This window comes from Proteus genomosp. 4 str. ATCC 51469, from assembly GCF_003144375.1.
Classification (GTDB): domain Bacteria; phylum Pseudomonadota; class Gammaproteobacteria; order Enterobacterales; family Enterobacteriaceae; genus Proteus.
In genome coordinates this window covers 115,344-173,014 of the sequence record NZ_PENV01000011.1, presented here as the reverse complement: position 1 = coordinate 173,014, position 57,671 = coordinate 115,344, and the positions used below count along the sequence as shown (strand labels likewise).

The 57,671-nt window shown below is 39.3% G+C and carries 52 protein-coding genes and 1 pseudogene (2 of these 53 cut by a window edge); 22 read left to right on the top strand and 31 right to left on the bottom strand.

Annotated elements, in window-relative coordinates; translation table 11 throughout:
* On the top strand, positions 1–1,193 hold the 3' portion of the coding sequence (locus DK866_RS11635) for a 6-phospho-beta-glucosidase (protein ID WP_109409026.1). The gene continues 163 nt to the left of window position 1, outside the view; 1,193 of the gene's 1,356 nt are visible here — the last part of the coding sequence; the start codon falls outside the window, past its left edge; its stop codon occupies positions 1,191–1,193.
* A gap of 36 nt (positions 1,194–1,229) precedes the next feature.
* Positions 1,230–1,991, top strand: a complete 762-nt coding sequence (gene chbG, locus DK866_RS11630) for a chitin disaccharide deacetylase (RefSeq protein ID WP_109409025.1) — start codon at positions 1,230–1,232, stop codon at positions 1,989–1,991.
* Positions 1,992–2,050: 59 nt separating this feature from the next.
* Here the strand turns inward: chbG and DK866_RS11625 are convergent, their stop codons facing one another.
* From DK866_RS11625 to DK866_RS20035, 16 genes and pseudogenes are all read right to left on the bottom strand, one after another.
* Positions 2,051–2,362, bottom strand: coding sequence for a hypothetical protein (locus DK866_RS11625; RefSeq protein WP_109409024.1), 312 nt, complete (start codon positions 2,360–2,362; stop codon positions 2,051–2,053).
* On the bottom strand, positions 2,359–3,114 hold the full coding sequence (locus DK866_RS11620) for a sce7725 family protein (protein ID WP_109409023.1): 756 nt from the start codon (positions 3,112–3,114) through the stop codon (positions 2,359–2,361). The genes DK866_RS11625 and DK866_RS11620 overlap by 4 nt, the downstream gene beginning before the upstream one ends.
* A pseudogene (locus DK866_RS11615) lies at positions 3,096–3,719 on the bottom strand (sce7726 family protein); the annotation flags it as partial. The pseudogene DK866_RS11615 and the gene DK866_RS11620, both read right to left, overlap by 19 nt.
* Before the next feature lie 491 nt (positions 3,720–4,210).
* Entirely contained in the window at positions 4,211–4,720 is a 510-nt protein-coding gene (locus DK866_RS11605) for an outer membrane beta-barrel protein (protein ID WP_109409020.1), read from the bottom strand.
* A gap of 67 nt (positions 4,721–4,787) precedes the next feature.
* On the bottom strand, positions 4,788–5,339 hold the full coding sequence (locus DK866_RS11600) for an Ail/Lom family outer membrane beta-barrel protein (RefSeq protein ID WP_109409019.1): 552 nt from the start codon (positions 5,337–5,339) through the stop codon (positions 4,788–4,790).
* Between the two features lie 247 nt (positions 5,340–5,586).
* Positions 5,587–6,075 (bottom strand): hypothetical protein, encoded by a 489-nt coding sequence (locus DK866_RS11595; protein ID WP_227336171.1) that lies wholly within the window; start codon positions 6,073–6,075, stop codon positions 5,587–5,589.
* A 17-nt stretch (positions 6,076–6,092) separates the two neighbouring features.
* Positions 6,093–6,776 carry a hypothetical protein gene (locus DK866_RS11590; protein ID WP_109409018.1) on the bottom strand — a complete coding sequence of 228 codons (684 nt, stop codon included), beginning with the start codon at positions 6,774–6,776 and terminating at the stop codon, positions 6,093–6,095.
* 24 nt (positions 6,777–6,800) lie between these two features.
* Positions 6,801–8,357, bottom strand: coding sequence for a formylglycine-generating enzyme family protein (locus DK866_RS11585; protein WP_208624179.1), 1,557 nt, complete (start codon positions 8,355–8,357; stop codon positions 6,801–6,803).
* Positions 8,347–9,582 carry an ABC transporter permease gene (locus DK866_RS11580; RefSeq protein WP_162557005.1) on the bottom strand — a complete coding sequence of 412 codons (1,236 nt, stop codon included), beginning with the start codon at positions 9,580–9,582 and terminating at the stop codon, positions 8,347–8,349. Before DK866_RS11580 ends, DK866_RS11585 begins: the two co-directional genes overlap by 11 nt.
* Positions 9,563–10,255, bottom strand: coding sequence for an ABC transporter ATP-binding protein (locus DK866_RS11575; protein ID WP_109409016.1), 693 nt, complete (start codon positions 10,253–10,255; stop codon positions 9,563–9,565). The genes DK866_RS11580 and DK866_RS11575 overlap by 20 nt, the downstream gene beginning before the upstream one ends.
* Positions 10,255–12,258 carry a vWA domain-containing protein gene (locus tag DK866_RS11570; protein ID WP_109409015.1) on the bottom strand — a complete coding sequence of 668 codons (2,004 nt, stop codon included), beginning with the start codon at positions 12,256–12,258 and terminating at the stop codon, positions 10,255–10,257. The genes DK866_RS11575 and DK866_RS11570 overlap by 1 nt, the downstream gene beginning before the upstream one ends.
* 9 nt (positions 12,259–12,267) lie before the next feature.
* Positions 12,268–13,275 (bottom strand): hypothetical protein, encoded by a 1,008-nt coding sequence (locus DK866_RS11565; RefSeq protein ID WP_109409014.1) that lies wholly within the window; start codon positions 13,273–13,275, stop codon positions 12,268–12,270.
* A gap of 3 nt (positions 13,276–13,278) precedes the next feature.
* Complete coding sequence (locus DK866_RS11560) at positions 13,279–15,987, bottom strand: putative virulence factor (protein ID WP_244179696.1); 2,709 nt, start codon at positions 15,985–15,987, stop codon at positions 13,279–13,281.
* Between the two features lie 2 nt (positions 15,988–15,989).
* Positions 15,990–18,974 carry a virulence factor SrfB gene (locus DK866_RS11555; RefSeq protein WP_109409012.1) on the bottom strand — a complete coding sequence of 995 codons (2,985 nt, stop codon included), beginning with the start codon at positions 18,972–18,974 and terminating at the stop codon, positions 15,990–15,992.
* Between the two features lie 3 nt (positions 18,975–18,977).
* Positions 18,978–20,453, bottom strand: coding sequence for an SrfA family protein (locus tag DK866_RS11550; protein ID WP_109409011.1), 1,476 nt, complete (start codon positions 20,451–20,453; stop codon positions 18,978–18,980).
* Between the two features lie 580 nt (positions 20,454–21,033).
* Positions 21,034–22,587, bottom strand: a complete 1,554-nt coding sequence (locus DK866_RS20035) for a vWA domain-containing protein (protein ID WP_109409010.1) — start codon at positions 22,585–22,587, stop codon at positions 21,034–21,036.
* A 433-nt stretch (positions 22,588–23,020) separates the two neighbouring features.
* On the opposite strand from DK866_RS20035, the gene DK866_RS11540 reads away from it, so the two are divergent.
* From DK866_RS11540 to DK866_RS11515, 6 genes are all read left to right on the top strand, one after another.
* Positions 23,021–23,800 carry a class I SAM-dependent methyltransferase gene (locus DK866_RS11540; protein ID WP_109409009.1) on the top strand — a complete coding sequence of 260 codons (780 nt, stop codon included), beginning with the start codon at positions 23,021–23,023 and terminating at the stop codon, positions 23,798–23,800.
* Between the two features lie 19 nt (positions 23,801–23,819).
* Positions 23,820–25,394 (top strand): nickel ABC transporter substrate-binding protein, encoded by a 1,575-nt coding sequence (gene nikA, locus DK866_RS11535; RefSeq protein WP_109409008.1) that lies wholly within the window; start codon positions 23,820–23,822, stop codon positions 25,392–25,394.
* A 62-nt stretch (positions 25,395–25,456) separates the two neighbouring features.
* Positions 25,457–26,383: a nickel/cobalt ABC transporter permease gene (gene opp1B / locus DK866_RS11530; protein ID WP_109409007.1), complete on the top strand. Its 927-nt coding sequence runs from the start codon at positions 25,457–25,459 to the stop codon at positions 26,381–26,383.
* A gap of 2 nt (positions 26,384–26,385) precedes the next feature.
* A complete protein-coding gene (gene opp1C, locus DK866_RS11525; protein ID WP_109409006.1) occupies positions 26,386–27,255 on the top strand; it encodes a nickel/cobalt ABC transporter permease in 870 nt (289 codons plus the stop codon).
* Positions 27,233–28,048 carry an ABC transporter ATP-binding protein gene (locus tag DK866_RS11520; RefSeq protein ID WP_109409005.1) on the top strand — a complete coding sequence of 272 codons (816 nt, stop codon included), beginning with the start codon at positions 27,233–27,235 and terminating at the stop codon, positions 28,046–28,048. The genes opp1C and DK866_RS11520 overlap by 23 nt, the downstream gene beginning before the upstream one ends.
* 24 nt (positions 28,049–28,072) lie before the next feature.
* On the top strand, positions 28,073–28,825 hold the full coding sequence (locus DK866_RS11515) for an ABC transporter ATP-binding protein (RefSeq protein ID WP_109409004.1): 753 nt from the start codon (positions 28,073–28,075) through the stop codon (positions 28,823–28,825).
* A 51-nt stretch (positions 28,826–28,876) separates the two neighbouring features.
* On the opposite strand, the gene DK866_RS11510 is transcribed toward DK866_RS11515, so the two are convergent.
* Entirely contained in the window at positions 28,877–29,305 is a 429-nt protein-coding gene (locus DK866_RS11510; protein WP_109409003.1) for a hypothetical protein, read from the bottom strand.
* A gap of 437 nt (positions 29,306–29,742) precedes the next feature.
* On the opposite strand from DK866_RS11510, the gene DK866_RS11505 reads away from it, so the two are divergent.
* From DK866_RS11505 to DK866_RS11460, 10 genes are all read left to right on the top strand, one after another.
* On the top strand, positions 29,743–31,329 hold the full coding sequence (locus tag DK866_RS11505; protein ID WP_109409002.1) for an FGGY-family carbohydrate kinase: 1,587 nt from the start codon (positions 29,743–29,745) through the stop codon (positions 31,327–31,329).
* A 50-nt stretch (positions 31,330–31,379) separates the two neighbouring features.
* A complete protein-coding gene (locus DK866_RS11500) occupies positions 31,380–33,026 on the top strand; it encodes a signal transduction protein (RefSeq protein ID WP_109409001.1) in 1,647 nt (548 codons plus the stop codon).
* A 10-nt stretch (positions 33,027–33,036) separates the two neighbouring features.
* Positions 33,037–33,966, top strand: a complete 930-nt coding sequence (locus tag DK866_RS11495; protein ID WP_109409000.1) for a dihydrodipicolinate synthase family protein — start codon at positions 33,037–33,039, stop codon at positions 33,964–33,966.
* 22 nt (positions 33,967–33,988) lie between these two features.
* Positions 33,989–35,041: a sialidase family protein gene (locus tag DK866_RS11490; protein ID WP_109408999.1), complete on the top strand. Its 1,053-nt coding sequence runs from the start codon at positions 33,989–33,991 to the stop codon at positions 35,039–35,041.
* Positions 35,042–35,061: 20 nt separating this feature from the next.
* Entirely contained in the window at positions 35,062–36,036 is a 975-nt protein-coding gene (locus DK866_RS11485; RefSeq protein WP_244179694.1) for a tripartite tricarboxylate transporter substrate binding protein, read from the top strand.
* A gap of 61 nt (positions 36,037–36,097) precedes the next feature.
* Entirely contained in the window at positions 36,098–36,559 is a 462-nt protein-coding gene (locus DK866_RS11480; protein WP_075671202.1) for a tripartite tricarboxylate transporter TctB family protein, read from the top strand.
* Positions 36,560–36,578: 19 nt separating this feature from the next.
* A complete protein-coding gene (locus DK866_RS11475; RefSeq protein WP_109408997.1) occupies positions 36,579–38,096 on the top strand; it encodes a tripartite tricarboxylate transporter permease in 1,518 nt (505 codons plus the stop codon).
* A gap of 59 nt (positions 38,097–38,155) precedes the next feature.
* Complete coding sequence (locus DK866_RS11470; RefSeq protein ID WP_109408996.1) at positions 38,156–39,160, top strand: LacI family DNA-binding transcriptional regulator; 1,005 nt, start codon at positions 38,156–38,158, stop codon at positions 39,158–39,160.
* A gap of 106 nt (positions 39,161–39,266) precedes the next feature.
* On the top strand, positions 39,267–40,364 hold the full coding sequence (locus tag DK866_RS11465) for a Fic family protein (RefSeq protein WP_088494297.1): 1,098 nt from the start codon (positions 39,267–39,269) through the stop codon (positions 40,362–40,364).
* Between the two features lie 195 nt (positions 40,365–40,559).
* Positions 40,560–41,150 (top strand): DUF4291 domain-containing protein, encoded by a 591-nt coding sequence (locus tag DK866_RS11460; RefSeq protein ID WP_109408995.1) that lies wholly within the window; start codon positions 40,560–40,562, stop codon positions 41,148–41,150.
* 47 nt (positions 41,151–41,197) lie between these two features.
* Here the strand turns inward: DK866_RS11460 and metF are convergent, their stop codons facing one another.
* Positions 41,198–42,097: a methylenetetrahydrofolate reductase gene (metF, locus tag DK866_RS11455; protein WP_109408994.1), complete on the bottom strand. Its 900-nt coding sequence runs from the start codon at positions 42,095–42,097 to the stop codon at positions 41,198–41,200.
* A 277-nt stretch (positions 42,098–42,374) separates the two neighbouring features.
* On the opposite strand from metF, the gene DK866_RS11450 reads away from it, so the two are divergent.
* The gene (locus tag DK866_RS11450) at positions 42,375–42,728 is read left to right on the top strand and encodes a DUF488 domain-containing protein (RefSeq protein WP_109408993.1); all 354 of its coding nucleotides are present in this window, start codon (positions 42,375–42,377) and stop codon (positions 42,726–42,728) included.
* Positions 42,729–42,853: 125 nt separating this feature from the next.
* Here DK866_RS11450 and glpD read toward each other — a convergent pair whose 3' ends face one another.
* From glpD to gntX, 6 genes are all read right to left on the bottom strand, one after another.
* On the bottom strand, positions 42,854–44,347 hold the full coding sequence (gene glpD / locus DK866_RS11445) for a glycerol-3-phosphate dehydrogenase (protein ID WP_109408992.1): 1,494 nt from the start codon (positions 44,345–44,347) through the stop codon (positions 42,854–42,856).
* A gap of 287 nt (positions 44,348–44,634) precedes the next feature.
* Positions 44,635–45,393 (bottom strand): DeoR/GlpR family transcriptional regulator, encoded by a 759-nt coding sequence (locus DK866_RS11440; RefSeq protein WP_006534541.1) that lies wholly within the window; start codon positions 45,391–45,393, stop codon positions 44,635–44,637.
* Positions 45,394–45,431: 38 nt separating this feature from the next.
* Complete coding sequence (glpG, locus tag DK866_RS11435; RefSeq protein ID WP_109408991.1) at positions 45,432–46,271, bottom strand: rhomboid family intramembrane serine protease GlpG; 840 nt, start codon at positions 46,269–46,271, stop codon at positions 45,432–45,434.
* 19 nt (positions 46,272–46,290) lie between these two features.
* Positions 46,291–46,617, bottom strand: a complete 327-nt coding sequence (gene glpE / locus DK866_RS11430; RefSeq protein ID WP_109408990.1) for a thiosulfate sulfurtransferase GlpE — start codon at positions 46,615–46,617, stop codon at positions 46,291–46,293.
* 179 nt (positions 46,618–46,796) lie between these two features.
* Positions 46,797–47,375 carry a Fe-S biogenesis protein NfuA gene (gene nfuA, locus DK866_RS11425; RefSeq protein WP_072068863.1) on the bottom strand — a complete coding sequence of 193 codons (579 nt, stop codon included), beginning with the start codon at positions 47,373–47,375 and terminating at the stop codon, positions 46,797–46,799.
* Positions 47,376–47,435: 60 nt separating this feature from the next.
* The gene (gntX, locus tag DK866_RS11420; RefSeq protein WP_109408989.1) at positions 47,436–48,128 is read right to left on the bottom strand and encodes a DNA utilization protein GntX; all 693 of its coding nucleotides are present in this window, start codon (positions 48,126–48,128) and stop codon (positions 47,436–47,438) included.
* Between the two features lie 36 nt (positions 48,129–48,164).
* Here gntX and bioH point away from each other — a divergent pair, with 36 nt between their 5' ends.
* Positions 48,165–48,932 (top strand): pimeloyl-ACP methyl ester esterase BioH, encoded by a 768-nt coding sequence (bioH, locus tag DK866_RS11415; protein WP_109408988.1) that lies wholly within the window; start codon positions 48,165–48,167, stop codon positions 48,930–48,932.
* A gap of 182 nt (positions 48,933–49,114) precedes the next feature.
* Here the strand turns inward: bioH and DK866_RS11410 are convergent, their stop codons facing one another.
* A complete protein-coding gene (locus tag DK866_RS11410; RefSeq protein ID WP_244179693.1) occupies positions 49,115–50,533 on the bottom strand; it encodes a DHA2 family efflux MFS transporter permease subunit in 1,419 nt (472 codons plus the stop codon).
* Positions 50,534–50,661: 128 nt separating this feature from the next.
* On the opposite strand from DK866_RS11410, the gene DK866_RS11405 reads away from it, so the two are divergent.
* Positions 50,662–51,099, top strand: coding sequence for a MarR family winged helix-turn-helix transcriptional regulator (locus tag DK866_RS11405; protein WP_109408987.1), 438 nt, complete (start codon positions 50,662–50,664; stop codon positions 51,097–51,099).
* Between the two features lie 40 nt (positions 51,100–51,139).
* Here DK866_RS11405 and DK866_RS11400 read toward each other — a convergent pair whose 3' ends face one another.
* The 6 genes from DK866_RS11400 to yihI form a co-directional block, all read right to left on the bottom strand.
* Positions 51,140–51,598 (bottom strand): OsmC family protein, encoded by a 459-nt coding sequence (locus tag DK866_RS11400; RefSeq protein WP_109408986.1) that lies wholly within the window; start codon positions 51,596–51,598, stop codon positions 51,140–51,142.
* A 181-nt stretch (positions 51,599–51,779) separates the two neighbouring features.
* The gene (locus tag DK866_RS11395; protein WP_072068859.1) at positions 51,780–52,010 is read right to left on the bottom strand and encodes a FeoC-like transcriptional regulator; all 231 of its coding nucleotides are present in this window, start codon (positions 52,008–52,010) and stop codon (positions 51,780–51,782) included.
* 19 nt (positions 52,011–52,029) lie between these two features.
* A complete protein-coding gene (feoB, locus tag DK866_RS11390; RefSeq protein WP_109408985.1) occupies positions 52,030–54,357 on the bottom strand; it encodes a Fe(2+) transporter permease subunit FeoB in 2,328 nt (775 codons plus the stop codon).
* 48 nt (positions 54,358–54,405) lie between these two features.
* The gene (gene feoA / locus DK866_RS11385; RefSeq protein WP_036914344.1) at positions 54,406–54,642 is read right to left on the bottom strand and encodes a ferrous iron transporter A; all 237 of its coding nucleotides are present in this window, start codon (positions 54,640–54,642) and stop codon (positions 54,406–54,408) included.
* Positions 54,643–55,053: 411 nt separating this feature from the next.
* Entirely contained in the window at positions 55,054–56,499 is a 1,446-nt protein-coding gene (locus DK866_RS11380; protein ID WP_109408984.1) for a DUF4026 domain-containing protein, read from the bottom strand.
* 241 nt (positions 56,500–56,740) lie between these two features.
* On the bottom strand, positions 56,741–57,238 hold the full coding sequence (yihI, locus tag DK866_RS11375; RefSeq protein WP_109408983.1) for a Der GTPase-activating protein YihI: 498 nt from the start codon (positions 57,236–57,238) through the stop codon (positions 56,741–56,743).
* A gap of 188 nt (positions 57,239–57,426) precedes the next feature.
* Between yihI and DK866_RS11370 the strand changes: the two genes are divergently transcribed.
* Positions 57,427–57,671, top strand: partial view of a glycosyltransferase family 39 protein gene (locus DK866_RS11370; RefSeq protein ID WP_109408982.1) — the start only. Its footprint extends 1,228 nt past the window's final position; only the first 245 of its 1,473 coding nucleotides appear in the window; its start codon is at positions 57,427–57,429; its stop codon lies beyond the right edge, outside the window.

The window sequence follows — 57,671 nt, the reverse complement described above, 5'->3', positions numbered from 1 at the left end:
GCCAACGCATGGTAAAAAAAGCGGGTATTCCTTTAACCGTTTATAAAACCCTTAATCGCCGTGAAGCGTTAAAAGATGCTGATTTTGTCACAACACAATTGCGTGTTGGTCAATTGAAAGCAAGAGAGCTTGATGAGTCGATCCCGTTAAGTCACGGCTATTTAGGACAAGAAACTAATGGTGCGGGCGGGCTATTTAAAGGACTACGCACGATCCCTGTTATTTTCGATATTATTAAAGATGTTGAAGATATTTGCCCTAATGCATGGATCATTAATTTTACCAATCCAGCGGGCATGGTAACTGAAGCTGTTTATCGTCATACCAACTTTAAGAAATTTATTGGGGTTTGTAATATCCCAATTGGCATGAAGATGTTTATTACAGATGTTCTTAAGTTAACAGATAAAGATGAACTCTCCATTGATTTATTTGGCTTAAATCATATGGTGTTTATTAAAGATGTCATTGTAAATGGTCAATCCCGTTTTCCTGAATTATTAGACGGTGTGGCTTCAGGAACATTAACCGCAGGCTCGGTGAAAAATATTTTCGATTTACCTTTTAGTGAAGGGCTAATCCGTTCTCTTAATATGTTGCCGTGTTCTTATTTGCTTTATTACTTTAAGCAAAAAGAGATGTTGGCTATAGAAATGGGTGAATACTACAAGGGTGGAGCTCGCGCTAAAGTAGTGCAGAAAGTCGAGAAACAATTGTTTGAATTGTATAAAGATCCTGATTTAAATATCAAACCGAAAGAGTTGGAATTACGTGGTGGTGCCTATTATTCTGATGCGGCCTGTGAAGTGATTAATGCTATTTATAATGATAAACAAGCTGAGCATTATGTGAATATTCCACATCATGGTCATATTGATAATATTCCCGCAGATTGGTCAATTGAAGTGACTGCAATTTTAGGTCGAGATGGTGCTAAACCTCATCCTCGTTTAACACATTTTGATGAAAAGGTAATGGGATTAATTCATACCATTAAAGCCTTTGAAATTGCTGCCAGTAAGGCGGCTATTAGCGGTGAACTAAATGACGCTTTATTAGCTATGAATTTAACGCCATTAGTACTTTCCGACAAAGATGCAGAGGTGCTTACACGTGAAATGTTATTAGCGCATAAAGCACATCTACCTCATTTTGCTAAAGCAATTGCTGAGTTAGAAAAAGCCTCTCATTAATTGTCGGTAGATAAATATAAGTGATAAGGAGACAGAATGGCTGGTTTATTGATTGTGAATGCGGATGATTTTGGGCTTAGTAAAGGCCAAAATTACGGTATTGCGGAGTGTTTTCGTCATGGTGTTGTTAGCTCAACAACGGCACTTGTCAATGCTGAGGGAATTGAACACGCAGCACAATTGCGTCATGAGTTGCCTGGCTTAGGTGTTGGGCTTCACTTTACTTTGACGATGGGTAAACCACTGTCTCCTTTACCTTCTTTAACACGTGAAGGTGTATTAGGGAAATGGGTGTGGCAAATGGCGGAAGAGGGTAATTTACCGCTTGATGAAATTCGTGTTGAGCTTAACGCACAATATCAGCGTTTTATTGAGATCTTTGGTTGTGCTCCCGACCATATTGATAGTCACCACCATGTGCATATGTTTAAGCAAATTTTTCCTATTGTGGCGGAGTTTGCCAAAGAAAAGTCATTACCAATGCGGGTTGATAGACCGTTAGCACAAAAAGAAGGGATTGATACCCAAGGTGTGATAAGTAGTGATGGTTTTGATAGTCAATTTTATGGTGATGAAATCACTCAAGCCTTATTTTTAAAGGTACTTGATGAATCAAAAGCGCGTCATGAGCACTCTATTGAAGTGATGACACATCCTGCTTTTGTAGATAATCCATTGCGTGCAAGTGGTTATTGTTTTCAGCGTTTAACAGAGTTGGAAGTGTTAACGGATCGCGCTTTAAAGCATGCCATTTTGGAAAGAGGTTATCAGCTAGGAACGTATCAAGATTTAATGTAGTGGGTTTTTAGACAATCGGTGTCTGTGTTTATTCCCTAGTGTGGGTCTTTTTGAATTATTTAGCCTCTATTTTTATAAAGTAGAGGCATTTTTGTTTTATGAAGAAAAAAACTAAGTTGTAATTTTTTTGTATTATGTATTTTTTCATTAAAGATATTAAAAGTATTTTGTAGAATATCAGATAATAACTCCCCTTTTTCGCTTTCAACTACAATTCCTAAAAAAGGTTCAAAAAATCGAGATAAATCTTTAGGATTTATTGTAAATGCATTTTCTTTTTTACAATATCCACATCTATCATTAGTATGATTAAGGCCAATAGTTCTAATGATGGCAGAATCATGAAAACAATTAGAACAGCATAGTGTCATTTATCCACCTCAATATTAGAAGATAAATAATTACAAAGAGTTTCGATATGATGCTCAATGGAGATTTTCTTTAGTTGGCCAAGTCCTGGAAAATGTTTTTCATTATATAAATATGCAAGCTCTCTGGTTCCAAGTGTATTATCAAAAGTATTAGGATATGAATTTATAAAATTAATATATCTAGTTAAGGCTTCATGGAACTTACCGCCAGGGTTTGCTGGGCTATTACTTTTCTCAGAAGAAAAGTGTCTAATAAACATTTGGTTATAGTCTTTTTCTATATAAGAAAGGTGAATTGTTACCACATAAGCAGGACCTCCCGCTTCAGAATATTCAGCGCCAACAATTGCATAGTCACTGAAACCAATAACATTCGGTCTAGTCAAATAATTAATATGTAAATTGGAAAAACTTGAACGTTCTTTATAATCAGAATTTCTTGCTTTCTTTTGAAAAGGATCATCTATTAGAATAATGTTATTCTTTAATTGATAAAGTTTATCATCTACAGTTTGTTTTGGAATGATAGAGTAAGTAGAACGATTTAAATATTGGAAGTGTTTTTTCTCAAGGATATCAGCGATAAATATAGCATTTACAGTAGGCAATTCTTTAATTGTTCTTACTAGTGGTAATAAATTCTTTCTAACTGGCTCTATTATAGGTTTATAAATTTTATTATTTAATAAAGGTGCTAATTCACGTAATGCATTAAGTTCGAACTGCTTACCTCTTATAAAAGGGAAGTACATAAATCATCCTTACTTAGATATAAAGATAAAGTATTTCTAAAAACTTCTTGTTGAGCTGGAGATAACTTGAAGCTAATAGCCGAGTTAATTAATGATGATGGTAGTGATTCGAGCATGGAAAAATTTACTTTTCTATATTTTTTTAGTGCAGCTATATATAGTTTTCTTATGTCATCATTTGATGATTGATTGAAAATAGATAAACAGTGATTAAATAAATACATATTTGATGATACTATTTTTCTATTTGATAAATTTTCAGCAATATATACGTATTCTGCTTTTCTTAATGAATTAATCATTAGTTCTCTATCAATGTCTATTTTTATTTTATTAGCTTTTCGAATTTCTATCAGTGCATCTCTATTGGTTAATTCAATAATTCCAACATTTTCAGGAACTATAGATATTACTTTTTGAGTATGACTTTTATTACATACAACATATACTTTTTCAAAGATCTTGAGGTAGGTTGATATTTGTTCTGGTAATCGAACTAGAGAATCAAATTTAGTTTTTATTTCATAACAAGTAGTACATCCATTCACGATGACACAATCGGCTTTGTTATTGCCTACTCTCAATTCTGTTATCATGGTTGCGTTGTTATTGTGTTTTTTTTAAAATAGTTTTTGTGCAACAATATTCTTAAAAAATATTCTGATTTATAATCTTTTTTACATTGTTTAAATGTTGATTCAAAGATATCAGCTATTTTTATAGAGTGATTATTTAATGAAAGATAATTATTTATTAATGTATAAAGAAATGAAAAATCACCTTGAATAATCTTATGAATAGATTGACTCGTAAAAAGTTGTGAAGCCATTTTACTTTTAAGTGAATTGTGTTTCTTTGATCTATTATTCATTTCAATATATATCCGATAATTAATTATGATTGTATCATGATACTACTCGCTAAATAAAAAACATTTTTTATTAAAATTCATGAGGTTAATTAAATATTTTATATTTAATAACTTGAAAATGAAAACTTTATACTAAATAGGTATAAAATCTAGAGGGTAATCTAATAATTGAGAGAATAAACAGAAAATAGAATGTAACAATGAAATAAAAATTATTCTTATCAATCAAAACCGATAACCAATACTGGCGATAAGTGCTTTGCTTGGATGGCTTTTTCCTTCTATTTTGAAATAACTGCCCTCATAACCTAAAGTAAGTGTAATATTTTGTGGTGATGTTAACGTGATACCCGTTCCCCAACTTACTGATTTAGATGAGTGATCTTTATTTATATTTTCTGGTATTTGATAACTCATACCACTTACCCCAATAACGCCGTATAGTTCAACGAAAGGTGTTAATGCATAAGCTGGACCCATTGCAAGTGAGGCATAACGTAATCTCTCATTATGAAATAACGATCTGTGAGCTATCGTTCCTGAAAGTTGTAGAGAGATTTTTTTATTCGTATTAGTAAATTGATACTTCATATTGATCCCATTAGCTGTGGGTAAATCTTTTATTTTGATATGAGCGTAGCCAATGGAAACTAGAGTATCATTGTTTTTTGCATAAATTGATGTGGTGAAAAATAAAGAAAAAGGTAAGCAAGCTAATAATAAAATATTTTTCATAAATATAGTTTTAAATTATAAGTTAATAGAAAGCACATATCATAAAATAATATGTGCTTAAGTTTATTTAAAAACGATAACCAATATTAGCAATAAAACCATCTAAAATAATTCGATTATCGGTATCTTTGAATTTAAAACGGCTATTTTCATAACCAAGAGAGATTGAAACCATTTCAGCTGGATTAATGATTAAGCCTGCGCCCCAACTAAATGCATTTTTCTTTAATTTTTTTAATTCTGAGCTTTCAGATTTAAATTGAATTTGGCTCATACCCGCAGTGCCATAAACACTTACAAAATCATTTAGACGTAATGTAGGGCCCGCCATTACAGAGTAATAACGTGCATTGACATCTTTAAAGAAACTATTAACAGGCTTATTCAAATCATATTCATTTTGAGCATAAGTAGCTGTTGCTAAAATACCAAATTGTGAATTGATTTCTTGACGAATAGAAAAGACACCACCGTGCATTGGATCTTGACCCGCCATTTTGACTTGTGCATAACCCGCTGAAAGTGTGGTTTTATCTAATTTAAAATCATTTTGAGCATAAACAGAAGAGGTAGTTAATAAGCCACTAATAAATAAAGTTGATAATAATTTTGTTTTCATTAGTTATATCCCATAAATAAAAAACGGAGAACGTATTATGAAGCGGGGGGATTATAATAATGAGTTTGTTTTGAATGGAATAAAAAAGAGCACATATATTTAAATAAGGTTATTTTATTAAAGTATCTAATTATTTATTAAATAATTAACATAAATTAATTCTAATTAGTAATAGAAATCAATAATAAAATGAAGAAGTAGATATAAAAGGGAAAGGCTCTCTATTACCTAGAGAGCCTTTGAGGATTTATTTAAGTCCTAGATCACTTTGTAGACTAATGACTTGATTTTGTAAATTCTCTAATTCAAGCTGTTTTTCCATCACCGATTTTGATGGGTTGTTTTGTGCCGCTTTCATTTGCTTATCAATTTCATTGATCTGCTTTTGAATATCATTTTGCCCTTTGGTTTTTTGGCGAATTTGATTTAACAGATTATTCATTGATTGACTTAATGCACGTTGACTAGCTTGTTTACTTTTTAGATCTGCATTGGTCTGTTGTTTTTCTTTCTCAATGGCAGCAAGAACGGCTTTAAACTCGGTGTTTAATGCTTGTTCATTACCCAAAATTGCTTTTTTTTGTTCAATGCGATTGTCATAAGTCCCTGAATAATTACAGTTAAATTTGGTAATTATACTGACATCACCCGTTGTTGGGTCACAATCAGCGGGATTGGTGACACAACCGCTTAAGAGTAAGGTCATGCCAACAAGGGAAAGAGGTAAAAATTTCATTATCATCCTTTTTAACGTTAACTAAGTTTTATTGCTGTACGTTGGGTATAAAGGCTATCAAGTTCTTCTTGTAAAGAGGTTACTTGTTGTTTCATCCCATTGATTTGTTTATCAAGCTGTGCCGTCTTTAGGCCATCTTGACGACTTTGCGCAGCGATATCACGCCATTCACCTTCACGTTTTTTCATATCTGCTAAACGAGAGCGAAGTGCTGCAATATTGGCATCAATACCTTTTAATTGTTTTTCAGCAGCGGCTTTATTAAGGCGTTGTTGTTTCATATCTTGCTCAATTTTTGCCAACGCTCTTTTATCGTCGTTGATTACGGCTCTTGCAGTATTTGAGGCACTTTGTAGGCGTTGATTCTCTTTTTTCACATCCTCTATCATCGAGTTGAGCATTTCTTCTTTCGAGGCGTAGTTTTGGCGCTTATTGTCTAAATAGGCATTTGCACCAATACCGACACCACAACCTGCGACCGCTGCGATAATCATACAGGCGCCTTTGTTATCAACATTAGCTACTAGGCAACTTAATGCACCAATAGCTGCACCACCAGCACAAGCCCCAATGCCAGATTTACTGAAAAACTCCATATCACTGTTATTTTTCAAACGTGGATCAGCACCACTATTACTTTGACACCCTGATAAAGCAAGTACGGCACTAATGCCAAGTACAGCCATGAGTCGTTTATTCATACCACACCTATCCCAAAGTCTCTGTTATTGTTTTTTGCACGCTTCAAGCCATTCATTCCGTGAAACTTTACCGTTAGCCCAATATCCTTGGAGTCCCTGCATATATGTTGAAAGGTACGTATTTAAATTCGATTTACCTCTGGCTTCCATTAATTGGCGTACAACGTCAATTTGCGGTTTAACTAAAGAGGCATCATATGTGGTTGCCATATCCACTAATGTGTCTGCGTAATAGCTCACAACAAAGTCGAGCGTTTTTTTATGTTCGTTAACTTGCTCTTGACGTCGTTCACATGTGGCATCTTTAGTGCCTGGAGGGCAGTTTTTTTCATGTAATGCGATTAATCTGTCATAGAACTCGCCATCATCTTTTAATTTGGTACATAAAAAAGCACCTAATTGTAGTGAGGTTCGGATGGCTTGATCTCGCTGTTCATCTCGTAGTTGTGCATTTGCCCGCAAGCTATTTTTTAATTCAGCTAATTGTTTTTTCAATGCTTCATCTTGTACTTGGGTCGAGAGTGTATTTAGGCTATTGATAGAGTTATCGCTATTAGTTTTTGAGTTGTTGCTTGCTGGTTTCTCATTGCCTAATTGCTGCCACTCTTTTTCTATCTCTTTGATTTTGTCGCGAGATGTTAATGCTGGAGCAACAATGGCTAAACGAAAACCAGTATATTTATTTTTATTCGCACCCGTATTGGTGTAATAAGGCTCTTCTTGACGCCATGAACTGCGCATATCACTCTCTGGTGTTAGATAACTACCACCACGTACAATAAATCCACCTGCTTGTCCGTGTAAGCGGTCGAGTTTATTTAATCTAAAAGGCTCAAACATCATTTCAGCAACATTACCCAACATATCATGTAAGCCTAATGGGTTGGGTGATAACAAACCGGTGAGTTGTAATGAACCGTTAGAGGATTGGCTGCCTGCTGACCAAATATAATTTTTGGTACCTTCTGGCATTGGAAAACGCACATCACGAAACTCGGAGGCTGAGACTTTTAGGCCACCACGCACTGCAAATTCCCATTCAGTTTCTGTCGGCAATCTTGCAAAACCTTTTGCGCCATCTTCAACGGGTAATGCTTCTGGATGATGGCTTCTTAGCCATTGATTATATTGATCAGCGAACTGCATGGCTTCATACCAGCTAATATTCACTTTCGGTAAACGTAATTTATTTGAGGCAACCGGACACTCTTTACCATTAATGGTACTTTGCATGGCGTTATATTGCAGATCGGTAACGGGATATTTCGCCATAAGGTAATAACGGCCTTTTTCTTTGCCTTTTAGTGGGAAGCTACCCGCAATATGTTCAGCTCGTGATTGCTCTAAATAACCCCATTCATCACCTTCTTGTCCTAAAGTTACGCTGTAGTCTTGTAAAGGCTGGCTGAGAGGGATCGTCACTTGGCGAAAGACCATTGAACCTTCACAAGGGAAAGGCAAGATCACATCATCAGGTAAGGCTTTTGGGTTAACGAATTTGTCATCCCATTTGGCCGATGCCGTAAAACTGCTAGATAACAGCGCGAATGATAAAGTTAAAAGCGATAAATTAAATTTCACGTAAGCTCTCCGCAGGTTCAATTGAAACGGCACGTAATGCGCCAATACTTGCCACCACTAAGGCCACAAGTAAGGCACTGCACATAGCAATCAATAAATCCCCAAATGTTAACTGGCAAACAAAGGCTTGTTCAGGTAAATGGGTGCCTAATAATGTGGTAAATAAGGTGCTACCAATGCCATAAAGCCCAAGGGCTAAAATAAAGGCAACGCTCGTTAATAACAGCGCTTGCAATACAATATATAAAGAAACAGCAAACTGACGAAAACCCAGCAGGCGTAGGACTGCCATATCTTTGCGTTTACGGTCAATATTGGCAAGAAAGGCACCAATTAATGAGGCAATACAACCTAATAGTGAGACCCAAGCAATGACAGAGAAAATAACGTTAAGGACATAACTGATTGCTTTTACAGAATCTATTTGGCTTTTTTGTGTTATTACATCAATGTGTTGTTGCCGAAACCAATCATCTAATGGTGCGATGGCATCTAAATTTTTGGCATAAAGACGAGCTTTAGCAAACTGGGTTCTTGGTTTTGCCTCAACACCTTGTGTAATACCAAAAAGAGGGGCTTGATAACCATCTCGGTAATCTTCCATCGCCACTAAAACATCAAGAGAAACAAAGGCTGCAGCTCTTGAAAATTTACTATCACTGATAATGGCAGCAACAGTAAAGGTACGTTTGGCACGTTCATTGACGCCATTAAGCTTACGGCTGATAAATAAGCGCACACTATCACCGACATTCGCCTGTAGTTTTTGTGCAGCATTGGCAGAGAGCACTAATGTGTCTGCATTTTGGGGTATAGCCACACCCTCTAATAAAGGATCGTTCTCTGCTGTTGGTATGATTTCCGCATTATCAATAAAATGTTGTCCATCAATCACAATATCGGCTTGTGTGTTTAAGCTACGTGTTAATGGGATAACAAAACGTACTTCATCTTTCTGCGCAATATTATTAAACCAACTTTGTGGATAATTACCATTGCCTAACATACGTATTTCAAGGTTACGAGGATCATTTAACAGTTGATTGTGAAGCTGCGTCACGATGCCATTTTTTAACCCAAACAGCAGTAGCAGTGGTGCAATAACCGAGACTAAAGAGAACACAATACATAATGCGACTTTGCGATCATAAATTAAGTCGCGCCAAGCGAGTGAGCTAAGTAAGCCTAGGCGATTAGGATTGGCGCTATTGTTTGATAAAGACACTACCGCCCCCTTCGAGTTGTGCATGATAGTGGCTAAACCCAAAACGCTCGACTAAAGACCAATCGTGGCTAACAACCAGTGCAGAGATCTCCAGTTGTTTTACCATCTCTACAATGAGTGCATACAGCGCTTGCGCATTATGGGGATCAAGGGCTGCTGTGGGCTCATCAGCAAGTAATAAAGCGGGCTCGTGTGCAATGGCGCGAATAAACGCTACGCGTTGGCGTTCACCAATGGAGAGTTGGCGAGGAAGACGAGTTAACAATGGGCGTAATTGCAGATGGTCAATTGCGTGATCAAGCCAAGCGGAGTGTGGCGTTAATCCCAGCATTTTGCGAGGTAATTGAATATTTTGCATGACGGTTAAAAAGGGAAGTAATCCGCCACTTTGGAGCATAAAACCCAATTTCTCGGCACGTAATGATGCGAGTTGTGTCTGCTCATTACTTAACACCGCTTGCGTGATAATTAATTCATCACCGAGTTGAAAATGGGTCAATTCATCTGGGCGTAAGATCAACCCTATCATTTCTAATAAGGTACTTTTACCACAACCACTTAATCCGGTTAGCGCGCCGATTTCCCCTTTTTCAAGCGTCAATGAAGGAAGCGCAACACGAAAACCATGTTGCGCATCACCGCGCGTAATTGCCATACCTTCAATCTGGATCATTAAGGTAGGTTTTCCAGTGGAACAGGGTAAACGTGATCGCGCGGATCACTTTGTGGTGCAAGGGATATCCAACGATCAACATCTTCATTATAACGTTGATAGTATTGTAATTTTGTATTGAGACGACGGATAAACTTCTCTTGCTCAAGGCCATCCCAGCTTTTCCATGTCTCTTCATCTAAACCTAAAACTTCACTTAAATAAGGTAGATTTTCTACGTATTCACCCAGTAAACCCATTTCACCCAATTTAGTCGCAGAACCTTGTTTGATTTGATTAGGATCGTTACCCATAGTGGCGGCAATTGAACGCAAATCAGCAAACATATTGTCAGGTGAGATCAAACCTTCGTTAGCCGCATTAACAATTTTTTTCATCACGTCACTTAAATCGCTAAGCTCACTTTTGGTCAATAACACTTGTACTTCTGTTGTTGGGATATTTTGCTGTAATAAATCTCGATCACTTATCCACGCTTTAAAGACTGGAGGTGCTTTTGTGCCCTGTTTTTCACCTAAATATGCTAAACGCATGGCATAACCTAAATCATGCGCATCGTTAAGTAAGGTATCAGTTTCTTTATTTTTGCTATAAGTAGGATCGGCATTTAATGCACTGCCTACAGTGGCTTCACCACGATAAGCGGTTTGAATTTGCGTGGTTACAGCAGTTGCTAAACTGTCTACCATACGACCAAAACTATTTACATCTCCTGAGTTGATAGGGTAGTAAAGCGATTTGTGTAAGAACGGATTAAGCGTTAATGCTTCATATTGCGCTTGTGCCGAAGCATGATTTTTTGCTCCAGATGGGGTTTTTAAATGCAGGGTATAAAGTGCAACACCACGATAAGCGGCTTCTTGGCGAATTTGTTCAGCATCAAGTTTAGTTGATGACAGAGGATCATCTCCCGTTAATGCTCCCGCGTCAGTGATTAAAATAACGTAACGCGCACCAAAACGAGTCCAATCAACATCATCAAGGGCTTGCATAACACCCGCATATGCATCTTCATCAAAACGACTACTTGAGACTTTAGCTTGGCGTAATTCTTTAACTTTATTTAAGAAATCAGGGCCATCTTTTACGTCATTGGGGTTTACAAACATTTTGCTATCGTATTCCAATGCGGGAACGGCTTTGATATTAGAGCGAAACGCCACTAAACCAAATTTTACCTTATCCAACATGTTGTCTTTTTCGACTTGTGCATAAACTTTCTGAATCGCTTCTTTGGTTCTATCAATGTAAGGGTCCATTGATATTGTCGAGTCGATAACAAACACGACAGCCGCAGAGAAACCTTGCATCATATTGTCAGCATCTTTGCTGTCTGGTGTTGCTGGTTTTGTACTGTTTGCAGTTGCATTTGTATTCTGTGCATCTTTGCTGTCTTTGGTTTGTGAAGAGACAGATGCCACATTGAGCACTCGCACTTTATAGCCCGCATCAGTAAAGACTTCATCTGAGCCTAATACAGGTAGCAGATAAAAATTACTTTTTTGATCAATCATATAATCAGGCTCTTTAGCTAAAACAGCCGGATTAACTTTTTGATTTTTGATATCAGCTAAAAAAGGTTGATACTGCTTTTCGGGAGTAGGGCTTTCAAGTAAGCCTTCAACCGTTTGCTTATCTTTGAAAAATAGCATTGGGTTACGACCCGCTGGGTTAGTAAAAGCCAGCGTTAATTGCATTTTCCATTCAGATGTGCAGCTTGCATTCATCCAACCGCTAATATGACCCAAGCTATCAGGGCCGACTTGTAGCCACTCATTGGCGCCTTGTTTTTGACGCTGATATACATAAAAACGGCTAAATGCGGGTTGTTCTTTACCTGCTGCGCCAATTGTGTCCGCCACTTGGCAACCTGGGTAGGTTAATACACGCTGATAGAGAGTCTTTTTACCCTCTTGTAATAGCGGTTTTTTCTCTTCAGCACTTGCCGGTGCTGTCAGAATTAAACCACTGAGAATAAGAGTAAGCCAATGCGCCTTTTTCATACGACTTTCCTATTTTTTCAGTGCTTCAAGACGCGCTTTTGCGTCACTGTTTTGTGAGTCATGATTAAGAACAGCTTCGTACCAATAGATGGCCGTTTCTTTGTCTGCACCAAAGCAACCTTGTGCTGACGCGGTTTCTGGATCGTATTCACGAGCATAATTTAGTGCGATTTCAACATCACCTGATTGTGCTTTATATGCATATAAACGCTGAGCAACGTCACATTGATTGTTCTGTTTAGCTTGTTCAATCGTTGTAAGAATAGTTTTGCTATCTGGTTGGCTCTGTATACAACTTTGTACAAAAGCGAGCGCCGTACCTGATTTCATATTTTCAACACTACACACACTTGGTGTTGATGGCTCTGGTGTCGGTTGTGGCGCGGGTTCGCCTGCTGGATTGCCTCTTAGTAAGAAGAACCACGTTAAGATACCCGCTAAAATTAAGATCAAGATAATCGCTAAAATTAAACCAATTTTAGATTTTTTTGGTGTAGGTGGTGTCGGCCGTTGTGGCGGTTCATCTACCTTAATTTCAGGAATAATCGGCTCAGGTTCAGGCTCTTTGACTACTTCAGGCTCCGGCTCCGGTGATGTTTCGATAATAGGAGTTGGTGGAACAGCTTGAGTATCTAATGTCGCCGTTGATTTTAATGCTTCACTTTGACCTTGTGCTTGAGAGGCTAATACACCATCACGAATACGTAATCGGCCAATATCTTGTGTTTCATTATCGTCTTTTAACGTAAATTGATAGGCCATTTGTAAGTTGCTAACAAGGGGATCAACTAACGTTTTATCAAGAACGATTTGATAGCCTTCCTCGGCATCTTCAAGAGCAAGCTGGTGGAAAAAGGCATTACCTACCCACTCCCCTTTATCATTTAAGAAATAGCGATCTTGGTTACGCTGAATGCTTAAATAAACAGGGGAAGCATCACCTTCCCAATTTCGAATACTTAATACCGCAAAGCCAGGACGAGCAGGTTGTACGGGTTTTAATTCTGGATTAAACACGAATTATGACTCCACGACGGATGATTTCATGGTTTGAATGATTTGGCCTAACTGTGCGTTTTGTTCAGCACTGATTTCTCTTCCAGCTGAATGTCCTGCGTTCTCAGTAATAATCGCTGATAAAGCGATAAGCCAATCAATTACAAATAAAAGGGTATAGTTAACAGGGTTAGTGGGTAAGCGGACTAAACGCTCATCATCACCCCATTGCACGCTAGTGTTATCGGGTCTTTCAAAGATCTTATGACCTGCATTGATTTTGCTATCTGGCTTCTCAACACCGTTATCTTTGAAATTAAACCAAGTAATAAAATCACCCAGTACATTATAAACGCGAGAGGATTGCTGTTCGGCTAAGTCATCACGACGGGCAATGGCTTCTGTTCCTGCCAAAGTTTTCAACATACGTTGTTCAACACCAAGACGATTGATAGCTGTAATAAGCTCATCAACTAACAGAACCATAATTTCTTGGTCGATGCCTAGATAGGTTAATAATGTACTGTTATCAGGCAGACTACGTAGATGATTTATCCATAATGCCATCACTTTTTTAGGGTAGGTAACCTCGTTGCCGTGGCCTTTGGGAGCTTCATCTTCTTCTGGCACCAAAGAGATTGGCGCATCGCTAAAGAGATCAAAAGTCGGTTGTTCCATAGCGGCAAAGGCAGAAACTGGGACCTGTGTTGCTTTTTTGTTGTCAGAAAGAGTATCGACAACCTCTTTTTCCTGCATATACAGGTCGTAGAGAGATTTACGAGAAGGCAACAGGTAATCTAGTAATGCACCTTGTAAATAAGGGCGACTTTGCATAAAACGCAAAATAGTCGCGGCATTACGGCGTTTTACCTGTAATTCCTCTTCACCACCTGATTGATACCATTTTTCAAGATGATGACCGATTAAATCACGTTGAATTTCTTGCAGTTGCTCACTGATACGTTCAAGTTTTAGTGATTTTAAGGCAACGGTTTCAAGATAATCAGCAAGGCGTTGCATACCACCATCGTTAAGCGACAACATGGCATCCCATGCTTGGTCTGGTTCACGAATGTAACGTTGGACAGTTTCATCTTCAGCAAAGGTTTTTTTCATCAGATGTAATTGTGAAACACTATCTTCATTTAGAACCGTTTCTTTACCATTACTGATTTGAATAAACGGAGTGGGTACGCCCGGTTTACGTACTAAAAAGGTGTTATTAAACGCTTCACCATTAATCCAATCTGATGACATCCATTCATATTGACCAAAGCGCTCTAACATCGCCATTTTTATCATGCCACCTTTACCCCATGATTGGCGTAATAACGCTTCATTCATGGTTAAGGAGTTGGTAATACGCATATCAAACATGGTCATTGCCCAAATCAAGCCAGAAGGGCGTTTAGCACGAGTTTGTGCATCTTTACCTTGCGTGTTATTGATCCATTCTGTGAGTACGGCACCGACTTCTTTTACATCGGATTGTTTGTTTGATGCGGTACAAACCACCAGTACATTCATTTCTTGGTTATCGGTATAACGCTCAAACAGATAGGCGACTTTACCCCGAAGAATAAGTTGAGCGAGTGGGTTTGCGCTATCATCATTGACTTGACGGCGCACATCCGCCATGGTTTCAACCCCTAAACGTCCGCGATAACCCGGAAAATCTAGTAGCTCAACCTGTTCAAACAGCGTTTTGCTTGGTGCATCTAATAATGGTACGACTAATTCAACGGTGAGCGCGGTCAGTTCCGCTAAAGAAAGGGTTACAGGGGCATCAATACGATCACCATGAACAGGGCAAATGCTGATCTGGCTATCATTGGCAGTATTGAGACGCTCTAGCATATCTACGTTCATAATACTGTCGTTTTGTACTAACACACCGTCTTGTTCTTTGACTAAAGAAGAAAGTGGAGCCAAAACTAATGGTGCATTGCCTAAAGAGGCAAGTGTGGTACTAAAACGCTGATAAGCCGATGTCAGTTCTGCAATGTCGCCCCATAACACTGAAAATAACTTAGCACGTTGGGCTATGCTGAGATAAGGTGCTAATTCAATCGCTTTAGGCCAATAGGTTGTTGCTAATTTTTTCTGGCTTTTTTCGGCGTGACGTTGCAGATAATCCCATAATGAAACGACATCATCGTGCGTAATACCTGCGACAGTTGTGGCACTACATTGTGAACTTAATGAACTGATTAAACGAGAGATTTTTTCTTCATCTAATTCAAAATCAATTTTTTCCTGATTAAAGTCATACAGGTAAGCATTAGCAAGGATCTTAACAATTTCAATTTCGCTAAAAAGGTGTAGCTCTACTGGAAACTCTTGCGTACCTTTCGTTGCTTTGCGACTAAAGCGAGTGACTAATCCTGTAGCCTCTTTGCCGCCGCCAGGTGGGTTGATATGGTCGATAAAATCAAGAGTTTTACCTGACATGCTGGTTCTTAAACGACCTTCTTGTCCCGCAGCAAGGGCTGAGATCAGGTACGATTTTCCTGCTTGAGACAGACCAAAGAAGCCGACTGACATTGGGCGTTGGGTCGCTAAGCTGAGGTTCTTTGCCATATTACGGCTACGACGCAGGCGATAGATAAGGCTATCTGCTTCTGTATTTAAACGAGGTGCATTACCTCTTACTGCGCTAACCCAATCAATGGCTTTGCCTGCACCTTGATAAATGGCATCCCATTTAGCTGTTAACTGTTTTTCATCCATCATATTCATTTACCTAGTACACTCCCGCTATCCAGCCAATAGGATGTTTCGCCAATACCACTGTCTGCTAACGTATTGAGTTTGAAGCTTAAACCACTCTTATTAACGCCACCTTTACCATTAATGAGCTCCATTTCTTCAATACGTAATTTTTCAGATTTATTGTCATTATTATGGCTAGAGGCTCCGCGCTCTTCTCCTAGCTTGATATGCAATACGCTGTCTTCTTGGCTTAATTGTTGTGCCAATTTCGGATTTTTAATGCGTAATGTATAGAGTGGCGAGGCTGGCCAACGGGCATTATCTAATTGACGGAAACCTAAACGTATCCCGCCTCTGACTTCAAAATAGGTATCTGGATCAGGCTCAAACTTATCCTGGATATCTCGGTAATAAACGTCATTATCAGAAATGGTGTTGTTATTATCCAACATCCCTAAATAACGCACTGTTGAGTAAGTTTTAAAATTACCTGTTGAGAAATAGAAGTTGAGCAAACGTGCATTTTCAGCCATTAAACACAACATCGCACCAACCGCAGCCGTTGATTTTGGATCATCAATGCGGCCTTTTTTGTTAAACGGATACCAACCACCCGTTTTGTAACCATGTAATGGCAATATACGAGAAGGTGGTACAGGCTGTAATACTTTTAACAGTGCTTGAATACCTGGTAAGCGAGAAGGGCGGCCTGTGAGTAGTAAAACATCACAGGAGTAGTAATAAAGCACCTCACACAGTGCTTTTAAACTACGGGTGATGTTAATACGTTCACCTGAAATAAATTCAGCGTGTAGTTGTGTAAAGTTAATTTGCACTGGCACATTCAAGATAGAGAAACTATCTCCGCCACCTAACTCTTTATTGGCGGCATCGTCAATATAACGTCGCACATGCTCTGTTGGTTGAACATTTAGCAATTCGCCAAAGGTGCTGTTAATGCCTTCATGAGGCACTAATGGATCGAAGTTTTCGTATTGGCTTAAAATACGTAATCCAATTGGATTGAAGATTTGTAAGGTAAGCTGTTGGCGCAACACTTGCTGACCCGCATCTAAACCTTCACTACCAAAAAGAGAAGACATCAGGGCATCGGCATCAGAAATACCCGCGTCTGTTAATGCGGTGCGTAATGCTGGCAAAACACAAATCTGGATGATATCTAATAAAATATCATCACCCGCAATTTTGAATCCTTCGCGGAATAATTGTGTTGGAATAATTTTGACGTTACTTCCTGTTCCCGTATCCAGTTTATAGCGAGTGATAACGAGATCGGTTGTGCCACCACCAATATCAATTGAGGCAATTTTTAATGTGCTATCACCCGTTAATGCTCGGTTATCTTCCCTCACTTGGCTGGCAAAAAAAGCCTCTGTGCGCTCACCAAATTTAATTTGAGTTTCGTTGTAGAGATAAACTAATTGACCACAAGTGGCTTCATCCCACTTAACGTGGATATTAGGCATGGGTATGCGACATTGGGTATCTTTGCCATCAAAATTCAGTTTTTCGTCAGTCGGATCCCAATTCATTGCTTTCCAAATTAAGCCTAATGCGTTTTCCATGCATGTTTCAAAAATAGCACGCTCTGGTTTTGGCATTGCGGGTGGAATAGTCAAAATGATATTGCGTAATTGACGAGGCGCACTTGCGTGACTCATTTTAAGACGCTGAGCCGGGCTGTTCATTTGCGTTAATGCCTGAGCTAACACTTCGGTTAACATCATGGTCATTAATGAACTACGTGTGTAGTTTGGCGTAAAGACAGGCATGCGCAAGTCAGGCTCTAAACGGAATAACGGTTCACCATGATCGTTAAGCAGATAGGTCATAGGTACAGCAGTTGCTAATGGTTCTCTGTCTGTTTGACCAAAGGAGCGACTAAAGCGCCAACCTGGAGAATACGGCGAATCATCCCATAAATAACGTTTAGGGCTTGAAATACCTGTTGAGCCTTCGGTTCCTAAGCGTTGTGCCGCCATGCGGTTAGCTTCAGGGCCAACGCGACCAATAGTTGGCCACATAAAGGCATTATTTCGCCCACTACTGACTGAAAAGTCTTGTTTACCAAATTCTGCTTGCGCAAATTCAACACGGCTTTCAAAAGGCTCGTTGTAGATTTGATAAGGGTGGCTTAAATCACGCAATGTCATTTCATAAAGTTGAGTTAACCCTTTATTATCATTGATATGATCTTCAATTAAGATCCCACATGTACGTGAGTTACCCACATCAAGAATAAGGTCAACTTCAATGGCAGGCTCTTGCGGTTTGGTTTCATTAATTTTGATCTCAGGTAAGTGGAGTTTCTCACCTAAGATATTGAGCAAATTGAGATAATGTGCTTGATGTTGAAACTCTTTAATCGCTTCTTCAAGTTCATCATGGTATATCTTAGTGACCGCTAGCGCTCTTTCACTAAAGACTTCCTTTAACCAACCATCAATCCAAGGTGTTTCAAGGAAATTTTCCACCTCATAACCTAGATAAGCTAGTGCAAAAGCAACACCAGAACGAACATCTTCTTCGTTTGGTGCTAGATAAGCTGTATTCGTGCGATTGGGTTCAATGCGAGTATCAAAAGCCACTACAATGCGATGTGTATGCCCGTCTTCATCTGGCTCTGGCAGTTGGTGAAACATCATTCTCACCCAGTTATCAGGGCCTTGAGAGAATGAACGTGGCGGATTAAAGCGGAAAAATGGTACTGGTAACCAAGTGTCATTGAGTAAATTTAATGACTCATCAAGAGAGAAGCTAAATTCTGCTTCTCTAGGCGTTTGTGGTTGATTTTTCGGTGCTGGATAAAGATAGTTATCGTCTCGCTCATTGTAGATGAGTCGCATTAACGGGCCGTTTTCACCTTTTTTAACAAACTCACCGTACTCTTTGCGCTGTGGTAGCGTAAAACCAAAATCCAGAAACTGAATATTGCTGTCACGGATAAGGGTAATTTTATCTTTATAATCGGTCAGTGGCGCTAACATGAATTAATTATTCTCCCGCTTCATTGATAATGGGAATGGCTGACTGTTCTCATATTTCCCTTGGCAATCAGCAATATTTTGGCTTCCAGGTTGGCAAATAATATTTGGCATCAAATAGTTTGAGCCATCACTACACAGAGCCTGACCTTGGTTATTTATATTCAGTCCACCTTGATTGACGGCTGCGTTAACAGGGGCTTTGCAGGTCACGCCATCACTGCGTGTCATGACGACTTGTCCTTTGCCATTATCTAATTGATAGTTCAGGCTCAATGGTTTACCTGTTTTTTGATCTTGAATACCTGCACCTGCTTTCCATTGGCCATTAAGGAATTGGGTTGAGCCATTGGCTAACGCATTTGCAGGAATAGTCAGTGGTGTTGTGTTATCAGCTGTGGCTGGTGGCGTGACATCTGGTGGTGCATTAGGATCAACCGGAGGGTTAGCAGTATTGTTCTCATTTCCTGCATTTGGAGGAGTATCTGTTTTTGGTTGCTCATTTTGTGTTGCGGGATCAACAGGAGGCACATTTGGTTGTTGTGCCTCATCGGGCGCAGCGCCATCAGGTAAAGCACCTTGGTTATTATCTATTTGAGGATCAACCACGGGTAAACCAGTATTAGGATCAACTATTGCGCCGTTACCATCAGTGCCATTAATCACATTTCCATTGGCATCTACGGTGGCTAATGTATTTGTGTGAACTGTACCTGTTGGAACACCAACGGTGTGGCCATTAGTGACCACTGTAGGGACTTTTGGCTTTTCAAGCGTAGGATCGGGTAGCTTAGGCGCTTCAATATCTGGCGTTTTAATATCGACGGTTGGTAATGTCGGTGTTGAGAAACAGCCTCTTAAGAAGAAAATAGCGAGTAGTAGTAATAATAAAGGTAACAGCCACCATAAAAAACGCCACCAAGGGCGCTTCGTGTCAGTAATGATGACTTTTTCTTGTACGGGTGGAATGGCTGTTGATGTTGGTGCGATTGTCGCAACAACGGGTTTTAAGCAAGCAACAGGATCAACTCTTAGTTGTTGATTGGCGCTGACAAATCCCCAAAAGGTAATAATCGGTTGGCCATCAACAATAAAAATATGGTTTTCGTCAGGAAATTGGATTGTTTTACTGAGGAGTGCGCCAAAAAGCTGACTTTCTTTATTTCCATCCCTCTTCTGTTCTTGTTCGCTAAAGGCGATTAAATCATCTTGATTTTTTTTCAGCACAGCATAAGCAGCAGTACGCTCTTCTTCTGAAGCCGCAGACCAAGGGATAACAGAGCCGTCAATCGGTGAATACCAGTCAATACGTTCGCCCGTTTCATTTGGCTGAGGAATGGCAAGGCATTGAGAAATATGTGCCTTTCCTCTTAAACGCAAAGTTTCACGTAGCTGCAGTGCAGAGATATAAACAGCCTGTCCATTTTCTCCCATAGGGAGGTAACTTTCTAATTTACCACTTCGTAAGAATGCTTTATTCACGACGATCATTCCGCTAGGCAAGATTATCTATGGGTAAGTTGGCTTATCCGTAAATAGGCTTTAAGGCTAAAAATAAAGATATAAAATTTATATACATTTTATATTATCAGAAATTGGGTGTCTATCTAGCGGATTATTTAGGGTTAATTAACTGATTATTATTAAAGACTTTTTTATTTTTCTTGAGTAAAAGAGGAATATTGAGATAACGATTATGATAATTAAATAATGACGTTACAGGTTGCGCTATATTTTCTTAAATATACGGATAAAACCACCGATATATTGGTTTTTACATTAAAAAATAATGAAATAGAAGAAAAAAAAGACAAAATATAAAAAGGTAAACCATCAGATAACATTTGGTCGCTGTGATAGTAATCACAAAATAGGTTTGTTCTGAATAATGAGTGAATAAGAAAAGAAACAAAATACGCAATTAAAGAAGGGTCTTAAATAGATAAGATATAGCACCTACTGGCTTCAATATAATAATAAATTATGCGTAATAGGTGAAAAATTTCACCCTCAATGTTGAAACAAAGAGGGTGAAATAAATATTAAAAACTGTAATCAATCATTATTTACAGTTCTTCGGAATATAATCTTCAATCGCTTTTCGAGTCATTAAACTGACCTCATTGGCATTACGCGCAGTGAAGACTTTACCGCCCGTTGCATTTGCCACACAGTTGCCTGCGCCTGTGCCTAAAATATCAACAACGTTAATTACGGCGCGAGGGTGGGCACGTTTTAAAGTTCTGGCTGCTGCGCATGGATCTTGATCGCAAGACTCTAAACCGTCAGATAACAAGACAATAATTGTGTCACGATTATTGCCTTTGATTAGAGAACCCGCTCGTTGAATAGACTCGGCTAATGGTGTGCCACTATCAGGTTCAATACGTTTAATGTAGTTAAGTAATTTTGAGCGTTCATTGCCACCATAAGCAGGACTTGATTTCACTACACCGCAATCTGATGCCACAACGGTAGTAATTTTCATATCTGAAGGAATACTATTAATAATCTTTGTTGCTGCATTTCTTGCCACAGTGATCCGACGAGGTTCGGCATCATAGCCCGCGAAGAGTTTTCCTGTGTTTGCAATAAAGTCTAAATCATCTTCTGTTAAGCTCATACTCAACGCCATTGAGCCTGAAGCATCAAAGATAATAATCACCTGTGGTGCCAGTTCTGGTGGGCGATCTGCTGGACACATTTGTTTTATCTTACTGGCTAAGCGATTTTCACAGGTTGCATTCGCTGTCTTTTCTGTCATCCCCGCTTTTTTTAATTCATCTTGTACACAAGCTTCTAGTGGCGTGAGTTTTTTCACCGGCACTGGTTTGGGCACAGGTTTTGGCTCAGGAATGGGTTCCGGTACTGGGACGGGTTCAGGGATCGGCTCTGGAATAGGCTCTGGTACAGGTTCTGGCTCAGGAATAGGCTCTGGTACAGGTTCTGGCTCAGGAATAGGCTCTGGCTCAGGTGCAGGTTCTGGTGGTATTACGACGGCAGGTTTTTCTTCCACAACAGGAGGAACAGCCTTGGGATCAAAACACCCTTTTAGCCAAGATGCCAATAAAATTAAAAACAGTAAGAATAAGAAGAGTAATAGCCAACGTAACCAGCGATTGCGTGTTTTGGCTGGCACATCAGCAAGTGCGGCACCCGCAGCCGCGGCACTTGCACCGGCGGTAACTTGTGCAATCGGTGGTGGTAATGGGGTTGTTCGTGGCCACCATGTAATAACAGGTTGCCCATTAATCACATAGACACTTTCACTATCAGGCAGTGTTGATGCCGTATCTAAAAGGTGGCGCTCTTCATCTGTAATTCTGTTTTGCGAAGCTAATAGCGCTGTTTGCGTTTTAATGTCGTTAAGGCGTTCATCTAAAATGCGTCTTATCTCTTGTTGTTCTTGGCCTTGTAACGAGGTCAAAGCAACAGGATTACCAGAAACAGCAGAATACCATTCAATGACATCATCCGATTTCTTTTCGGGCGTGGCAAATAGCGTTCGATACTTAGTCGGAAAATGTTGTGTCAGCAATTGGAGTAACTGCTGTTGATGAGTTAAGGCAAAATCGGCGCGGGTAATATCAGCCGTTAATCGTGAAATTCGATTCATATTTTAGAGAGCCTTCGTGACGGCTATATTCGTTTAAAGAGAGAAAATTAAGATATCAATATTACTGACTATAACGGTTTTATTAAAAAGGTGAAATTAAAGCGTTCATTTTTTTAATCTAAGGCAAAATAAATTTTTATAGCACTTAGGCTTTAGTTTATTGCTAAATTCGCTCAATTTATTTCTCTATTTTAACAGGCAAAATAATCTATTTGCTTATTTATCTTTTTACCCCTTAGGATGGCGCATTTATGTTAAAGGCGAAGATTACAAATCAGCCAATTCTCACCATTGAGTGCTGATGAATATTGATATAGCACATAGAGTATCGACGGGTTACAAGGTATGTTACCCACACTATAAAATAGCCAAATCATTCGCTTTTGAGGGAATTTATTCTCCCTCTTTACGTTGATACAACCGTAGGTTTCTGATGACAAATAAAATAAATAATAACCCATTACTTAATGATGTAACTCGTTACTGGAATATCAGAGCAGAAAGTTATAGTGAGTCTAATCAACAAGAATTGCTGAGTGAGAAACAACAAAAATGGCGCCATTTATTATTAGGGCATGTTAAAGAGGGTGAAACTTTAAAAGTATTAGATATTGGAACTGGCCCAGGCTTTTTTGCCATTTTATTAGCGTTATCAGGACATGATGTCACGGCAATTGATGCAACGGAAGGCATGTTGCAGGAAGCCAAACAAAATGCACAAACACACAAGGTAAATATTCAATTTATTCGTGGCGATGTACATCAACTGCCTTTTGCCAATGAACAGTTTGATCTTGTTGTCAGCCGTAATGTCACTTGGAATTTAAAAGCACCACAAGTGGCGTATTCAGAATGGTTTCGTGTATTAAAGCCTGGCGGTAGTTTAATTAATTTTGATGCTAACTGGTATTTACACCTTTTTGACGAGACTTATTGGCAAGGTTTTGTCGCAGATAGAGCTCGTTCAATAGAAGAACAAGTTGAAGATCACTATGTGAATACAGATACAAAAGAGATGGAGCGAATTGCGCGTCAACTTCCATTAAGTCAAATAAAACGTCCTCAATGGGACATTAATACGTTGCTGGAGATTGGTTTTAATCGATACATGATAGATACTCGCATTGGTGATTTTGTGTGGAATGAAGAAGAAAAAATTAATTATGGGTCAACGCCGATGTTTATGATCCACGCACAAAAAAACAACGCATAAATAATGAAAGGAGAATAACGTGAAGCCTTTATTTTCGGTGATCCCAACCCTGTTATTAACACTTGCATGTGCATTTCCAGCACTTGCAGATCAAAGCAATAACATACTGGATTATGCCAGTACAAAAGATATTCGTGATATTAATCCTCATCTCTACTCTGGTGAGATGGCAGCTCAAAACATGGTATTTGAATCTCTTGTATTAAATACCGAAAAAGGTGTTGCTCCTTATTTAGCGGAACGTTGGGATATTTCCCCCGACGGCAAAAGTTATACCTTTTATTTACGTCATGATGTGACCTTTAGTGATGGCGAACCGTTTAATGCCAAAGCTGTAAAATTAAATATTGAAGCCATATTAGATAACTATGAACGACATGCATGGTTAGAGTTAGTTCGTCAAATTGATAGCGTTGAAGTTGTTGATGAATTTACCGTTAAATTAAATTTAAAAAACCCTTACTACCCAACATTAACTGAATTAGGTTTAACTCGCCCATTCCGCTTTATTTCGCCAAATTCATTTATTAATGGCAAAACAAAAACAGGTGTTGCGAACTATATTGGTACGGGGCCTTGGGTATTAACTGAACATAAAAAAGACCAATACGCAGAGTTTAAAGTTAACCCAAATTATTGGGGAGAAAAACCTGTATTAAATGGGGTAATGTGGCGGGTGATCCCAGACAGACAAACGATGCTACTTTCGCTACAAAAAGGTGATATTCAGCTTATATTTGGTGCTGATGGTGACATGTTAGATATGGATTCATTTGAAGCTCTTATGGCATCAGATAAATTTAAAACTGAAATGAGCGCCCCAATTGCATCTCGCGCTATTGTGTTAAACAGTAGTCGTCCAATGACATCAAACCAACATGTTCGCCAAGCATTACAATATGCCGTCGATAAAGAGGGGATTGCACAAGGTATTTTAGCGGGTAGTGAAAAAGTCGCAGATACTTTAATGGCGCGCAGTGTGCCTTATTGTGATTTTAGCTCGCCAATCTATGCTTATCAGCCTACAAAAGCGGTTGAATTATTAGAGGCTACGGGTTGGGTATTACCAAAAGGTGAGACTATCCGTCAAAAAGAGGGTCAGAAACTACAATTATTACTCTCTTATAATGTGAATAACGCAGTAGAAAAAGAAATTGCTGAACTTATTCAAGATGATTTTAAAAAGATTGGTGTTGGCTTGACGATTTTAGGTGAAGAAAAACAAGCTTATTTAGATAGACAAAAAAATGGCGATTTTGATTTGCAATATTCGCTTTCATGGGGAACTCCTTACGATCCAGCTTCCTTTGTTTCATCTTTTAGAATACCTGCTCATGCTGATTACCAAGGACAAAAAGGATTAGCGAATAAAGCACAATTAGATGCCATGATTGGTGAGCTATTAATTACACCTGATGAAACACGACGCCAGGAATTATATAAAACCTTATTTACGTCATTAGCTGATCAAGCGGTCTATATCCCATTAACCTATTCACGTACTAAGGCTATCCATCGCAGTGAATTAGAAAATGTTGGCTTTAATCCGTCTCAATATGAAATACCGTTTGAAAAAATGTATTTTAATCCGTAATTAGAACGCTCACTTAGATAAGTGTGGCACCTTATATGAAAGTGCCACACTGATTAAATCTGATGCTACGTTATATATTCTGGAGAGTGTTGGCGATATTTCCGCTGGCACTAATGATTTCATTTATTGCTTTTATTCTGTTGGAATTGGCGCCGTCTGATCCTGCGGAAGTCGCATTACGTGTCAATGAAATTGTGCCAACCCCTGAAGCTATTGATGGTATGCGTCATGAGTTAGGTTTAGATAAGCCTTTCTTTACCCGTTATTTTTTATGGTTAATGGCAGGGTTTCAGCTCGATTTTGGTACTTCTTTTCTTACTAGAACCCCAGTTATTCAAGAGATGCTAAGGGCATTACCTCCAACGCTTTGGTTAGCTTCAACGGCTTTATTCTTTACGATTATTTTGGCACTACCTTTAGCATTGTGGTGTGTGGCTAAACCTCAAAGTTTTACAGATAAATGCATTCGTTTCATTGTGTTTGTTTTAACGGCTATACCTAATTATTGGTTAGGATTGCTATTGATTTGGGGAGTCGCCGTTTATTTAGATTGGCTTCCTGTCAGTGGAATGTTATCGCCACAATCTGTTATTTTGCCTGCATTAGCGCTTTCTTTAGGGTACATCGGTACTTATTTACGGCTGTTAAGAGGTGCGATGTTAAACCAATGGCATCAGCCTTATGTCTTTTATGCCAAAGCGCGAGGATTACCTGACAACCTTATTTTACGTCGTCATATTTTACGAAATTCGCTGTATTCCAGTTTAACGGCATTGGGTATGAGTATTCCAAAGCTAATTGCTGGTACAGTCGTGATTGAAAATATTTTTGCATGGCCGGGAATTGGGCGACTATGTATCAGCGCCATATTTGGTCGTGATTATCCGATGATACAGGCCTATATTTTATTGATGTCACTGCTATTTCTCTTTTTTAACTTTTTGATGGATGTCATTCAAATGATGGCTGATCCGCGGTTAAGGAGATAATTATGTGGCAACTGTTTTGGCAACGACTTGCAAAAGATAAAAGTGCGCAATTGTGTTTATTGGTGATCACAATTGTGGTCATCGCTGGAATATTTGCACCTTGGTTAGCACCGCATGATCCCACATTAACCTCAATACGTTTGAAATTTAAGCCTATGAGTTTTGATTATCCGTTAGGTACGGATAATTTAGGGCGTTGTATCTTTTCACGATTATTGTTTGGTGTAAGAACCACGGTATTTTATGCCTTATTAGCTATGAGTGTGACATTAATCATTGGCTGGCTAATGGGCATGTTAGCTGGATTTTTCCATGGAAAAACAGACACATTGATTATGCGATTATGTGATGTGGTTTTGTCATTTCCTGCAGAAATTATGATCTTAGCATTAGTGGGAATAATGGGGCCGGGTATTGGTAATATCTTAATTGCCGTTATTTTAGTGAAATGGGCATGGTATGCCAGAATGATCAGAGGGGTTGTTCGTCAATATTCACACCGTAATTATATTGCTTACGCCCGTGTGATTGGTGCGCCTTCTCATCATATTTTACGACGTCACTTATTACCGGTGACTTTTGCTGAAACTATCGTCTTAGCATCAACCGATATTGGCAGTGTTATTTTAATGATCTCGGCGCTCTCTTTTTTAGGGTTAGGCGTACAACCACCAACCCCAGAATGGGGAAATATGCTCAGTGAAGCAAAAAATGTCATGGTATTACATCCAGAACAGATGTTGCCTGCGGGGATTGCTATCACTCTTGTTGTCACAGCCTTTAACTTTTGGGGTGATTTTTTACGTGATGTGTTTGATCCTGATAATCGCCAGTCAGTAGGAGAAAAGCATGAACAACTTACTGACGCTTGAGCATGTTTCTGTTATTCATCAAGAAAGCGGAAAAAAGCTGATTGATGATGTCTCTTTCTCGATAAAGCAAGGACGCACATTAGCGATTGTCGGAGAAAGTGGTAGTGGAAAAAGTGTGATCAGCAAAGCCATTATGGGATTACTGCCTGAACAATTAGCAATATCAGGGGAGATTTTTTTTGCAGGAAAGAAAATCAGTGATGAGGCATTTTCTCAACGTCGAGCTTTATTGGGAACATCTTTAGGTTTGATTGTTCAAAATGGCATGAGTGCGTTTGATCCTTTGATGAAAATAGGCAAGCAAATTAGTCAAACGTTAATCTACCATTTTTCCTATACTAAAAAACAAGCTCTAGAAGAAACTCAATTGGCATTATCTCATGTTTTTCCTCATCAATTTCAATCTATTATACAGGCGTTCCCTCATCAATTAAGCGGCGGACAACTACAACGTGTGATGATTGCGATTGCGCTCGCCTTGTCACCTAAACTATTAATTGCTGATGAACCCACAACGGCACTTGATGCTCCTCTTCGTCGAGAGATTTTAAAATTGCTCCAGCTTGTCGTAACGACTCATCACTCAACGCTGATTTTTATTTCCCATGACTTAGGGCTCGTGAATGAAATTGCCGATGATATTATCGTGATGCAAGGGGGAAAAATGGTTGAATTTGGTGATAAAACAACCGTTTTAACATCTCCAACACAGGAATATACGCGTTATTTAATTAATGCACGGCGACAGCTTTCGTTGCGTTTCGAGCAATTGATTAATAAAAAAACATATTAATATCATCATAATAAAAGAGACGCTATGTTATTAAACGTTGAGAATATCAGTAAGTTTTATACTCAAAGGAATAACACTTTATTCGGTGAGAAAGTGAAGGTTATTGATGCTCTTTCTTTTAATATAAATACCCAAGAAACTTTTGGTTTAGTGGGGGAAAGTGGCAGTGGTAAAAGCACCTTAGCACGTTTAATTTGTGGATTAGAATTACCAGATAGTGGTGCTATCTATTTGAATAATAAATCAGTGACAAAACGACTTCATCGCCAAGGTATTATTAGTATTGTTTTCCAAGATTATACAACATCCGTTAATCCCACATTAACGGTTGGCGAAATTATTGCTGAGCCAGTAAAAATAGTGGACCCAAGTATTCATCATCAGGCATTAGAAAAGCTGATTTTTGCTTTTTTAGATAAAGTGGGATTACCTAAAAATTGTTATCGGCGTTATATATATGAACTGTCAGGTGGGCAGGCACAACGGGTATGTTTATGTCGTGCATTAGCTTCTTACCCTAAATTGATTGTATTAGATGAAGCGCTTAGCTCGCTAGATATTCCTACCCAAGTACAGATATTAGATTTATTAAAACAGTTAAAAGAAGAATTCCAATTATCTTATCTTTTTATCAGTCATGATATTCAAACGGTTGCTTACTTTTGCGATAAAGTCATGTTCTTTTTACAAGGTAAGAAAATTGAATTATGTGAGGTAGATAATCTAGGTAATGTTAAGCATGATTATTCTAAAAAACTTATTCAATCTGTTATCTAATTAATAAACAGCAATACTTTTAAGTATTGCTGTTTGCTGAATTTAATCTATTTAGAGATTATTCATTAAGTGTTCTTGAACGGCTTTTGCATCATTTGAGGCATTGAAATCAATACCGAAATTCAGCGTACCTTCTTTGAGTTCAATACTACGAGGCGTTGCTTTAGAACAGGTGATATTCTGTATTTTTTCTTTTACTGTTTCTTGGGCGATTTTAGAGCTTTCACAGGTATTTATTACACCTTTTAGTCCTTCACTACAATAACTATCAACCCCTGTTGTTTTTAAATCATCAGCAGTAAATGCAGACCAATCAAAAGCAACTTTTATATTGGCATCACAGCTTTTATTTAAATCAACAACACGAGATTGAATATTCTCTTCAAATTTTTGGTGTAATTCTTTTTCTGCTAATGTCGCTGAAAAAGCAGAAGAGGAAATAAGTAGTAGAGAGAGACTGACAGCAATATTTTTCAACATGATCAAATGCTCCAAAAATGAATATATAAATTTAAATTAACTTATTAAAAATAAAACAATGGGAAGTTATAACAATAGGAAGATGATTATTTTTAGTACTTTACTCTTTTTTGAATAATATTTTTAATTATTAGTGAGATGTCTTTTAATAAAATCATTTTATGATAAGCCTATTAATACTTTAATAGGTATTTTTACTCGGTCATTAATTAAATGTTCGTTATATTTGTAACGAACATAATCGATTCAGTACTTCATTTAAATTATCAATAAAGTGAAATAAATAAATTATCATTAAAATCAATCAATTAAATTATTGATGTAGATCTGCATCACAAACCAATCTTATTGTGATTGTTTTTTCATCATGCTCGAATTAACTTGCTAACTCGAAGTAGCAAAAATTAGCATAGCGTTAGCAAATGATGAGGGTTCGCATGGAACAACAATATTTTATTGGCGTTGATGTTGGCTCAGCCAGTGTCCGTGCAGCGGTATTTGATAGCAATGGAAAGCGTTTAGGCTTTTCTGTTCGCCCTATTGCCCAATTCCGTCCTAAAACGGATTTCGTTGAGCAATCGTCCACCGATATTTGGCAGCAGGTGTGCACTACCGTAAAAGAGTCGGTGGCGTTATCTGCTATTGATCCTATCCATGTGAAATCTATCGGTTTTGATGCCACTTGTTCTTTGGTTGCTGTGGATAAAGAAGGTAAAGGACTTTCTGTTTCGCCAAGCGGTAACGCTGAACAAGATATCATCATGTGGATGGATCACCGGGCTGTACAAGAAACGGTCACCATCAATCTGACCAATGATCCTTCACTACGATATGTCGGTGGTGAAGTGAGTATCGAAATGGAATTGCCGAAAATTCTGTGGTTAAAAAATCATTACCCAGAACGTTATCAAAATGTATGGCGATTCTTTGATTTAGCTGATTTTTTAGTTTGGAAAGCAACATCAGGAGATGTAGCAAGTACCTGCACATTAACCTGTAAATGGAACTATTTAGCACATCAGGGACAATTTAGTGAGAGTTTGTTAGCCGATGTAGGTTTGGATGAATTATTAGAAAAAGTACCACAAACCATTCTGGCATTAGGTGAACAAGCAGGTTGTTTAGATGAGGCGGTTGCCAATGCATTTGGCTTGCACACAGGGGTCATTGTTGCTTCAGGCATTATTGACGCACATGCAGGTGGCTTGGCATTAACAGCATCACAACCTGAAGGTAGTTTGGCAATTATCAGTGGTACGTCTAACTGCCATATGATTGTGAGCCAATATCCAATTATGGTACCCGGTGTTTGGGGTCCTTATTTTGGCGCGATGTTACCCGAGTTATGGCTAAACGAAGGCGGCCAAAGTGCTGCTGGTGCGTTAGTTGAATGGTCTATCCGCCGTCATGAATCATGGGCTGAATTAGAGCAAGAAGCGAATGAAAAAGGCGTTAACTACTATGCCTTATTAAACGAAGCTGTCGCTGAATTGGAAGAAAATGAACAATATCCAACCACACAGTTTCATGTTTTAGCTGACCATCATGGCAATCGTTCTCCGCGCGCCAATCCTGCGGCAAAAGGCATGGTAAGCGGGTTAACACTGGAAAGTGGTCGTGTTGCATTGGCTCGTTATTATCTTGCGACACTGCAATCTATTGCTTATGGCACACGCCATATTATTGACACACTTGAAGATGCTGGACATCAAATCAATCGCATCGTGATGTGTGGTGGAGCAACGAAAAATCCATTGTGGCTACGCGAATATGCCAATGCGACAGGTCGTGAAATTCATTTAGCACAAGAAGAAGATGCGGTGAATTTAGGGGCTGCATTACTAGGTGCTGTAGCATGTAAAGCCTTTGATGATTTCTCAAAAGCTGCCAGTGCAATGGTGAGAGAAGGTGGCATTATTACACCAGATAGCGACACGTTTGCCTTCCATCAAGCTAAATATCAAGTTTATTTGCAGATGTATCAAGATCAGCAACGTTATAACGAAATGATGTCAGATTGTTGACCACGAATTTTTCCGATTATGAACCGAGTTTACCTTACCAGGGATATCTTATGTTGAACTTAAATCTACCAAAATTACCGACAACCATCACAGCAGGTCAGAAAGAGATCCTGATGGTCACTAACGCAGACTTACGCGAGCCTGCAAACGTAACGTGCTGGCCTGTACAGAAAAAATTTGAAGATAAACTGGCCGCAGCATTAGAAGCGCAAGGTTACAAAATGAAGCGTGCTCATGAAATTAGTGAAGCTCGCGGTCATGGTTTTATCAGTAGTCAGCGTGAAGGTTGCGACATGTTTGCCGCTATCGATCCTGATGCGCCAGTTATTGTGTTATTAACTGCATGGCAATATTCACACCATATTGCCTCTTCATTAGCACATCATCGTGGTCCTATTTTACTGCTGGCTAACTTTGATGGTACATGGCCGGGTCTGGTAGGAATGTTGTGTTTAGCGGGCACGATGACCAGTTTAGGTAAAAATTATTCACGTTTATGGTCAGAAGAGTTTGATGATGAATTCTTTGTAGATGGCTTAGCGACTTGGTTGAAATATGGTTATGTAAATCATAAGCTTAGCTATCTTACAGATATTGCGCCAACACACAGGGTAATGGCGACGGAAGCTGGCGAAGTGGGTCGTAAAGTCGGCGAATACATAATTAAAAATAAAGAAATAATAGGTTTGTTCGATACATTCTGTATGGGAATGATTAACGGGGTCTTCCCACAACAGGCCATGATCAATATTGGTATGCCAATTGAATCCCTTTCTCAATCTGCGTTACTGGTCGAAATGGCGAAAGTACCGACAGAATTAAGAGAGGCATGTTTACAGTGGTACGAAGATAACGGGATGACGTTTATGTTTGGTCAAGATGACAAAACTGAACTCACTCGTGAACAGGTGATGGAGCAGTGCGCCATGATGATCGCAATGGCGCGTTTCGTAAAACGTTTTGGTTTAACTGCGGTGGGTGTGCAATATCAGCAGGGCTTAAAAGATTGTTGCCCAGCGTCTGACTTTGCCGAAGGTGCTATCGGTTCAACAGCACGTTTCCCACTACCAGATGAAAACGGCGAGATTATCTGCCCTAATACGCCAATTCCTTGTATCAACGAAGTGGATATGGGTACGGCTATTCCTCAAACGATGTTATGGCGTTTATTAACATCATTAGGATTACCAGCAGAAACCACATTGCATGATATTCGTTGGGGTAGTGAGTACGAAGGAACATTCTACTGGGATATGGAGATTTCAGGATCAGTTCCTTTTGAACACCTCAAAGGTGGCTTAAAAGGTGCAACAGGTTATCGTCAGCCTGCGATGTTCTTCCCTAAAGGGGGTTCAACTATCGCAGGTCAAGGTAAAGCAGGGCGCTTGTTATGGGGTCGTGCACACTATGAAGGCACTGATGTGATTATGCATATCGGTACGGGTGTGGCGGTAGAATTACCTGAAGCAGAATTTGAACGTCGCCGTAGAGCAACCAACTACGAATGGCCATTATTAAACTGTACGTTAGATGGCGTAACGCGTGATGACCTTATGGCGGGACATCAAAGTAATCACATTACTGTGGCTTACATTGATGAAGATAAATTGGCGTTTGTGCTTAAAGCCTTTGTTGCTCAAGCATTGACTCAAGGTATTCAAGTAAAAGTGGCAGGTGATGCCATTAACCTACTGTAAGGAATTGATGATGAGCCAGCAAAAATACGTCGGTGTTTGGCCTGTTATGCTAACCCCTTTTGATGCCAAAGGGGAGATTGATTGGGCGTCGTTAGAGCGCCTTGTAGACTGGTATATCGATTCTGGTGTACATGGACTCTTTGCCGCCTGCCAATCAAGCGAAATGTTTTATTTAAGTGATGAGGAAACTCAAGCGCTTACCCGCTTTATCGTTGAAAAAGCAGATGGAAGAGTACCTGTAGTAGCTTCTGGTCATACTGCAACCGCATTAAGTCAGCAAAAAGAACAATTGCAGGCAATGGCGGGTACCGGTGTCGATGGCGTCATTATGATCAGTAATCGCTTAGCGCTTATTGGTGAGTCAGATGATAAAGCGCTGGAAACATTACAGGTCTTAACCAATGTGGTGCCAAAAGAGATTGATTTGGGCATTTACGAATGTCCTCATCCTTACAAACGCCTGTTATCTGAAGAGATTGTAGAGTGGTGTGCGCAAAGTAATCGCTTTACCTTTATCAAAGATACGTGTTGTTCTCTACCAATGATAGAGCGTCGTTTGGCATTATCAAAAGGAACTCGCTTGCACTTAGCCAATGCGAACAGTCAAACGTTATTAGCATCATTCCAAGCGGGATGTCAGGCATATAGCGGTGTTATGGCCAACTTCCATCCAGAGCTTTATGTTTGGCTTTATGAAAATTGGAAGGATAAACCTGAGCAGGCTGCCGTATTAGCTGATTATTTATCAACAGCAGCGATGACCGAAACACTGGATTATCCAGCATGCGCTAAATATCATCAGCGCCTGATTGGTAACTTCAGCACTCTGGTCTGCCGTTCCCGTAATAGCAGTCAGTTTGAAAACTCATTTTTCCCTTCTGCCGTCAATAGCATGACTGCATTAGGTGAAAACATGAAAAAATGGCTTTCGTTAGATTAATTTAGGACACAGGAGTAGGAATATGCCTTTCGTGATGAAGGAAACTCAGTTTGTGCTTGATAACGCACATTCACTTTTTAATCACTGCCATGCTTCAACGATTGTGCGTGTGCCTAACTCTGAGCGTTTGTTAACCGCTTTTTTCGCTGGCGATAAAGAAGGTAGCGGTAATACCGCTATCTGGCTGGCGATAAAAGAGGGCGATCATTGGCAACACGCTCAACCTGTTGTTAAAAATCCGGGTGTTGCGCACTGGAATCCAGTTTTACATGTTGACCCATCAACAGGTAATATCTGGCTGTTTTATAAAACGGGTCCCGATGTACATAGTTGGACGACCCAATACGTTATCTCGAAGGATGGCGGAAATAGCTGGAATTTACCGAGTGAATTGGTTTCTGGTGATGTAGCACCTAGAGGTCCTGTGAAGAACAAAGTATTAGTGATGTCGAATGGCGAGTGGTTGGCACCAGGATCGGTTGAGGATGACCAGTTCTGGGATGCGTTTGTCGATATATCAAGTGACAATGGTCAACACTGGTTGCGAGTGGATATTCCGATTGAACACCATAAAGGTGGGCAAACGGAACATGAAATCTGGCAGGGTTTAAAGGACGATGCCTTATGGGAGACTGATCTACAACGCGTTTTTCAATGGGATGGCGTGATACAGCCAACACTATGGGAATCCCAGCCTGGGCATGTGCATGCCATGATGCGGAGTACGCGCGGTACTATTTATCGTAGCGATTCAACGGATTATGGGCGCAGTTGGTGTCCGGCTTATGCAACAATATTACCAAATAATAATAGCGGCATTGATGTCGTCTCCTTCGCAGATGGTCAACTGGCATTGGTGTATAACCCGAATTCAGGTAACTGGAGCCGTCGTTATCCCATCTCTGTCAGTCTTTCATCCGATAATGGCAGTACTTGGTCTGAACCATTCGATTTACTCGATGGGGAAGGCGAATTTTCATATCCGGCTATTATTGCTGAAAACAATACCCTACACGTGACCTTTACTTGGAATCGAAAAAACATTGTTTATCAGCAGTTAATGGCTACTCAATAAAAATGTGGAGAAAGGGTTTTATGAAAAAGAGTCTACTCGCAGCGTTGGCGATTACGATGACACTGGGCATGGGGAATGCAGTTGCCCAACAGTTAACGTATCCTACAAAAAATATTGATGTTGTCATCCCGAAAAATCCGGGCGGTGGTACTGATACTTCTGCTCGTACTATCATTGAGTTTGCAAAAGATGTGATGCCAGCTGGACGTATCTTCGTTCCTGTGAATAAGCCTGCTGGTAATGGTTTAACGGGTCTGATTGAAGTTGCTAATGCGCGCCCAGATGGCACAAAATTAGTGATGACAACCGTTGAATTGGCGATGTTCCCACACCAAGGAAAATCACCCGTTACTTATAAAGACTTTACCCCAATCGCAACAACTATCGCTGATCCAGTGGTGTTAGTTGTTAATGCAGAATCACCTTACACCACGTTACAAGAGTTTATCGATGGCGCGAAAGCGAATCCGGGTAAACTGAAAGTCGGTAACTCTGGTATGGGTGCTATTTATCACTTAGCTGGCGTTAATATTGAACGTACCACTGGCACTAAATTTAACCATATCCCTTATAACGAAGGTACAGGCCCTTCAATCGCAGCATTAGTGGGTAATCACATTGATGGTGTATTAACCACACCTGGTGCGGTTAAATCTCAAGTTGATGCGGGTATTTTACGTGTTCTTGGTGTAATGGATGAACGTCGTTTCCCATTATTCCCAGCGGTACCGACTTTTAAAGAAGCACTGAAATTAGATACTAACGTAAAAATGCGTGCTTGGGCTGTATTAGCAACAACCGCTAATGTACCTGATAACGTGAAAAAAGAGTTAGTGGATGCATTCTCTGAAGTGGTTCAAAAACCTGGATATCAAGAAGCACTGAAAAAACAAGGTATTATGCCTGTGTTTATCACTGGTGACGATGCTTACCAAATGATGAAAGAAGACCACGAGATGTATGCTGAGTTAATTTCAACAACCCTGAAAAAATAACTTTTCTAATATTATAAACCACCCTACCTGTTACGGCAGGTAGGGTCGGGGAGATCCCGACATGACAAAAATCAATACAATCATCGGTGCGATTTCAGTGGCTTTCGGGGCACTTATTATCTATCTCTCCCGTGATATGAGCATGTTTGATGATTATGGTGTACCAGGGGAACGTTTCTGGCCTTACGGTTTAGCCATCTTATTTATTTTACTGGGGATTTTTCAATGGATTAGTATTGTGGTTGATAAAATCAAACACGTACACAAGTCTGTTGACCTAAGTTCTACCGCAGTTAAACGCGCTTATGGTTTAGGCATCTTTATGTTGGTCTATGCCACGGGTTTGCACTTTTTTGGTTTTATTATTCCGTCATTGCTTCTTATCCCGGTCATTATGTGGCTGATGAATGAAAGAAAACCTATCGCGTTGGTTGTTATTCCCGTCGTGATGGTCGCCGCCGTTTATGTCTTCTTTGACATTATCTTTAATTCACCTCTGCCAACCTCCGTCTTTTTTGAGTAAGCGGTAAAGGAGCTTTGAGATGGAAATATTAGACGCTTTAATGGTCGTTTTCAGTCTGGAAACGATAACGATGATCCTGTTAGGGGTGTTCGCGGGTATTATTATCGGCGCATTACCCGGTCTAACAGTGAACATGGGAATTGCATTGCTACTCCCATTAACTTATTCATTCCAAGGAATGACGGGGATACTCCTGTTATTAGGAATGTATTGTGGTGCCGTTTATGGTGGCTCAATTACCGCGATATTGATTAGTACACCGGGTACTCCCGCTTCTGCTGCAACGGTATTGGATGGTTATCCAATGGCGAAAAAAGGTGAAGCAGGAAGAGCACTTGGATTGTCCACAATGGGGTCTATGTTTGGGGGGATCTTTAGTACGATTGCCTTGATTGTGATTGCACCTCAATTGGCAAAAGTGGCAACAGGTTTCTCCGCAGCTGAGTATTTTGCGCTCGCAGTATTTGGCATAAGTATTATTACCAGTGTATCATCGCAATCGATTGTGAAAGGATTAATGGGGGGAGCAATTGGTTTAGCGATTGCGACCATAGGGCTTGATCCAATGACGTCAGGACCTCGCTTTACCTTTGATACCGTTTATTTAATGGGTGGGGTTTCATTTATTCCTATCTTGGTTGGTCTGTTCGCTTTCTCTCAAGGCTTGATTAGTTTTGAAGAAGAGTATCGTGAGCGCAAACAGAAGAAGAATGAAAAAATTAATGCGCGTATTCACCGTGTATTGCCTACATGGGCTGATTTTAAACGTGTACTGCCAACGTACTTACGCTCTTCTGCTATTGGTACAACGATTGGTGCAATTCCGGGAACGGGCGGAGATATCTCATCATTTATCTCTTATAACGAAGCGAAACGTTGGTCTAAACACCCAGAAGAATTCGGTCACGGTTCACCAGAAGGTGTCTCTGCACCAGAAGCGGGTGCAAACTCCGTAACAGGCGGAACCATGGTGCCGTTAATGACCTTAGGTATTCCTGGTGATGGCGCAACCGCCATTATTATGGGGGCGTTTATGGTTCAAGGATTGGCGTTGGGGCCTCAGCTCTTTACGGACAATCCCGTTGAAGTAAACAGTATCTTTATTGGCTTGATGATGGCGAATATTTTCCTCGGTATCTTAGGTTTCTTATGTATGAAACTCTTTGTTCGAGTGATGGATGTGCCACGCCGTGTATTAGTGCCTATTATCTTTGTATTGTGTAGTGTAGGTGCTTATTCTGTAAACCATAGCATTATTGATGTGTTTGTAATGATGGGCGCGGGATTGTTAGCTTATATTATGATAAAGCTCGACTTTTCCATGTCTCCTGTGGTTATCGGGATTATTTTAGGACCGATGGCTGAATCAAACTTACGTCGTGCTTTAATGATGTCTCAGGGCGATTTATCAATTCTGTATACACGCCCGATTACAGCGACATTCTTAGGTATTGCGATATTGACGTTGATCCTACCGATTATTGGACCTTCGTTAAAAGCAATGTGGAAGAAATGCCGAGCTAAACCTGCTCAGTAAAGGTTAACTGGCCCTCATCATTACGATGAGGGCAATATCAATGATGGAATATTAATGTAATGGCAAAAACAGTTGAACAGATTGCAAATGACCTGAATTTGTCTATTACCACAGTCAGATTGGTATTAAATGGCAAAGGTGATCAATACCGGATCAGTGCAAAAACACAAAAGAAGATAGCAGACTATGTTGAGGTATTTGGTTATACCGTCAATCATGCGGCAAGAAGCTTAAAGCTGAATAAAACAGATACCTACGGATTGGTTATTCCTCGTCTTTCTAACCCGTTTTTTGCTGCGTTGGCTGAAAAATTAGAGATGCATTGTCACCAGATTGGTTGCCAGCTAACAATTAGCTGTACCTATGGTGATATCAAAAATGAAAATAAACTCGTCAAATCAATGGATGAACGTAATGTTGATGGTATTTTCATTGTTTCATCTAGTCGCAAAAATCAGTTACACCATGTGAAACATCGTCAAAAACCCCTCGTTTTCTTAGATAGAGATTTTTCTGTGAGTGACGCTATTTGTGTCGCCTCAGATAACTGTGACAGTGGGGCGCAACTGACCAGAGCAATGATAAAGCTAGATGCACCAATTCATTTTTTTGCGGGTGATGCATTACTGCCTACGATTGCAGCGCGTTTGCGCGGTTATGTGCAAGCTATAAAAGGGCATTATGGTGATGATAATCGTGTCACTGTCTCTTATGCTGAGCATAATACGACCAAAGATGGTGAGCAGATGATGAAACAGTATTTAGAGCAACATCAGCAAATACCTTCTCATTTTATTGCCTCATCATTGCCTATTCTTGAAGGTTTATTGAGTGTTATCCGTCAGCGTGAAGGAAGTATTCCTGCTCATCTTCATATTGGTACATTCGATGATCATGTGATGCTGAGTTTTTTACCTAATAATGTGTGGTCAATGAAGCAAGACGAAGCGTTATTAGTCGAGAAAGCCTTTGAAATCATGTCTGCAAAGATAGCTGGCACCGCAGTTAAATCCCCTGCATTAATAAAAACACAACTTATCGAGCGCCTAATTTCTACCCAATGAGTCAATTAAATCGCTTATTCGCCTCACTTTGTGAGTAGATTAGGCTTTCTATTCGCCTCACTTTGTGAGTAGAATAGAGTTTATATTCGACTCATGAGGGTAATTTATGTGGATTTGGCAACATTCAAACTGGACTCATTTCAGATTTAACAACAGTACCGTGATCCCTTTACTTATTGATACTCGTTTTGTTCAAGGGATGCTCTATGGTCAAAGCCAAATGTTGCCTGAAAACAGTACATCTGCATTAGATTCTATTTTGGCAAATATTATTTATTCGAGTGATATTGAAGGTGAAAAGCTAAATGCATTTTCTGTGCGCTCTTCACTAGCGACTCGTTTAGGTATTGTGGAAGAGAAAACATATCCAACTGATGAAAAGTCAGAGGGTTTTGTGCAAGCTGCATTAGATGCTATTAATAATTTAGATGAACCATTAACTCATGAACGTTTATTTCAATGGCATAACCTATTGTTTCCTGAAGGACATTCTATTTTAAATCCTATTACTTCAGGGAAATACCGAACAGGTATTGTTCAGGTCGTTTCAGGTAAAAGAATTGATAAACCTATTGTACATTTTGAAGCTCCGCCACCTGAATCAATAGAAACTGAGATGGCATTATTTTTGGATTGGTTTAATAAAACAAGAGTTCATTATGAGCCTGATTTGATTATCAGAGCGGCTATTGCCCATCTGTGGTTTTTAACTATTCATCCATTTGAAGATGGTAATGGGCGGATAGGCAGACTTATCATGGATTTAGCATTAGCTCAAGCTGAAAATAAAACAGTCAGATTATATGCGATGTCAAAAACGATTAATGAGCATCGCCAAGAATATTACGACATCATCGAAAATACCCAAAAAGGTGATGGTGATATTACATTATGGCTTCAATGGTTTTTACAAATGCTTCAATTATCTATTTTGGAAGCTACACATGAAATTGATAAGACAGTAAGAGCAACTAAATATTGGCAAACCCATGATCAAGCGTTGTTGTCGCCAGAGCAATCAAAAGTTATCAATAGAATGCTTCAAGGGGATTTTGTCGATGGAATTAATAATAGCCAATATAAGAGTGTGGCAAAAGTGAGTCGAGCAAGTGCAACAAGACATTTAGCATTTCTTGTTGAGCAGGGTTTTTTAGCAGACAGTGGGGCTGGCGGGCGAAGTGTGAGATATATTTTACAAGACTAAATTTTTATTATTTAGCCACAATAGGAACATTAGTCTGCTCGTTTTATTGTTATTCTTTTTTTTACTTTTACAAATGCGCGCTACTCTACTTATCTCGTTTTAACAAAAATAGGGGCTCTTGATTATCTGCAATCAGAGGCTCATAATTTAAGCGGATAGTTCCATTTTATTAATATAAAAGGATATTAAAGAAAGATGAACGATGATGTTGACCGATGTCCTGAGTGTGAAGTAAGGGCGTATTATACGAATGATTTTGTTCGTGTTTATCAAGCCTATTCAAATACTATTGCTCAGAGCGCAGTCGCAAACGGAACATTTGTTTCGCCCCCTTTTAGTATGACCCGCATGACTTGGGTAAAACCTTCCTTTCTTTGGATGATGTACCGTTCTGGTTGGGGACGTAAAGACGCTAATCAAGCTTCTATTCTTGCGGTTGATATTACACATGAAGGCTTTCAAGAGATGCTGACTCAAGGTGTTGTGAGTCATTTTGATCCAGATCGCTATACTAGTGCTGAAGCTTGGAAAGAAGCATCAGAAACCAGCAATATCCGCATTCAGTGGGATCCTGAACGTGATATTTATTTGAATCGGCTCAGTTATCGCACCATCCAAATTGGTTTGCGAAATCAAGCAGTTGAAAAATATTGCAAAGAGTGGATTGTGAATATTACGGATATTACCGATAAGGTACATAAAATAGATGCTTGTATTGCTAATGGTGATCTTGATACCGCATACAGCCTATTGCCAGTTGAAAAACCGTATCACTTTGGTGAATAATTCATCAGAATGTCACCCCGCTTTATTGGCGGGGTAATTGTGTCAATTCATGCTCTAACAAGTTCAGGACGAACACCCAGTGTGTGGCAAATAGCATAGGTTAATTCTGAACGATTAAGTGTATAAAAGTGAAAATCTTTTACTCCTTCACGACTTAAAATTTTCACCATATCAATTGCAATTGAAGCACCTACCAGACTACGGGTTTCAGGATCATTCTCTAATCCATCAAACATTTTATTCATCCATCCCGGAATTTTTACATTGGTTAAACCCGCAAAGCGTTTTAGCTGTTTAAAATTAGTCACGGGTAGAATACCCGGTACAATTTCTACATCAATTCCTGTTGAAACACAGCGATCGCGAAAACGTAAATAACTTTCCACATCAAAGAAAAATTGAGTGATGGCGCGATTTGCTCCCGCATCTACTTTTCTTTTTAAGTTAATTAAATCCGCTTGTGCACTTTTCGCTTCAGGATGCACTTCTGGATAAGCTGCAACAGAAATATCGAAATCACCCACACCTTTGAGTAAATGGACCAAATCGGTGGCGTACATCTCTGGTTTTTGTGTGTTATCGGGCAAGTCTCCGCGTAATGCGACAATATGACGAATACCACTTTGCCAATAATCCTGCGCGATATGTTGGAGTTCTTCGCGGCTTGCATCAACACAAGTTAAGTGTGGTGCTGCTTCTAATCCTGTGCGTTCTTTTATTCCTTTAATAATAGAGTGTGTTCTATCACGCTCTCCTGAGTTTGCACCATAAGTCACAGAAACAAAGCTCGGTTTTAAGGTATTTAAACGCGCAAGAGATTGCCAAAGGATATTTTCCATCTCTTCGGTACGAGGAGGAAAAAATTCAAATGAAACTTGGATCTGGCCATCTAATTCAGCAAGATTTTGGTTAAGTGCTTCATGTTGGCTTGCGTGATAAAAGCTCATACCTGTACCTCATCAATCTTTCACTGTGTTGTTATTTTTATTTAAGTATCACTACTTATTTACCCATCTAACCATTTAGACGTCTAGATGTAGATTCTCTTAATTAGGTTATTTAGTCAACAACTATTCACCCTGTTTTTGATGAGGATAATTCAATCAAAAGGAGAGGAAATTTCATGTTCAAAAAGGCTTTATGATGAAAATGAGCGTATTGAGAGCTCAATCTTCTCATTTTTCTTCTACAATAAAGCTAACTAACGTATTGATGAGAGGCGAAATGATCACTTGTAAACGTGTTTATGATGATAAAGACGGTGAGCATGAAGGTTATCGTGTGTTAGTCGATAGGCTCTGGCCAAGGGGCGTGAAAAAGACAGATTTTCATTATGATGAATGGAATAAAGGTGTCGCGCCTTCGACTGAATTACGAAAATGGTTTCATGGCGGAGGGGGAGATTTTACTGAGTTCACGCAACGTTATACGCAAGAATTAATGGCTGTACCTGAACATTGGCAATCGCTTGTCGCAATAGCCAAAGAGCAACCGTTAGTATTACTTTATTCAGGTAAAGATAAGCAACAAAATAATGCGACAGTATTAAAAGCTTTTTTAGAAAAACAGCTTAAATAGGTATCAACAGGTTATATATTGATTTTCTTACTGTGAAAAAAAGAAAAAAAAGTGGCGCGGTATTAGGCGCCACAAAAATTGCTAATAAAAACATCGAACAGAGTCAGAGAATATTTTTACTACTCTTATACAGTGTGTGTATTTGCCAATAGCCATTGACTAATACGTTGTTTTTGCTCATCATTTAGCCACATACCGAGTTTAGTACGACGCCAAATAGCATCATCAACTTCGATAACCCACTCATGTTTCACTAAATAACGTAATTCTGCTTCATACAGATTATGACCGAAGTTTTCGCCCATGCTGGCCAAATCAGTAATGCCTTCAAGCAATAATTCGGTGTTGCTACCATAAGTGCGGGCAAAGCGCAGTGCCAGTGCTTCTGGTAACCAAGGATGGCGTTGACGAATTAAACGTGAATAACCATCACGATCACAACCTTCTAAATTACCGCCTGGTAATTGACCATTTTTAGTCCATGGTTTACCCATGTTAGGGAAGTAAGCAACAAGTTTATCAACAGCGTGCTCACCTAATTTACGATAAGTCGTTAATTTACCACCAAATACAGATAACAGTGGTGTTTGACCATTATCATCATGAACATCTAAGGTGTAGTCACGGGTAATCGCTTGTGGTGAATCTGATTCGTCGTCACATAATGGACGCACGCCAGAGTAATCCCACACCACATCTTCTTTAGTTAACTGCTTTTTAAAGTGATCGTTATAGACTTTCAGTAAATACTGAATTTCGTTGTCATCAATAGCGACATCTTTAGGATCGCCTTTATATTCAACATCCGTAGTACCAATGATAGAGAACTCATCCATCCAAGGAATAACGAAAACAATACGGTTATCTTCGTTTTGTAAAATATAAGCTTGTGGTTCGTTATGAGCACGAGGAATAACGATATGGCTACCTTTAATTAAACGGATACCATAAGGTGATTTCAGTTTTAAGCCTTCATCAAATAAGGTTTTAACCCAAGGGCCTGCTGCGTTTACTAAGGCTTTCGCTTGGTAGAGAGATGTTTCACCTGTACGTAAATCTTGTGCTTCTACCATCCATAAATTATTTTCACGCCAAGCGCGGGTTACTTTTGTGCGTGTGCGCACTTCACCACCACGACGGACGATTTCTTGTGCGTTGAGCACCACTAAACGTGCATCATCAACCCAGCAGTCTGAATATTCAAAACCACGTGTTAATTCTGGTTTTAAAACAGAGTTTGCACCAAATTTAATGCCTTTACTGCTTGGTAGGCTTACACGTTTTCCTAAATGATCATAAAGGAACAGACCAATACGGATCATCCAAGCTGGGCGTAAGTGTGGTTGGTGTGGCAGGCGAAAGCGCATTGGAAATGCGATATGTGGTGCTAAGCGTAATAACACTTCACGTTCTGCCAGAGCTTCGCTAACTAAGCGGAATTCGTAGTGTTCTAAATAACGTAAACCACCATGAATAAGTTTAGAGCTCGCGGAAGATGTCGCACTTGCTAAGTCTTGAGCTTCCAGCATAAGTACTGAAAGGCCTCGGCCAGCTGCATCCGCCGCAATTCCAGCGCCGTTTATTCCGCCGCCGATGACAATCAAGTCTTGAGTTTTCATAACATCCTCCTACGAATGCGCGAAACAATTCTTTAATGTTCGTTTTCGCTCATAATTGTAATGAAGTTTGATGAAAATGCCAACTATATAACTGATAAAAAACATAACCGCGTGATATGGATAACAATTTATTATCATATCCACATAATTTGTGGGCTTATTGAAAATAAGCAACATTGTTAATGTATTAATAAAAAAGAGAATAAATAGAAGGAGTTAATTGAATTTGATGGTGAATTGATAAAAAAAAGTACCTAAATAGGTACTTTTCGAGGGCGTTTATGCAATTAACATAATTCGAGTTGAACGTTGTGCTGTTCAACAATTTTCTGTATCCCAGCAGGTGGCTCTTGATCGGTAAATAAGTAATCGATCAGATTCATATTGCCTAAATTTACCATCGCATTACGACCAAACTTAGAATGGTCAGTCACCAACATAACACAGCGCGAGTTTTCGATAATTGCGCGTTTAGTGCGAACTTCGTGGTAATCAAATTCAAGTAATGAGCCATCCATATCAATACCACTTATCCCTAAAATACCGTAATCAAGGCGGAATTGAGAGATAAAATCAAGTGTCGCTTCACCAACAATCCCTCCGTCTCGTGTACGCACTTCACCACCGGCAAGGATCAAACGAAAGTCTTCTTTACCCATCAGTAATGTTGCTACATTAAGGTTGTTAGTCACTATACGGAGGTTTTTATGATTAATTAGTGCATGTGCTACGGCTTCAGGCGTTGTACCAATATCAATAAATAGTGTTGCACCATCAGGAATTAAGCTCGCCACGCGTTGTGCAATCCGTGATTTTTCATCAGACCACATAATTTTACGATCATGATAAGCGGTATTCACTGAACTTGAAGGTAATGCAGCACCACCGTGATGACGTTGGATTTTGTTCTTTTCCGCTAATTCATTTAAATCACGTCGGATGGTCTGTGGGCTGACTTCAAAATGCTCCACCAACTCTTCAGTGCTGACATAGCCCTGTAGGCGTACCAGTTCAATGATGGCATCATGTCGTTGCGTTTGCTTCACAGGTGTCCCCTAATGTTAAAAATATCATGTTAATTTTATTATGATCTACGAGATAATTGATGTCGATTATCCCACAAAGCCATCAATAAGCCGATAAGGAAGCCTGCAAAATGTGCAGCATTTCCGATAGAGTCACCTAAAACGCCCATATAACCTGCAACAATCCACAGAATTGAAAAAACGATTAAACCTGTTGGAGCGCCAATACCTTTTTCTGGATTACGTATTCCTGTTAAACCGACATAGCCAATTAATGCGTAAACAACACCAGAAAGCCCACCAAAGTTGGAATCTGTAAACAAGGATTGTGCCCAATTACTAAAGAGCGCAGAAACGAGCATGATCACAAATAATTTACCAGTACCCAATCGTTGCTCTGTTTGACTTGCGAGATACCACCACATAGCAAGGTTGAAGGCGATATGCATCAGTGAAAAATGAATAAACGCTGGAGTAATATAGCGCCAGACTTCAAAGTTTAAGCTCTCTTCATAAGGCCATGCTAAATGGAGCATGACATCATAGTCGCCAACTACTTGTTGCCAGATAAAAACGAGGATACATAAAATAATCACTAGCACCGTCAGTGGGCCTGAGCGTTGCACCATATTTTTTATCGAAAAGGCAGGGCGATATTTTATACCTGTATTTTTCGGATCACCGGTTTGCCAACTTGCGGCTTGATAGCGCGGATGAAAAGGCTCACGTAGAAACGTATTAAGTTCTTTTTCAACCATTTCTAACTGATGTTGGTCTTCTAACCAAAGAGAGATTTGCTGATTTTCATTTTTTGCGTGAATTCGCACACCTTTTGTTGCCATATAATTGACAAATAAATCAGCAGCTTGAGGGTTGGAAAGCGTAATAATGTGGATCATTGACAAAACTCATCCGTCGTTATTGCAGAGACGTTATCGCTTGTGGAAACTCTCTTTGCCATGCTTCAAAACCACCATTAATACTATAAACGGTTTCAAAGCCCATATTAACTAGATATTGAGCTGCCCCTTGACTGCTGTGGCCGTGATAGCACATCACCATAACAGGAACATCAAAGTCAGCATCTTGTAAAAATTGATTTAGCGTTTCATTGGTGAGATGAAATGCATTTGTCGCATGACCAAAACGATAACTCTGAGGATCTCTCACATCGACTAAAATAGCTGATTGAGATACCCAGAATTGATAAGCTTGTTCAATGCTAAGAAATTGAAACTTATCCATAATTGTCTTATTTATTATATTGTTAGTTAATTTGCTTGTTCTGAGCGAGAGAACGATACATTTATCATAACGCCAAATGGGTAAAGATGACGTAACGCTTTGTAAATGATTATTTTAATACAAAAATCCCCCATGATATCAGTGCAGGTGAATATCATAGGGGATTTAATACTGAAGGATCAGTAGTAGGAGTGCTCGCCACGTTGGTGTTCAGTTAAGTCTTTCACACCTTTTAATTCATTAGGGAACAGGTTTAACAGTTCTTTTTCGATGCCATCTTTTAAGGTGACATCAATCATTGAACAACCGTTACAACCACCACCGAATTGTAAGATAGCATAGCCATCTTCAGTAATTTCCATCAGACTCACGCGACCACCATGACCCGCTAATTGAGGGTTAATTTGTGATTGCAGTACGTATTCAACACGCTCAATTAATGGTGCATCAGCATCCACTTTACGCATTTTTGCGTTAGGTGCTTTCAGGGTTAATTGTGAGCCTAGTTGGTCAGTAACAAAATCAATTTCTGCATCTTCTAAGAAAGGTGCGCTGATGTCATCAACATACGCAGAAAGTTTTTCGAACTTAATTTCAGTATCGTTTGGCTCTACAGCATCAGGCGGGCAGTATGAAACGCCACATTCAGCATTAGGTGTGCCTGGATTGATAACGAATACACGAATTTGGGTGTTGGGTTCTTGGTTAGCCAGTAGTTTGGCAAAATGCGCCTGTGCGGCATCAGTAATAATAATCATATCGTCTTGCTCAATAGTTGACTGTTCTGGTTGGTTATCATACGCCCAATTGGCGGTTAACTACAAGGTTCGACAAATCGCCCATACCTCAACAGAGCGTGCTCCCGCACGAAATAACAAGGGTACGATGGAATTTAATGTCGCACCAGTAGTGATAACATCATCAATTAGTGCCAGATTTTTCCCTGATACCGACACTGTGTTATTTAATACAAATGCATGTTTTAAATTTTGTTGCCTTTGCTTGGCATTAAGATGCGTTTGCATCAGTGTAGCACGAGTTCTTATCAGGGTATTCGGTTGATAAGCACAATTTAACCACTTTGCCAAAGGCTTAGCGATAGCTTCTACTTGCTCAAAGCCTCTAGACCAACGGCGATGACGATGTGAAGGAACGCTAATAATTCTATCAGGTTTCTGCACTAAATTTTCTCGTCGATGTGAGAGCCATCGCAATAGAAAAAGTCGTGCAAGACATAAGGCTATCTGAGGGCGAGGTTGATATTTATAAAGGTGTAATAATTTATTTAATGGCGGTTGATAGTCGGTGACTGTCAACATCTGTTTCCATAGCGGTGGTGATTGTAAGCAACGCCCACACAACATCATAGAATGATGAGAAGGATATAAACAGCAAGGGCAACGATTTTGTTGTTTTGGTAGATGTCGAATACAACTCGAACAAATGCCTTTAGTATCATAAATTAAGGGTTGACGACATAGCCAACAATATCCTGCTATTGTTATCCACATAATGAACATCCTTGTAAAAGAGAAGAGAGCATAGCAATGAATAAACTGTATTGGCAGACAATTGGTGAAGGAAAAACAGATCTTGTGCTACTACACGGATGGGGGCTGAATGCTCAGGTCTGGCAATCATTAATACCGAGATTAACCACGCATTTTACACTTCATCTTGTTGATTTACCGGGTTATGGACGTAGCCAATGGTTTCCAGCGCTCACATTAAAAGAGATGGCAGAGATTGTTTTTGCAAAAGCACCTGCTAATGCTATTTGGCTAGGATGGTCTCTAGGTGGATTAGTCGCTAGCCGTGTTGTTTTAGATAATCCCAATAATGTGCAAGCGCTAATTACAGTGGCTTCTTCACCTTGTTTTGGTGCTCATGAGGATTGGCCGGGGATCAAACCTGAGGTTTTAAAAGGATTTGAACAGCAACTAAATGAGAATTTTCATCGCACAGTTGAGCGCTTTTTAGCACTACAAACATTGGGCACACAAAGTGCCCGTGAAGATATGAAAGCATTAAAATCAGTGGTGTTAGAACAACCACTCCCTTCTGTTGAAGTGCTTAATGGTGGATTAGAAATTTTGCGTACTGAGGATTTACGAGAAGAATTGAAAACGTTGAGTTGTCCTTTTATTCGTTTTTACGGTTATTTAGACGGTTTAGTTCCTCGAAAAGTGGCCGGATTATTAGATACTTTTTATCCACATTCACCGTCTGTTATTTTCCGTAATGCGGCTCATGCACCGTTTATTTCACATCCTGATGAATTTGCTCAAGCGTTAATTGAAGCTTGTGATATTTAGTCGTGATTATCTTAAAGAGCAGCCTTAATTTAATGAGTAAGCATTTATCATTCCCTTTCTCTTTTTTCACTTAATTTCGCTTTTAGTTAGTTTCAAATAATTATTTGATTTCGCCCATATTATGCCTCTTAGCTTAATATGGGCTCTTTTTTATCTGAAATGACGATGTGTTTAAAAGGGTATTATTTTGGGGATAACGCTGCTTTTGCTAATGGCTTTTTAAGCCGAAAAGCCAGCGATAACGCAATGATGCTTAAGGCTAATGTGAAATAAAATACAGCATGTGTACCCAATGATAGGGCAGAGATAGCACTATTTTGTGATAACGCATTTTCACGAAAATAAGACATCAATGTAATGGCGATAGAAGTACCTAATGCCCCAGAAACTTGATATAGCGTATTCCAAATGGCGGAGCCATCAGCATAAAGGTTAGGGGTTAAATCGCTTAATGCAGTTGTTTGTGCAGGCATAATGACACAGGTTACGCCCATACAAAGTGACATAAAGGCGACAACAATTTTCCATGCCTCGGTATGTTCATTAACTACGAATAAGAAAATGCAGGCACTTAACAGCATAAACAGCGCACCCATTACGGCAAAAAAGCGGGCATCATATCGGTTATAAAGAAAACCAATTAGTGGTGAAAAAATTACATTAATGATATTGCCTGGTAATAATAAAACACCTGCAATTGCAGCGCTGAATAGTAGAACTTCTTTCAAATAGATAGGAAGAATAATCGCAACCGATAATACACTCATCATGCAAACAATCATCATTAATAATCCAACAACGAATATAGAATGCTTAAAAATGTGAAGGTTAATCATTGGCATTGCGAGCTGTTTTTGTCGCCAGCAAAACAGTAATAAGCTCAAAACACCGATTAAGACTGACCCCAGAACATTTATTGAAGTAATTGAATGTTCAGCTAATACAGCTAATCCATAAATTAAGCCAGAAAAACCGAGAGAAGATAATAAGAGTGAAATAATATCAATACGGGGTTTTGTTAGAGTACCGATATGCTCCATTGAGTAAAAAGCTAGCGCTAGAACAGCGATATAACAGATAGCGCTGATCCAAAAAATGGCATGCCAGTTCATTGAGGTCAAAATAAAACCCGATAATGTGGGGCCTAATGCGGGAGCTAAGGTGATTGTTAAACCAATAACACCCATAACAGCACCTCTTTGATAAAGAGGAAAAATCAGTAAAGCTGCACTCATTAATACAGGTAGAATAATTCCTGTGCCAATTGCTTGAATAATTCGACCTATCATCAGGAGAGGAAAACTAGATGCAAGTGCCGCAACCATACAACCTAATAGCGAGATAAATAACGCGCTAATAACCAAACTTCTTGTATTAAACCACCGAACTAAGATTGCTGAAATAGGCACGAAGATAGCTAAAGTGAGTAAATACCCGGTAACAAGCCATTGGGCTAACCCCGCACTAATTACGAATTGCTCCATCAGATTTGTTAGCGCCATATTTAGCGCGGTTTCACCAAATAACCCCACAAATGTGCCTAACATTAAGACACTTATCATTGCGCGGGGCTGAGTGACAATTTTTTCTGCTTTGTTCATTACGTTTATTTCCCATTTATTATGTCAACTAGATTGACATAATGGAAAGTAACGGAAATAGAAAATATGATCAACTGAGTTGACAATTTTATTCTGTTATACTGCTCTAAAAAAAGAGGGGGAAGAGCATGTCTATTTCATTGGAACAGCTTGATATAATTGATTTAATTAGTGAAAAGCACTCTTTATTACGTTCGCGTATAGATACCCGCTGGAACGCACAAAGTGATATTCATTTGGCAAATTCTGAATGGTACATCTTATCGCGCATCGTGGATGCACCTGCCACTATTGCTGAGATCAGTAAAACAGTCGCGATTTCCAGGCAAGCCATTCATAAATTTATACGGCAGTTGGAGCAAAAAGGCTTAATTAACGTGTTTGATATGAAAGACAGTAAGAAGCTAAAAGGTGTCGAAATGACCCAATTAGGTCGAGAATGTTATCAACGCTACGATGAGCTAAAGCAAGAGATCATTACCGAAATTGTGAGCATTATTGGTGAAGATAATAAGCGGCTATTTGAGAAGTTATTACGCCAACCTTGGTTTAAAGAAGCATTGTAATAATGCCGCCCTTTTACTAAGGGCTGCAATAAATAGATGATTATGCGAGCACGTTTTCGAGATGAAATGAAGTTTCTAGAATAGGTGCATTTTTTATTGTGTCTGCAACAGGACAAGTGCGTTCAATAAAAGCGATAAATGCAGCAATCTCTTCTTCGCTATTATCGGCTTGAATAAAAAAATGTGTCGTAATTTTACTAAAGCCCAATTTGGCCTCTTTATTTTTTCCCGTAAAACCATCGGTATCTAATTCACCTTTAACTTCAATGCGAATATCGTTGAGATTAATTTTATGCATACGCGCAAAGCTTTTGGCGACAATCCCCTTACAAGCCCCTAATGTACCTAATAATGCTTCAACAGGATTCATTGCACTGTCTTTTCCACCTAATGACAAAGGTTCATCAAGTAAAAATTGAAACTGGCGTGATGCACATTGCATCTGTAATCCGCCTTGTTTACCGGTCGTAATGGTCGATGAAAATTCAGTTATTGGCATAATTTTATATTCTTATAAAGTGAAGTGATAACAGACGTCTTTACGTCTATACTTAAAGGATTATGCCGTGATAGTTAGGAAAGTAAATCATTAAATAGGAAGATGAAAATGATTCATCTTAAGCATTAGATAAAAACCCATACATAAAGTAAGGGTTTTTATAGTGGCATTTATCAATTTGTTAGGTTAATTGATAAAGCTTTGTCTGGCAGGCAGTGGCTTCAGGGCAACTTTTACAGCTACCCGTAAGACACTCCTCGACATCTACTTCTTGAAGCTTACCCATCAATGTGAGCCGTTCTAACATTGCTTGTACCAACGGTTCAGGCATATTGAGTTGATGGCTGATAAGACGGGCATCGGCTCGACCATTAAGAGCGATACAATCACGTACTTCTATCAAACTGGCCATCTTACCTTTCCTTTGTCACTCAGTGACAACTACCTTTTGAACAACATTGTTTAGCCAATGAAGGCTTATTGCTTAAGTTAATTGTTAGACGACTACGAGCATTACGCAACAAGATAAATAGAATTAAGTTAAAGATCACCACGGCAGCAATGGTTATGCCACTACTTTGCGGATGCTCACTAAAGGTTGCGACTTGATAGAACAGCGCTGACAATGAGTAAGCAATATTTAATCCCCAAAGAATAGAGAAGGTCATCCAGCCACGGCTTGTTTCACGAGCAATAGCACCCATTACTGAAACACAAGGGACATACAGTAAAACAAAGATTAAATAGCTGTATGCAGCAATGCCAGAGCCAAATTTAGCACCCATGGTACCCATAGTGCCGGTATCCATTTCACCATCACCTTTACTTGCTTCAATTGGGTTAGAAAGTGCAGCTAGGGTAAAGGTCTCTTTTAAGCTATCCCACGTTTCACCAAAGGCGTCACCAATTTCACCCCAAAGATCGAATTCTTCAGGATCAAAAGGCTCGTTCACAATGCTTTCCGCGGTATAAAGGGTATTTAATGTTCCCACAACCACTTCTTTTGCCATCGCCCCTGTTACTAAGCCTACCGTTGCTTGCCAGTTATCGTTATGAACACCAATAGGTTGTAATAATGGTGTGATCACTTTACTGACCGATGCCAATGCAGAGTCATTGATGTTATCGGCAGGTTTACCTGAGAAGGTAAAGCTATTTAATGCACCGATAAACATACTGGCAATAATGATGACTTTACCTGCACGTACCACGAAACCTTTTAGACGTTGCCATGTTTGCATAAGTAACGTTTTTAGGTGAGGAATGTGATAAACAGGCAGTTCCATCACGAAAGGTGAGGCTTCACCACGCATAATGGTGTGTTTTAGCAGTAAGCCTGTGAGGATAGCAACCACAATACCTAGAAGATAAAGTGAGAAAACAACACTGGCACCGTTTTTACCGAAGAAGGCTGCCGCAAATACCGCAAAGATAGCTAAACGAGCACCACAAGACATAAATGGTGCCATTAATACTGTGATTAATCGTTCTCTTGGAGCATCGAGGGTACGCGCACCCATAATGGATGGCACGTTACAACCAAAGCCGACAATCAGCGGTACGAATGATTTACCCGGCAGACCCAAAGCCTGCATCAATCTATCCATAACAAATGCGGCGCGAGCCATATAACCTGAATCTTCAAGGATGGATAAGAAGAGGTACATCATCCCGATTTGTGGCACGAGTGGAAGAACAGTATTGATACCACCACCGACACCTTGTGCAAGGAAAATGGTTAACCATTCTGGGAAGTTAAAAGTTGCACCAATCCATTGAATACCATGGATAAAGATGGCTTCAGAACCTCCCTCAAAAGCAGGTTGTAATGCACCACCAATGTTAATCGCCAAAACGAACATTAAATACATGACAAACAGGAAGATAGGTACACCTAACCAACGGTTTAATATCACTTTATCGATATTTTGTGTCAGGATGTTTGGCTTAATGGATTCCATATTAATCACAGTATGACAGATGCGCTCAATATTTTGATAACGGGCATCCGCAATGACTAATTCTGGTTCATTATTGTGCTCATCTTGAATTCGCTGACGAATTGCTTTGATATCTTCGGTGGTAACTTGAGCACGTTGATGGGTATAAATATCCCCTTCCAAACACTGTAATGCCATCCAACGGCGTTGCTGTAAATTAAATTCATCATGATTAATTTTTTCAGCGAGTGCCTCGACTTCATTAAGTAACCATAATGGGTAAGACGTTAGTAGTTCTTGTGGTTTTTTCTTTTCAGCAGGGAAAGTATCAATCGCTTCTTTGAGCTTATCCATTCCTGATGCTTTAGTTGAAACCATTGGAATAACAGGGCAACCCAGTTGTTCAGACAACGCTTCGATATCAATTTGCATATCTTGATGTTCTGCAATATCGAGCATGTTTAATGCCACAATGCAGGGAATGCCTAACTCAAGAAGTTGTAATGTCAAATAAAGGTTACGTTCAAGATTAGAGGCATCAACAACGTTAATCAGCATGTCTGCTTCATTACTTAAAATGAAATGACAGGCAATTTGCTCATCAAGTGATGTCTGTTCTGAGATTGTCGTTAAAGAGTAAGTGCCGGGTAAATCGACGAGCTCAATTTTATGATTTGTCGTTGTGAAACGACCAACTTTGCGTTCGACCGTCACACCCGCCCAGTTACCTACGCGCTGGCGAGAGCCTGTTAACTGATTAAAAAGTGTCGTTTTACCAGCATTGGGGTTGCCGATAAGGCCTATAGTGAGAGGAGTCATAATAGTGGTGCCAATAGTTGTCTTGCCTGGTTGAATGAGAAATAACGATTATTTTTCGTTATGAACCACTTCGCTAAGGTTGATAAGTGCGAGATCTTTTTTTCTCAAAATGAGGGATACTCGGTGCGTTTCTATTTGAATAGGATCACCCAGTGGTGCGATACGAATAACGTTAAACACAGCGCCAGGCAACATACCTAAAGATAATAATTTTTGCCTGTATGCAGGGCTAATCTGAGGTGAGTAGCTCAAGATTTTATAACTGTGATTTGGGATCAGTGACATAAATCGTTCTTCCACGAATATTGATACAAAAAATAATGATACTGATAATTATTAACGTATATAAAAATTCACATAATAAGAGTCAGGATAATTATAATAAATATTTTTAATGCTAATGAGAATTATAATTATCTTTATTGGGTATAATTTAGCCTACTCTACACTTATCCACTCTTGATTTAAATCAACCAGAGAAAAGATATTGGGAGGAAATCAGACTGTTTTCTCTATCTGTTACTAGACAAAAACAAAATGTGAAGAGTTGAGATGTCAATGTAGCAACAAAATAACAATCAATTAATAATATTAACTGGTCACCAGATGAAAGTAGATTTTACTGAAATTAAAAAACGGGTTTCTCATCATAATTAAATAAGAAACCCGCATTAAGGGCGTGAGATTGTTAGCTAATTAGTGAGTTTGCTGGTGGCTAAAAAGCTGGTAAATATTGTTAGGGGTATAACTATCATCTTCGAATGAAACGACCCAATCAGTAATTAAATCTATATTGATGGGATAAATTTCACCTTCTTGCATCTCTCTAACATAAAATGGCACGTTGAGTAATTTGGCATAAACAGTGTCACCATCACGAGACTGTGGCACAAACCACATATGTTCAAGCTCTTTTTCTTCCTCTTCACCATAAGGAATACCGAATTTGATCATAAATTGCCAAGGATTTTCGGTCTCTTCGGGTTTTTCTTTACCTAATAATTTCGAAAGAAAACCGTTCTTTTTTTCGACGGGTGGTTGATTGTAGTTATCAAACATAGAAACAAAGTATTCCCAGCGTCGTTTGGCTTTTTCAGACATTTCATAGGTTTCTTCATTGCTACGTAGTAGCATCATGGCTTGCTGCTCTTCATAACCTTTAAAGAAGGTTTCTAAAACAGGATTTTCTTCATTGGTTCTAAATAGCATAGATGAAGGGTGTTGGTGATACTCGTCACGATCGGCTAGATCACCTAAGAAAACGCCGTTTGGTGCGCCTTCAGTGTCGTAACGCATCTCTTCTAAAGGTCTAAGGTTTTCGAGAGGTGTTGATTGATTAATATGGCGGATACCTTCTTCAAAAGGTAAGGCAACAAGATACTCTAAACCTGATGATGTTTGCCCACAAAGCATTGGTTCACCAAATTCGATTTGGCGATGATTAATACTGTTGTTAACAAAGCAGCGGAAGAGATCAGGGATACCATAGTAAGATTCAAGCATACTTGGAATAACTAAATCGACTTCTGTTAAGCCACAGCGTGCGAGCCCATGTGTATGGAACCAAAACATTGTTGGTGGATCGTTTTCTGTATCATAAACTGCGTGAATAACATATAAGCTTTCTACTTCGGGATAGAGATCGGGGGTTTCTAATTGAAAGCGGAGCCACTCTGGTGATAAGGCTTTACCTGCTGCTGATTCATCTAATGCTAAAACCATTTCAGGAGCAATAATATTTAGAAAATTTAGTTGATGGCGGTAACTTGCTAAGGGATGCAACGCCTCAGTAAATAGTGTTTCTAATAATAAATCTTGAGTTGTGGCATTTGCGTGCGCTAATAATTGCGGGGTAAGTTCATCTGTTGAATACATTGGGCGTATTTCATAATTTTCATCTCTAGGGTAAAGACAGACAAAAAAATGCAATTCATTATCGCCATGTTGGCAACGATAGAAAAAACCATCATCAATATTTTCACTCAGATAATTGATTTCACCATCAGTATAATCCGTCTGCTCTTCTAGGCGTTGCTCAATAAGTGCATAGTTTAGTGGCTGTGCAGGAAAAGCCACTATACGAGAGGGCACTTTTTCTCCTTGCCCGGCTGCGATATCTAAGTACTGCTGTCTGTTATCCATATTTCTTATCACTCGTATATTTATATTAAAGATGGAAAAATAGAATATCAGGGATGATAAGAGAGGAATAGGCGGAGTTATCTGAGCTTGATAGGTTTGTTTATGTCATCACAAGAAAAGGGTATTTTCAAACATAAATCAAATATGAAAAAACAGATCATATGTAAAAATTAATGGATATCAATAAATTATTGATATCCATTAGATGTAAGATAATCAAAGAAAATGATTAGCCTTTTGATTATTTACCTTTCAGTAATTGCATGATGTCTTCAGTTTTTTCTTCATCGTCATCATCTTCAAACTCAATACCAAGTTCAACCATTAATTCGTCAATGCGATCAAGGGTTTTCTCAGTATAAGCCTGTTCTTCAGCATTAAGTTTTTCACCATTTTCAAGGCGAGACAGTAATTCATCTAAACGAGCATCGTTTTCTAACAAGTCTAATTCTTGTTCAGGTGTTAAACGAACCGGCTCTGGTTTGATAGGCGCGGGTTTTTTCTTCGTCACTTTAGGTGCATCACCGACAATCAGAGGGATTGGTTTTTTACTACCAATACGTGGATCTTTCGGTGCTGTATTTTTAGTTTGGTTTTTATTTTCCATTTCCTGCTGACGGTTACCAGCAGGATTGCCGCGGTGTTTCTTTTGACGTTTGCGTTCACGTCCTTCCGCGTTCAGCTCTTCACGTGTTTTTTTACGTGTTTTTGCTGCGGGCTTTCTTTTAATCATATTCATAATGGTAACTCGGTAGTGATCTTCTTGGTTGCGCAATCTATCAGAAACAAATTTTCAATAAAAGCGCAAATTTAAGACAATTTAATTTTTGCTCACGTACAATGTGCGGTTCATTTCACTATACTTTACTGTGTTGTGACATTCTTTAATAACAAAATTAAATTTATCAACTTAACGTTCTATTTATTATGACATTATCATCTGCGCAATTGCGTAAACCGGTATATTGGTGGGTTATTGGCTATGCGGCACTGTGGATCTTAGTCAGCTATCTTTTTGACCCTACGGTGCCTTATGATGCCGTAGAAGCGGTCAATTGGGGCACCAATGGAGGTTGGGGTTCCCCTAAAAATCCTTGGTTTGTTGGCTTTATAATATCACCTGCTATTTATGGCGGTGTCGATTTTAGCTTTTATTGGTATTTTATCCACTT

What these genes read in the sequence shown, in the direction of transcription:
- chbG (WP_109409025.1), top strand. Translation starts at nt 1,230, where the DNA reads ATGGCTGGTTTATTGATTGTGAATGCGGATGATTTTGGGCTTAGTAAA.
- DK866_RS11625 (WP_109409024.1), bottom strand. Translation starts at nt 2,362, where the DNA reads ATGACACTATGCTGTTCTAATTGTTTTCATGATTCTGCCATCATTAGA.
- DK866_RS11620 (WP_109409023.1), bottom strand. Translation starts at nt 3,114, where the DNA reads ATGTACTTCCCTTTTATAAGAGGTAAGCAGTTCGAACTTAATGCATTA.
- DK866_RS11605 (WP_109409020.1), bottom strand. Translation starts at nt 4,720, where the DNA reads ATGAAAAATATTTTATTATTAGCTTGCTTACCTTTTTCTTTATTTTTC.
- DK866_RS11600 (WP_109409019.1), bottom strand. Translation starts at nt 5,339, where the DNA reads ATGAAAACAAAATTATTATCAACTTTATTTATTAGTGGCTTATTAACT.
- DK866_RS11595 (WP_227336171.1), bottom strand. Translation starts at nt 6,075, where the DNA reads ATGAAATTTTTACCTCTTTCCCTTGTTGGCATGACCTTACTCTTAAGC.
- DK866_RS11590 (WP_109409018.1), bottom strand. Translation starts at nt 6,776, where the DNA reads ATGAATAAACGACTCATGGCTGTACTTGGCATTAGTGCCGTACTTGCT.
- DK866_RS11575 (WP_109409016.1), bottom strand. Translation starts at nt 10,255, where the DNA reads ATGATCCAGATTGAAGGTATGGCAATTACGCGCGGTGATGCGCAACAT.
- DK866_RS11570 (WP_109409015.1), bottom strand. Translation starts at nt 12,258, where the DNA reads ATGAAAAAGGCGCATTGGCTTACTCTTATTCTCAGTGGTTTAATTCTG.
- DK866_RS11560 (WP_244179696.1), bottom strand. Translation starts at nt 15,987, where the DNA reads ATGATGGATGAAAAACAGTTAACAGCTAAATGGGATGCCATTTATCAA.
- DK866_RS11555 (WP_109409012.1), bottom strand. Translation starts at nt 18,974, where the DNA reads ATGTTAGCGCCACTGACCGATTATAAAGATAAAATTACCCTTATCCGT.
- DK866_RS20035 (WP_109409010.1), bottom strand. Translation starts at nt 22,587, where the DNA reads ATGAATCGAATTTCACGATTAACGGCTGATATTACCCGCGCCGATTTT.
- DK866_RS11540 (WP_109409009.1), top strand. Translation starts at nt 23,021, where the DNA reads ATGACAAATAAAATAAATAATAACCCATTACTTAATGATGTAACTCGT.
- opp1B (WP_109409007.1), top strand. Translation starts at nt 25,457, where the DNA reads ATGCTACGTTATATATTCTGGAGAGTGTTGGCGATATTTCCGCTGGCA.
- opp1C (WP_109409006.1), top strand. Translation starts at nt 26,386, where the DNA reads ATGTGGCAACTGTTTTGGCAACGACTTGCAAAAGATAAAAGTGCGCAA.
- DK866_RS11520 (WP_109409005.1), top strand. Translation starts at nt 27,233, where the DNA reads ATGAACAACTTACTGACGCTTGAGCATGTTTCTGTTATTCATCAAGAA.
- DK866_RS11515 (WP_109409004.1), top strand. Translation starts at nt 28,073, where the DNA reads ATGTTATTAAACGTTGAGAATATCAGTAAGTTTTATACTCAAAGGAAT.
- DK866_RS11510 (WP_109409003.1), bottom strand. Translation starts at nt 29,305, where the DNA reads ATGTTGAAAAATATTGCTGTCAGTCTCTCTCTACTACTTATTTCCTCT.
- DK866_RS11505 (WP_109409002.1), top strand. Translation starts at nt 29,743, where the DNA reads ATGGAACAACAATATTTTATTGGCGTTGATGTTGGCTCAGCCAGTGTC.
- DK866_RS11500 (WP_109409001.1), top strand. Translation starts at nt 31,380, where the DNA reads ATGTTGAACTTAAATCTACCAAAATTACCGACAACCATCACAGCAGGT.
- DK866_RS11495 (WP_109409000.1), top strand. Translation starts at nt 33,037, where the DNA reads ATGAGCCAGCAAAAATACGTCGGTGTTTGGCCTGTTATGCTAACCCCT.
- DK866_RS11490 (WP_109408999.1), top strand. Translation starts at nt 33,989, where the DNA reads ATGCCTTTCGTGATGAAGGAAACTCAGTTTGTGCTTGATAACGCACAT.
- DK866_RS11485 (WP_244179694.1), top strand. Translation starts at nt 35,062, where the DNA reads ATGAAAAAGAGTCTACTCGCAGCGTTGGCGATTACGATGACACTGGGC.
- DK866_RS11480 (WP_075671202.1), top strand. Translation starts at nt 36,098, where the DNA reads ATGACAAAAATCAATACAATCATCGGTGCGATTTCAGTGGCTTTCGGG.
- DK866_RS11475 (WP_109408997.1), top strand. Translation starts at nt 36,579, where the DNA reads ATGGAAATATTAGACGCTTTAATGGTCGTTTTCAGTCTGGAAACGATA.
- DK866_RS11470 (WP_109408996.1), top strand. Translation starts at nt 38,156, where the DNA reads ATGGCAAAAACAGTTGAACAGATTGCAAATGACCTGAATTTGTCTATT.
- DK866_RS11465 (WP_088494297.1), top strand. Translation starts at nt 39,267, where the DNA reads ATGTGGATTTGGCAACATTCAAACTGGACTCATTTCAGATTTAACAAC.
- DK866_RS11460 (WP_109408995.1), top strand. Translation starts at nt 40,560, where the DNA reads ATGAACGATGATGTTGACCGATGTCCTGAGTGTGAAGTAAGGGCGTAT.
- metF (WP_109408994.1), bottom strand. Translation starts at nt 42,097, where the DNA reads ATGAGCTTTTATCACGCAAGCCAACATGAAGCACTTAACCAAAATCTT.
- DK866_RS11450 (WP_109408993.1), top strand. Translation starts at nt 42,375, where the DNA reads ATGATCACTTGTAAACGTGTTTATGATGATAAAGACGGTGAGCATGAA.
- glpD (WP_109408992.1), bottom strand. Translation starts at nt 44,347, where the DNA reads ATGAAAACTCAAGACTTGATTGTCATCGGCGGCGGAATAAACGGCGCT.
- glpG (WP_109408991.1), bottom strand. Translation starts at nt 46,271, where the DNA reads ATGATCCACATTATTACGCTTTCCAACCCTCAAGCTGCTGATTTATTT.
- glpE (WP_109408990.1), bottom strand. Translation starts at nt 46,617, where the DNA reads ATGGATAAGTTTCAATTTCTTAGCATTGAACAAGCTTATCAATTCTGG.
- nfuA (WP_072068863.1), bottom strand. Translation starts at nt 47,375, where the DNA reads ATGATTATTATTACTGATGCCGCACAGGCGCATTTTGCCAAACTACTG.
- gntX (WP_109408989.1), bottom strand. Translation starts at nt 48,128, where the DNA reads ATGTGGATAACAATAGCAGGATATTGTTGGCTATGTCGTCAACCCTTA.
- bioH (WP_109408988.1), top strand. Translation starts at nt 48,165, where the DNA reads ATGAATAAACTGTATTGGCAGACAATTGGTGAAGGAAAAACAGATCTT.
- DK866_RS11410 (WP_244179693.1), bottom strand. Translation starts at nt 50,533, where the DNA reads ATGAACAAAGCAGAAAAAATTGTCACTCAGCCCCGCGCAATGATAAGT.
- DK866_RS11405 (WP_109408987.1), top strand. Translation starts at nt 50,662, where the DNA reads ATGTCTATTTCATTGGAACAGCTTGATATAATTGATTTAATTAGTGAA.
- DK866_RS11400 (WP_109408986.1), bottom strand. Translation starts at nt 51,598, where the DNA reads ATGCCAATAACTGAATTTTCATCGACCATTACGACCGGTAAACAAGGC.
- DK866_RS11395 (WP_072068859.1), bottom strand. Translation starts at nt 52,010, where the DNA reads ATGGCCAGTTTGATAGAAGTACGTGATTGTATCGCTCTTAATGGTCGA.
- feoB (WP_109408985.1), bottom strand. Translation starts at nt 54,357, where the DNA reads ATGACTCCTCTCACTATAGGCCTTATCGGCAACCCCAATGCTGGTAAA.
- feoA (WP_036914344.1), bottom strand. Translation starts at nt 54,642, where the DNA reads ATGTCACTGATCCCAAATCACAGTTATAAAATCTTGAGCTACTCACCT.
- DK866_RS11380 (WP_109408984.1), bottom strand. Translation starts at nt 56,499, where the DNA reads ATGGATAACAGACAGCAGTACTTAGATATCGCAGCCGGGCAAGGAGAA.
- yihI (WP_109408983.1), bottom strand. Translation starts at nt 57,238, where the DNA reads ATGAATATGATTAAAAGAAAGCCCGCAGCAAAAACACGTAAAAAAACA.